Origin of the sequence: Streptococcus sp. HMSC034E12, assembly GCF_001835915.1 — a bacterium.
In the GTDB taxonomy this organism is placed as follows: Bacteria; Bacillota; Bacilli; order Lactobacillales; family Streptococcaceae; genus Streptococcus; species Streptococcus vaginalis.
Window position 1 is genome coordinate 1 of the sequence record NZ_KV826438.1, and the last position, 57,671, is coordinate 57,671.

At 38.5% G+C, this 57,671-nt stretch carries 55 protein-coding genes, 5 pseudogenes and 1 other annotated feature (1 of these 61 running past the window's edge); of the genes and pseudogenes, 11 read left to right on the plus strand and 49 right to left on the minus strand.

Annotated features, from left to right (window positions below; genetic code table 11):
• Positions 1-81 precede the first annotated feature (81 nt).
• Entirely contained in the window at positions 82-303 is a 222-nt protein-coding gene (locus HMPREF2574_RS03885; RefSeq protein WP_029188634.1) for a helix-turn-helix transcriptional regulator, read from the minus strand.
• Positions 304-309: 6 nt separating this feature from the next.
• On the minus strand, positions 310-492 hold the full coding sequence (locus HMPREF2574_RS03890; protein WP_070812205.1) for a helix-turn-helix domain-containing protein: 183 nt from the start codon (positions 490-492) through the stop codon (positions 310-312).
• Positions 493-658: 166 nt separating this feature from the next.
• On the opposite strand from HMPREF2574_RS03890, the gene HMPREF2574_RS03895 reads away from it, so the two are divergent.
• A complete protein-coding gene (locus tag HMPREF2574_RS03895) occupies positions 659-916 on the plus strand; it encodes a hypothetical protein (RefSeq protein ID WP_070812206.1) in 258 nt (85 codons plus the stop codon).
• A 147-nt stretch (positions 917-1,063) separates the two neighbouring features.
• Here HMPREF2574_RS03895 and HMPREF2574_RS10535 read toward each other — a convergent pair whose 3' ends face one another.
• Positions 1,064-1,222: a hypothetical protein gene (locus tag HMPREF2574_RS10535; protein ID WP_167697697.1), complete on the minus strand. Its 159-nt coding sequence runs from the start codon at positions 1,220-1,222 to the stop codon at positions 1,064-1,066.
• A 368-nt stretch (positions 1,223-1,590) separates the two neighbouring features.
• Between HMPREF2574_RS10535 and HMPREF2574_RS03900 the strand changes: the two genes are divergently transcribed.
• The 4 genes from HMPREF2574_RS03900 (at position 1,591) to HMPREF2574_RS03915 (ending at position 5,625) form a co-directional block, all read left to right on the plus strand.
• Positions 1,591-2,358, plus strand: coding sequence for an XRE family transcriptional regulator (locus HMPREF2574_RS03900; RefSeq protein ID WP_070812227.1), 768 nt, complete (start codon positions 1,591-1,593; stop codon positions 2,356-2,358).
• Between the two features lie 15 nt (positions 2,359-2,373).
• Positions 2,374-2,910: a hypothetical protein gene (locus HMPREF2574_RS03905; protein ID WP_070812207.1), complete on the plus strand. Its 537-nt coding sequence runs from the start codon at positions 2,374-2,376 to the stop codon at positions 2,908-2,910.
• A gap of 130 nt (positions 2,911-3,040) precedes the next feature.
• Complete coding sequence (locus tag HMPREF2574_RS03910) at positions 3,041-4,105, plus strand: tyrosine-type recombinase/integrase (RefSeq protein WP_070812208.1); 1,065 nt, start codon at positions 3,041-3,043, stop codon at positions 4,103-4,105.
• Between the two features lie 74 nt (positions 4,106-4,179).
• Complete coding sequence (locus HMPREF2574_RS03915; RefSeq protein WP_024052048.1) at positions 4,180-5,625, plus strand: UDP-N-acetylmuramoyl-L-alanyl-D-glutamate--L-lysine ligase; 1,446 nt, start codon at positions 4,180-4,182, stop codon at positions 5,623-5,625.
• Positions 5,626-5,738: 113 nt separating this feature from the next.
• On the opposite strand, the gene HMPREF2574_RS03920 is transcribed toward HMPREF2574_RS03915, so the two are convergent.
• The 8 genes from HMPREF2574_RS03920 to treP form a co-directional block, all read right to left on the minus strand.
• Complete coding sequence (locus HMPREF2574_RS03920) at positions 5,739-6,497, minus strand: CPBP family intramembrane glutamic endopeptidase (protein ID WP_024052049.1); 759 nt, start codon at positions 6,495-6,497, stop codon at positions 5,739-5,741.
• A gap of 106 nt (positions 6,498-6,603) precedes the next feature.
• Positions 6,604-7,275: a DUF1803 domain-containing protein gene (locus HMPREF2574_RS03925; protein ID WP_070241567.1), complete on the minus strand. Its 672-nt coding sequence runs from the start codon at positions 7,273-7,275 to the stop codon at positions 6,604-6,606.
• On the minus strand, positions 7,268-7,780 hold the full coding sequence (locus tag HMPREF2574_RS03930) for a YiiX/YebB-like N1pC/P60 family cysteine hydrolase (RefSeq protein ID WP_024052051.1): 513 nt from the start codon (positions 7,778-7,780) through the stop codon (positions 7,268-7,270). The genes HMPREF2574_RS03925 and HMPREF2574_RS03930 overlap by 8 nt, the downstream gene beginning before the upstream one ends.
• A 49-nt stretch (positions 7,781-7,829) precedes the next feature.
• A complete protein-coding gene (locus HMPREF2574_RS03935; RefSeq protein ID WP_024052052.1) occupies positions 7,830-8,765 on the minus strand; it encodes a manganese-dependent inorganic pyrophosphatase in 936 nt (311 codons plus the stop codon).
• 144 nt (positions 8,766-8,909) lie between these two features.
• The gene (pflA, locus tag HMPREF2574_RS03940; RefSeq protein WP_070812209.1) at positions 8,910-9,707 is read right to left on the minus strand and encodes a pyruvate formate-lyase-activating protein; all 798 of its coding nucleotides are present in this window, start codon (positions 9,705-9,707) and stop codon (positions 8,910-8,912) included.
• 168 nt (positions 9,708-9,875) lie between these two features.
• Complete coding sequence (locus HMPREF2574_RS03945; protein WP_070812210.1) at positions 9,876-12,086, minus strand: endonuclease/exonuclease/phosphatase family protein; 2,211 nt, start codon at positions 12,084-12,086, stop codon at positions 9,876-9,878.
• Between the two features lie 159 nt (positions 12,087-12,245).
• Positions 12,246-13,877, minus strand: coding sequence for an alpha,alpha-phosphotrehalase (gene treC / locus HMPREF2574_RS03950; RefSeq protein ID WP_024052055.1), 1,632 nt, complete (start codon positions 13,875-13,877; stop codon positions 12,246-12,248).
• Positions 13,878-14,083: 206 nt separating this feature from the next.
• Complete coding sequence (treP, locus tag HMPREF2574_RS03955; RefSeq protein WP_024052056.1) at positions 14,084-16,096, minus strand: PTS system trehalose-specific EIIBC component; 2,013 nt, start codon at positions 16,094-16,096, stop codon at positions 14,084-14,086.
• Positions 16,097-16,274: 178 nt separating this feature from the next.
• Here treP and treR point away from each other — a divergent pair, with 178 nt between their 5' ends.
• On the plus strand, positions 16,275-16,985 hold the full coding sequence (gene treR / locus HMPREF2574_RS03960) for a trehalose operon repressor (RefSeq protein ID WP_022525174.1): 711 nt from the start codon (positions 16,275-16,277) through the stop codon (positions 16,983-16,985).
• 158 nt (positions 16,986-17,143) lie between these two features.
• Here the strand turns inward: treR and HMPREF2574_RS03965 are convergent, their stop codons facing one another.
• The 4 genes and pseudogenes from HMPREF2574_RS03965 to HMPREF2574_RS03980 form a co-directional block, all read right to left on the minus strand.
• Positions 17,144-18,484, minus strand: coding sequence for a hemolysin family protein (locus HMPREF2574_RS03965; protein WP_024052057.1), 1,341 nt, complete (start codon positions 18,482-18,484; stop codon positions 17,144-17,146).
• Between the two features lie 116 nt (positions 18,485-18,600).
• Positions 18,601-20,248: pseudogene (locus HMPREF2574_RS03970) on the minus strand (phosphoenolpyruvate carboxykinase (ATP)).
• A gap of 223 nt (positions 20,249-20,471) precedes the next feature.
• On the minus strand, positions 20,472-21,596 hold the full coding sequence (locus HMPREF2574_RS03975; RefSeq protein WP_024052060.1) for an AI-2E family transporter: 1,125 nt from the start codon (positions 21,594-21,596) through the stop codon (positions 20,472-20,474).
• Positions 21,597-21,720: 124 nt separating this feature from the next.
• Positions 21,721-22,158, minus strand: a complete 438-nt coding sequence (locus HMPREF2574_RS03980) for a GNAT family N-acetyltransferase (RefSeq protein WP_024052061.1) — start codon at positions 22,156-22,158, stop codon at positions 21,721-21,723.
• A 63-nt stretch (positions 22,159-22,221) separates the two neighbouring features.
• On the opposite strand from HMPREF2574_RS03980, the gene HMPREF2574_RS03985 reads away from it, so the two are divergent.
• Entirely contained in the window at positions 22,222-22,635 is a 414-nt protein-coding gene (locus HMPREF2574_RS03985; protein WP_024052062.1) for a MarR family winged helix-turn-helix transcriptional regulator, read from the plus strand.
• A gap of 178 nt (positions 22,636-22,813) precedes the next feature.
• On the opposite strand, the gene ileS is transcribed toward HMPREF2574_RS03985, so the two are convergent.
• The 14 genes and pseudogenes from ileS to typA form a co-directional block, all read right to left on the minus strand.
• The gene (ileS, locus tag HMPREF2574_RS03990; protein WP_024052064.1) at positions 22,814-25,606 is read right to left on the minus strand and encodes an isoleucine--tRNA ligase; all 2,793 of its coding nucleotides are present in this window, start codon (positions 25,604-25,606) and stop codon (positions 22,814-22,816) included.
• Between the two features lie 262 nt (positions 25,607-25,868).
• Positions 25,869-26,654 (minus strand): DivIVA domain-containing protein, encoded by a 786-nt coding sequence (locus tag HMPREF2574_RS03995; protein ID WP_024052065.1) that lies wholly within the window; start codon positions 26,652-26,654, stop codon positions 25,869-25,871.
• A gap of 9 nt (positions 26,655-26,663) precedes the next feature.
• Positions 26,664-27,455, minus strand: a complete 792-nt coding sequence (locus HMPREF2574_RS04000) for a YlmH family RNA-binding protein (RefSeq protein ID WP_070672428.1) — start codon at positions 27,453-27,455, stop codon at positions 26,664-26,666.
• Between the two features lie 4 nt (positions 27,456-27,459).
• Entirely contained in the window at positions 27,460-27,723 is a 264-nt protein-coding gene (locus HMPREF2574_RS04005) for a YggT family protein (RefSeq protein WP_003033872.1), read from the minus strand.
• A gap of 4 nt (positions 27,724-27,727) precedes the next feature.
• Positions 27,728-28,093, minus strand: a pseudogene (locus HMPREF2574_RS04010) (cell division protein SepF); the annotation flags it as partial.
• Between the two features lie 86 nt (positions 28,094-28,179).
• A pseudogene (locus HMPREF2574_RS11115) lies at positions 28,180-28,270 on the minus strand (cell division protein SepF); the annotation flags it as partial.
• 9 nt (positions 28,271-28,279) lie between these two features.
• On the minus strand, positions 28,280-28,951 hold the full coding sequence (locus tag HMPREF2574_RS04015) for a YggS family pyridoxal phosphate-dependent enzyme (protein ID WP_070812212.1): 672 nt from the start codon (positions 28,949-28,951) through the stop codon (positions 28,280-28,282).
• Position 28,952: 1 nt separating this feature from the next.
• Positions 28,953-30,227 carry a cell division protein FtsZ gene (gene ftsZ / locus HMPREF2574_RS04020; protein WP_024052067.1) on the minus strand — a complete coding sequence of 425 codons (1,275 nt, stop codon included), beginning with the start codon at positions 30,225-30,227 and terminating at the stop codon, positions 28,953-28,955.
• An 18-nt stretch (positions 30,228-30,245) separates the two neighbouring features.
• Positions 30,246-31,631 carry a cell division protein FtsA gene (gene ftsA / locus HMPREF2574_RS04025; protein WP_070812213.1) on the minus strand — a complete coding sequence of 462 codons (1,386 nt, stop codon included), beginning with the start codon at positions 31,629-31,631 and terminating at the stop codon, positions 30,246-30,248.
• Between the two features lie 122 nt (positions 31,632-31,753).
• Positions 31,754-32,815 carry a cell division protein FtsQ/DivIB gene (locus tag HMPREF2574_RS04030; protein WP_024052069.1) on the minus strand — a complete coding sequence of 354 codons (1,062 nt, stop codon included), beginning with the start codon at positions 32,813-32,815 and terminating at the stop codon, positions 31,754-31,756.
• Entirely contained in the window at positions 32,812-33,882 is a 1,071-nt protein-coding gene (locus tag HMPREF2574_RS04035; RefSeq protein WP_070241564.1) for a UDP-N-acetylglucosamine--N-acetylmuramyl-(pentapeptide) pyrophosphoryl-undecaprenol N-acetylglucosamine transferase, read from the minus strand. The genes HMPREF2574_RS04030 and HMPREF2574_RS04035 overlap by 4 nt, the downstream gene beginning before the upstream one ends.
• A gap of 1 nt (position 33,883) precedes the next feature.
• Positions 33,884-35,236, minus strand: a complete 1,353-nt coding sequence (gene murD / locus HMPREF2574_RS04040; RefSeq protein WP_070241563.1) for a UDP-N-acetylmuramoyl-L-alanine--D-glutamate ligase — start codon at positions 35,234-35,236, stop codon at positions 33,884-33,886.
• A 73-nt stretch (positions 35,237-35,309) separates the two neighbouring features.
• Entirely contained in the window at positions 35,310-35,594 is a 285-nt protein-coding gene (locus HMPREF2574_RS04045; RefSeq protein ID WP_024052072.1) for a DUF3165 family protein, read from the minus strand.
• 64 nt (positions 35,595-35,658) lie between these two features.
• Positions 35,659-37,500, minus strand: coding sequence for a translational GTPase TypA (gene typA, locus HMPREF2574_RS04050; protein WP_003025716.1), 1,842 nt, complete (start codon positions 37,498-37,500; stop codon positions 35,659-35,661).
• Between the two features lie 177 nt (positions 37,501-37,677).
• Here typA and HMPREF2574_RS04055 point away from each other — a divergent pair, with 177 nt between their 5' ends.
• The gene (locus HMPREF2574_RS04055) at positions 37,678-38,403 is read left to right on the plus strand and encodes a 16S rRNA pseudouridine(516) synthase (RefSeq protein ID WP_024052073.1); all 726 of its coding nucleotides are present in this window, start codon (positions 37,678-37,680) and stop codon (positions 38,401-38,403) included.
• A 20-nt stretch (positions 38,404-38,423) separates the two neighbouring features.
• Here HMPREF2574_RS04055 and HMPREF2574_RS04060 read toward each other — a convergent pair whose 3' ends face one another.
• The 3 genes from HMPREF2574_RS04060 to HMPREF2574_RS04070 form a co-directional block, all read right to left on the minus strand.
• Positions 38,424-38,804 (minus strand): rhodanese-like domain-containing protein, encoded by a 381-nt coding sequence (locus HMPREF2574_RS04060; RefSeq protein WP_024052074.1) that lies wholly within the window; start codon positions 38,802-38,804, stop codon positions 38,424-38,426.
• Positions 38,798-39,022, minus strand: coding sequence for a YqgQ family protein (locus HMPREF2574_RS04065; protein ID WP_003025724.1), 225 nt, complete (start codon positions 39,020-39,022; stop codon positions 38,798-38,800). Before HMPREF2574_RS04065 ends, HMPREF2574_RS04060 begins: the two co-directional genes overlap by 7 nt.
• 273 nt (positions 39,023-39,295) lie before the next feature.
• On the minus strand, positions 39,296-39,823 hold the full coding sequence (locus HMPREF2574_RS04070) for a Dps family protein (protein WP_003032411.1): 528 nt from the start codon (positions 39,821-39,823) through the stop codon (positions 39,296-39,298).
• Positions 39,824-39,976: 153 nt separating this feature from the next.
• Here HMPREF2574_RS04070 and HMPREF2574_RS04075 point away from each other — a divergent pair, with 153 nt between their 5' ends.
• Complete coding sequence (locus HMPREF2574_RS04075) at positions 39,977-40,636, plus strand: prepilin peptidase (protein WP_024052075.1); 660 nt, start codon at positions 39,977-39,979, stop codon at positions 40,634-40,636.
• Positions 40,637-40,796: 160 nt separating this feature from the next.
• On the opposite strand, the gene trpB is transcribed toward HMPREF2574_RS04075, so the two are convergent.
• The 10 genes from trpB to HMPREF2574_RS04125 form a co-directional block, all read right to left on the minus strand.
• The gene (gene trpB, locus HMPREF2574_RS04080) at positions 40,797-42,005 is read right to left on the minus strand and encodes a tryptophan synthase subunit beta (protein WP_070812214.1); all 1,209 of its coding nucleotides are present in this window, start codon (positions 42,003-42,005) and stop codon (positions 40,797-40,799) included.
• A 52-nt stretch (positions 42,006-42,057) separates the two neighbouring features.
• Positions 42,058-42,292 (minus strand) — a binding site (T-box leader).
• A gap of 73 nt (positions 42,293-42,365) precedes the next feature.
• The gene (locus tag HMPREF2574_RS04085; protein ID WP_024052078.1) at positions 42,366-42,896 is read right to left on the minus strand and encodes a VanZ family protein; all 531 of its coding nucleotides are present in this window, start codon (positions 42,894-42,896) and stop codon (positions 42,366-42,368) included.
• On the minus strand, positions 42,889-43,971 hold the full coding sequence (gene rlmN / locus HMPREF2574_RS04090) for a dual-specificity RNA methyltransferase RlmN (RefSeq protein WP_070241560.1): 1,083 nt from the start codon (positions 43,969-43,971) through the stop codon (positions 42,889-42,891). The genes HMPREF2574_RS04085 and rlmN overlap by 8 nt, the downstream gene beginning before the upstream one ends.
• Positions 43,972-44,011: 40 nt before the next feature.
• A complete protein-coding gene (locus HMPREF2574_RS04095) occupies positions 44,012-44,575 on the minus strand; it encodes a YutD family protein (RefSeq protein WP_024052080.1) in 564 nt (187 codons plus the stop codon).
• Positions 44,576-44,713: 138 nt separating this feature from the next.
• Positions 44,714-45,769, minus strand: a complete 1,056-nt coding sequence (locus HMPREF2574_RS04100) for a SepM family pheromone-processing serine protease (RefSeq protein ID WP_024052081.1) — start codon at positions 45,767-45,769, stop codon at positions 44,714-44,716.
• Positions 45,750-46,247: a pantetheine-phosphate adenylyltransferase gene (gene coaD / locus HMPREF2574_RS04105; protein WP_021001374.1), complete on the minus strand. Its 498-nt coding sequence runs from the start codon at positions 46,245-46,247 to the stop codon at positions 45,750-45,752. The genes HMPREF2574_RS04100 and coaD overlap by 20 nt, the downstream gene beginning before the upstream one ends.
• Positions 46,237-46,785 (minus strand): 16S rRNA (guanine(966)-N(2))-methyltransferase RsmD, encoded by a 549-nt coding sequence (rsmD, locus tag HMPREF2574_RS04110; protein WP_171021853.1) that lies wholly within the window; start codon positions 46,783-46,785, stop codon positions 46,237-46,239. The genes coaD and rsmD overlap by 11 nt, the downstream gene beginning before the upstream one ends.
• Before the next feature lie 187 nt (positions 46,786-46,972).
• Complete coding sequence (hpf, locus tag HMPREF2574_RS04115; RefSeq protein ID WP_003025754.1) at positions 46,973-47,515, minus strand: ribosome hibernation-promoting factor, HPF/YfiA family; 543 nt, start codon at positions 47,513-47,515, stop codon at positions 46,973-46,975.
• Positions 47,516-47,592: 77 nt separating this feature from the next.
• Complete coding sequence (locus HMPREF2574_RS04120) at positions 47,593-48,258, minus strand: ComF family protein (RefSeq protein ID WP_024052083.1); 666 nt, start codon at positions 48,256-48,258, stop codon at positions 47,593-47,595.
• Positions 48,255-49,556 carry an ATP-dependent helicase ComFA gene (locus HMPREF2574_RS04125; RefSeq protein WP_070241559.1) on the minus strand — a complete coding sequence of 434 codons (1,302 nt, stop codon included), beginning with the start codon at positions 49,554-49,556 and terminating at the stop codon, positions 48,255-48,257. Before HMPREF2574_RS04125 ends, HMPREF2574_RS04120 begins: the two co-directional genes overlap by 4 nt.
• Positions 49,557-49,612: 56 nt before the next feature.
• Between HMPREF2574_RS04125 and HMPREF2574_RS04130 the strand changes: the two genes are divergently transcribed.
• Positions 49,613-50,248, plus strand: coding sequence for a YigZ family protein (locus HMPREF2574_RS04130; protein ID WP_024052085.1), 636 nt, complete (start codon positions 49,613-49,615; stop codon positions 50,246-50,248).
• Positions 50,249-50,347: 99 nt separating this feature from the next.
• Positions 50,348-51,277 carry a cysteine synthase A gene (gene cysK, locus HMPREF2574_RS04135; protein WP_024052086.1) on the plus strand — a complete coding sequence of 310 codons (930 nt, stop codon included), beginning with the start codon at positions 50,348-50,350 and terminating at the stop codon, positions 51,275-51,277.
• Positions 51,278-51,571: 294 nt separating this feature from the next.
• Here the strand turns inward: cysK and HMPREF2574_RS04140 are convergent.
• From HMPREF2574_RS04140 to HMPREF2574_RS04170, 7 genes and pseudogenes are all read right to left on the minus strand, one after another.
• Positions 51,572-52,044 (minus strand): annotated as a pseudogene (locus HMPREF2574_RS04140) (DNA cytosine methyltransferase); the annotation flags it as partial.
• 156 nt (positions 52,045-52,200) lie between these two features.
• Positions 52,201-52,617 (minus strand): hypothetical protein, encoded by a 417-nt coding sequence (locus HMPREF2574_RS04145; protein WP_024052089.1) that lies wholly within the window; start codon positions 52,615-52,617, stop codon positions 52,201-52,203.
• Between the two features lie 101 nt (positions 52,618-52,718).
• Positions 52,719-55,370, minus strand: coding sequence for a valine--tRNA ligase (locus HMPREF2574_RS04150; protein ID WP_070584030.1), 2,652 nt, complete (start codon positions 55,368-55,370; stop codon positions 52,719-52,721).
• A gap of 12 nt (positions 55,371-55,382) precedes the next feature.
• Positions 55,383-55,945: pseudogene (locus HMPREF2574_RS04155) on the minus strand (shikimate kinase).
• Entirely contained in the window at positions 55,945-56,463 is a 519-nt protein-coding gene (locus HMPREF2574_RS04160) for a GNAT family N-acetyltransferase (RefSeq protein WP_224784129.1), read from the minus strand. Before HMPREF2574_RS04160 ends, HMPREF2574_RS04155 begins: the two are co-directional and overlap by 1 nt.
• 394 nt (positions 56,464-56,857) lie before the next feature.
• On the minus strand, positions 56,858-57,112 hold the full coding sequence (locus HMPREF2574_RS04165) for a DUF1912 family protein (RefSeq protein ID WP_024052094.1): 255 nt from the start codon (positions 57,110-57,112) through the stop codon (positions 56,858-56,860).
• Positions 57,113-57,122: 10 nt separating this feature from the next.
• Positions 57,123-57,671: the final stretch of a DUF438 domain-containing protein gene (locus tag HMPREF2574_RS04170; protein WP_070811428.1), read on the minus strand. It continues 816 nt past the right edge of the window; 549 of the gene's 1,365 nt are visible here — the last part of the coding sequence; its start codon lies beyond the right edge, outside the window — the gene reads right to left on this strand; it ends in the stop codon at positions 57,123-57,125.

Consider the following 57,671-nt stretch of genomic DNA (forward strand, 5'->3'; position numbering starts at 1 on the left):
ACGGATTAGAATTATAATATTTATAATCATGTGTACAATTAGTAAAATAAATGTTGCTAGTTCCATTTTTCTTTCTCCTTCCTAGTTTGGTTGGTTTACGAAATTTTCGTATTTTTTGCCCAAAAAAATATCATCAAATTTTACATTGAAATAATCCATGTATTTTTTTAGAAGCTGATAGCCGATATCCGAGCTATCTTTTTCTAATCTTGCGATAGTTTGACTTGAAACTTCAAATTTTTCAGCAAGTTCAAGTTGTGTCAATCCTTTGTTAATTCTCATCGCTTCTAAAGTCCATTGCAATACTCCTCACCCCTTTCTAAATTCATCTAAGCTAACGTCTAAAGCGTCAGCGATTTTAACCATGTTTCGAAATGAGATTTTACTATTTCGAATGTTTTGGATTGTGTTTTTACTAATTCCTGCTTTTTCCGCAAGCTCTTTTTTTGTCATTCCTTTTTCAATCAAAATATGATTTAATTTTTTCCACATATCTTCACCAAATCACAATATGTTGTGTATTTTTGATTATACTTCACTACATTTTGCGTTTTATTCTACTTTCTGTTATAATATAGATATGACAATCAGGTAAACAACTTTAACTACCAAACCAAGCGATTTCCTGTGAGTCAAATATTATGGAAAGGAGAATAATATGGAAGAACCAACTTTTGATTTTTATTTATTGAACACGTATGAAGTTCCAGAGGGACAAGTAATGGGTGAGTTAAAAACAGACTCAAAACTTATTTATGAATTCTTGAATTCAAATCCCGAAACGTATTTCCAACGCTTTTACGTTTTCACTGACAACTTAGTTTTATTAGAAGAACGAATCAATGATAAAATTTGTTTCAAATCTAACAAAAAGATTGTTGTCGATAACGAATACAATATCAGCTTCGAAGATTAAGGAAATATCATCTTCTTAACATTCTTAATGCTTAATAGCGGCGGATAGTAGTTTTTCGTTACTTTCGATGAGTCAAGCGCTAATTTCAAAATAGTGTTTGACTCTTTTTTATTTCCGCAATACGGATATCGTTTTGGTTTCATTTTCTCACCTCACCACAAGCCAAGCAATCAACCCAATAATTAAAACTAACAAAATTAAATTAGGAATTAATCCACCTTTTAATTTGAATTCTACTTCTTGATTTCCGTCTGCTGATTCATTCTTATAATGAATATCACCAAAAAGAAATTTCTTCCATTTCATGTTTCTACTTCCTTTCTTGCAAAGGTACAACTAAATATGTTAAACTATAAACACCCCCAAGGGGGAGGAAGCTTATGCTTCCTTTATTGAATTACCATTCAATAATGTTTTTAATTTTAAGCTTAAACCAGAGAATATTGATTTCGAACTCGAATTCTCTGCGTTTAGGCTTTTTGTTATGTTTAGCCATTAGCTGTACCTCCTGTTTTTGTTAAGGTCTATCTCAACCTTACGAGTATATTATAATACGAAAATTTCGTATTGTCAACCCTAAATATCAAAAAAATAAGTTTTCTTCGTATTTTTGTTTGATAAGTTATCAAAAATGATATATAATACAATTATAAAATGATAGAGAGGTAATGGATATGGACGAAAAAAAGCGAATGCAAATTATCGCTGAAAATATTACCTATTACAGAAAACAACGTGGTATCACTCAAAAAGAACTTGCTAAGGAAGTTGGTATTACTCCGAGTACAATGACCGACTATATGAAATTAAGGAGCGCTCCTTCTTTCGGAGTTATACAGAAATTAGCGGATTTTTTTGAAATAAAAAAATCAGATATCGATACAACATTTAAAGAAGAAAAATCCACAATCCCTTCTACCACCCCTAAAACCGTTTCTGACGACGTTTTGAGGTTGGATAGGGATTTACACAAAGATAACCACAAAAGCTGGATACGGTACGGAAATGCGCTTCTAGATAAACAAAATACAGTAGAAAACAGTAAGAATACAGTAAACGAACCTCAAATTATATACTATACCTATAATTATTACGACCACCCCGTTTCTGCTGGTACAGGACAATATTTAAATGATGTACAAGTTGAACAGATTGAATTGCCAATAGATGTAGATGCTGACTTTGTCGTTCCTATTTATGGTGATTCAATGGAGCCAGAATATCACTCTGGCGACTACGTATTTGTAAAATTATCTGTGGAACTTTCAGACGGTAATATAGGAGTATTCGATTATTACGGTGACGCTTATATTAAAGAATTGGTTATTAATGATTCTGGAGCATATTTACATAGTTTAAACCCTAAATACGATGATATACTAATTGATGCCGATAGCGACTTTAGAATTATTGGCGAAGTCGTAGATATTTATAAACCATAAAAAGGAGAATTTATAATGAAAAAATTAAAATTATTTGTAGGCGGCTTTCTAGCTCTAGCCGTCCTCGGTTTTATTCTGCAAGCTCTAGGACTAGCGCCTAAGACAGAAACACCCGAAACACCTAAAGTTGCTACCCAGAGCTCAACAAGCGAGCCTAAAAAGAAGACAACAGACACCACAGAAACCACAGAGACCAGCTCTAAATCTAATGATAAACTACCAAAGATAACAGCTGATCAGATGGCTAGTTTCATTGATTACTTTAAACAAGATTTAACTGATAAAGGTGTGGATATTTCTACATATACTTTTTACAACAAGGACACCATTCTCTATGTGAAAGTTCCGAATGAATACAAGTATTACCCTAAAACAGATTTACAAACCTTTGCGGACGGGTTGAAAGCAAAAGAACATGAGGCTTTTAATGTTTGGGCTGGTATTAATGGGGTTGATTTCAAATCATACCCAATGCTACATATAAAAACAGATGACGGTAACTCTCTTGTCTCTCAAAAGATGAACGGAGAGATGAAAATCAAAGTAAAATAAGAACAAAACAAAAAATCCCCACGCTCTCAAACTTTGGCGAGCTTGAGCGTGAGGCAAAAACGATTGTATGAGAAAACAACCATTCAAAAGGTCGTTTTCTTATACCTGTTTTATAAAAATGAGGTATAATATGGCAAGCTACAGGAAAAGGAATAACGGCTGGGAGTATCGCGTATCTTATAAAAAGCCTGATGGCACGTATGGCGAAAAAAGCAAACGTGGCTATCGGACTAAATCCGAAGCCGAAAGAGCGGCCGCCGAAGCACAGAGAGAACTTGCTGAAGCTGTAGAGATTGATAGAAAAGTTGAACTGGCTGATTATTTCAAAAAGTGGGCTGAAATCCATAAGAAGCCACATGTTAGCATAGGGACGTGGAAAAGCTATCAGCAAGCCGTACGGATTGTCACAGAATATTTTCAACATACAAAATTGACTGCAGTCACTTCTACCGCTTACCAACAATTTTTAAATAATTTAGGGGAGCGTTACACTAAAAACACAATTAGACAAATCCACCACAAAATAAGACGAGCTGCTAAGCAAGCGGTAGTAGATGGGTATGTAAACAAAAATTTTACAGATTTGACAAAGGTTACATCTAGCAAACCAAGCAGAAAAATAGAAGATAATTTTTTAGAATTAGACAAGTATCTTGACTTGATAGAGCGGATGAAAGCTAGACCAGATAAACGAGACTATGTTATAATTTATTTGCTAGGTGTTAGCGGCATGCGATTTGGCGAATGCCTCGGTTTAACTTGGGACGACATTGACTTTGACAAACAATTAATCAGCATCAACAAGGCTTGGGACTTCCTTTTTAAGACAGGGTTTAAACCAACCAAAAATCAGCAGTCTGTCCGCAAGATACCGTTAGCACCAGAAACATCCCTAGTCCTAAAAAAGTATAAATTAAGCGGTTGGTTCCCTAATAAGGATAATAGACTATTTTCCAAAGGAGTTAATCATAGTAATCTTAATAAGCTAGTCAAAGAGCTGACGGGTACCAATATCCACGTCCACAGCTTACGCCACACCTACGCTAGCTATCTTATTGCTCAAGATATAGATTTATTAGCAGTCTCTAGGTTACTTGGACATAAAGATTTGACTGTCACCTTGCAAACCTATACTCACCAACTAGAAGCGAAAAAAGAGCAAGATTTCGAGGAAATAAAAAAACTTTTTGGGTGAATTTCGGGTGATGCAAAATAAAAAAGCTTTTAAAACAAGGTTCGAGAAAGGTTTACTAAAATTACAATAGAAATATGATAACAATTGAAAACGCATTAAACATTTTAAAAAACGATCACAATTTCCGTGAGATTATCGACAAGGGACAATATTTTTATCATTATCGTGGTCTTGTTTTTGAAAAAATCAGCTACGACAGCCGTGAAGTGGATGCTTCCACTCTTTTCTTTGTCAAAGGTGACAATTTTAAAAAAGAATTTTTGGAAAAAGCTGTTGAATCAGGCTTACAGTTCTATGTCAGTGAGACGGATTTTGAAGTAACTATTCCGGTAATTCTAGTCAACGACGTAAAGCAAGCCATGAGCCTTCTTGCCATGGAATTTTATGGAAATCCACAAAATAAACTCAAACTGCTCGCATTTACAGGAACTAAAGGAAAGACAACGTCTGCTTATTTTGCCTATCATATCCTCCAACAAAGTCATAAGCCAGCTCTCTTGTCTACCATGAACACGACGCTTGATGGAGAACATTTCTTCAAATCTACTTTGACAACACCGGAAAGCTTGGATTTGTTCAAAATGATGGCGACAGCTGTTGAAAATGGTCGAACTCATCTCATTATGGAAGTTTCCAGTCAGGCTTACCTGAAAAAGCGGGTTTACGGTTTAACCTTTGATGTTGGCGTTTTCCTCAATATTAGTCCTGATCACATCGGACCAATTGAACACCCGACATTTGAAGACTATTTTTATCATAAACGGCTTCTCATGGAAAATAGCCAAGCTGTGGTGGTCAATAGCGAAATGGATCATTTTGAAGTTTTGGCTGAGCAAGTTGCTTCCATGGAACATGATTTCTACGGACAGTATTCAGACAATCAAATTCATCACTCGCAAGCCTTCTCTTTTGAAACAAGCGGAAAGTTAGCAGAGAAATTTGACATTCAGCTGATTGGTCGTTTCAACCAAGAAAATGCGCTTGCTGCTAGCCTTGCCTGTCTCCGCTTGGGTGCTTCCATTGCGGACATCAAGAAGGGAATTGCAAACACACGCGTACCTGGACGTATGGAAGTGCTGACTCAAAAAAATGGTGCCAAAGTGTTTGTGGACTACGCACACAATGGTGTCAGCCTCGCCAATCTCCTATCTGTCGTCCAAGAACATCAAAAAGGTAGGATTGTTTTGGTGCTCGGTGCAACTGGAAATAAAGGAGAAAGCCGTCGCAAAGATTTTGGTCTACTAATCAATCAACATCCAGAATTGACCGTTATCCTGACAGCAGATGATCCAAATTACGAAGATCCAATTGCTATTGCCAAAGAAATTGCTTCTTACATATCCTTTGATGTTGATATGATTGCTGACCGCGAAGAAGCTATTAAAACAGCCCTTAGCTTAACTAGCAAAGAAGGCGATGCCGTCATTCTAGCTGGCAAGGGCGCAGATTGCTACCAAATTATAAATGGTAAAAAAACTGACTATCTAGGTGATTATGCCATCGCTGAAAAATATTTATAGAAAATAATAAAGGTCGAGACAAGCGTTTTCGACCTTTAATTATTTAAGAAAATTTATACTAGCAAGGAGAGATGAACACAATTCCTCAGAAATCAAAATCTTGCTTTATGACTTTACTTTCTCCAACTAATCAAGACATACATTAGACTTGACCCAAACATATCTGCAAGTGCATGCACGAGGAAGAAAGGCAAGAGATTTTTAACCTTATATTTGTAAAGAAAATAATAGAGAAGTCCAAAACCAACACCGATTGTCAGTGCCCAGAGCATTCCTTGATAGGTATGGAAAGAAACGCGAACAATCGTCGAATAAAGAAGAACCAACCACTTATATTTATCTTTCACTGAGGTCAATAAACCTAAGAAGAAAAATTCTTCATAGAAGCCATTGAGCAAAGCATAGAGAACAGCCATAGGTGTCAAATCAATAAATTTGCGGAAAATTTCTGTCAGATCAATATATTTCCACAATTGCAGATCAAAATAATTGTATTCTCCGCTAAGAGTCGTCACTGTATCTGCGAGAATCCCCATAACCGCAAAGATAAAGGGAACCCAAAAGAGCACAGACCACGATAAACGAATTGGCAACTGCTTAAAGTCAAAACGGCGAAGTATTAAATAGGCTATCGTCAAAGCTAACATGAGAAGCTGCAATTCTAAATTACTGAAATAAGCTGCTCCGTCACTTGCTGTTTTACTAGCTGTACCTGTTACTGCTGCCGTAGTGGACGGTGATAAGCTCGCAAAATAAAGTTCCGTTGAGCGATAGATAAATTGTCCAAATAGCAGAGCTGTAACAATGACAATATCAAACCATTTTAAATACTTCAACGGCTGAGACGGACGAATTTTTGCTAAAAGATTCACGATACCTTCCTTTCATGCAACGAAACGATTTAGTGACTACCAAATCTTGCTAAACTTAAACCTTATACTTATAAATCTATCAAATAAACCTTAAAATTTTATTATTCTAAGGTTTATCTAATGCTTCCTTTACACGAAAGGTCAATGTTGCCTGATCAAAATCCAACTTTAATTCATGTTTTCTTGCTTCGTTAGGCACGATGTAGCCTAAAATCACTAGAGCATCTACAAAAATATCACGCCGTTTCTGCATCAGCTCAGTTTTTCGACCATATTTTAAGAGAAAGGTCGTCATATATTTTAGAGCATACTCAGGATTTACATCTCCTACCAAATCATAGAGTTTTTGTTGCTGATTGATCAATGGATATTGTTGTTTCAACCTATAAAAATAATTGGAAAGCGTCAACTGCTCTCTGAGAAAATCCGTTTTTTCTACTAAAATAGCTTGGTTTGTTTGATTGGTTAAATGCGTCTCAAAACGCATATTCAGCAATTCTTGATAAAGAGGACTATCATCTCGCACAAAGACTTCCTGATCCAAAGACAAAGCCGTCACATTTTCCAACAGAGGAACGCTTTGACGATAGCGTTTATTTTCCCGAAGCACATAGCCTGCCTTGATATAATCCTCTATAGAGCGATCAATATTGGGAAAATTTGCAAACTCACGCTTTATCTCTCGCAAAGTAACATCGTCATGTTGATCTAAATAATTTATCAATTCATGAAAAAAAGGCTGACGTGTCAAACGACTGGGATTGATTACTTTAATCATCTAATCTTCCTTTATAAACTAATTTTTCGGATTGAGCCAATTGGCTAGGATTGGTTCCTGGCTGATGAAGAGGAACTGCTAAACCTAACTCTTTGTAATACTGCTGCCAAAAAGGAGCTATTTCCTCTTTTTCATCACCGAACTGCATAGGAATGGTTTCAAAAATGGGGAGGATTTCTGCAATATATTCAGAACAATAAAAGCCTGTCGTATCTGGATAAAAGCTATTATTATAAGGTTTATAAAGGTGTTGCTCTGCTCTTTTCCAGACAGCTTTTACATCTATGTCAGAACAAGCATAAACAGCATAACATTCATCAACCTGTAAAAATTGATCTATCGATTCTTTAATGACACCGCGCTTACTTGTCGCATGGTAAATCCAACCAGCAAAGAAGATTGCCACATGGTTATACCGCCCAGTTGATCGCTGAATAGCTTCTGCTATATCAGATGGGCTGGACACAAAAAGCAAATCCCCATTTTTTAAATCTTGAATTTTCATAGAACTATTGTATCAAAAAAGGAGCCGAAACTCCCTTTTTATTCTATTCTTAAGCATTAAAACTTTCTGTTAATTGCGGAACGACTTGTTTCTTACGAGAAACAGCGCCAGCAAGGAAAGCGTGGTTATTGTCAAGAACAAAGTTGAAAGCTGCTTCTACCTTGTCCATATTGCGACCGATTGCCAGGATTTCCGAGTTTGAATTGACAATGTCAGTAATCATTAAAACAAAGTCAGAATAACCATTGGCTGCATTTGTTTTTTCAATAGCTGCTTCCAGTTCTGCTTGGCGTTCTAAAACTTCTGCAATATCAACTGTGTTGACCTGTGCCACACGAACTTGATTTCCGTTTAATTCAAATGTTTTAGCATCAATATCAATCAATTCCTCGGCTGTTTTGCTTGCTAAGTTCGTTCCAGCTTTAAGCATAGCCAAACCGTATTTTTCCAAATCAACTCCTGCAAGCTCTGCCAACTCAGGTGCAATCACTTTATCACTCGGATGAGTGGTTGGTGATTTCAGAAGAAGCGTGTCTGAAATCAAACCTGAGAGCATCAAGCCTGCAAGTTCTTTTGGTACAGCTACACCAGATTCTTTAAACATACGATAAACGATAGAAGAAGCTGAACCAACAGGCTCCAAACGCATATAAAGTGGGCTGGATGTTTCAAAATTAGCTACACGGTGATGATCCACAACGCCATACACTTCTACTTCTGCAATGTCAGAAATAGATTGTTGAAATTCATTGTGGTCTGTTAAAATGACTTGCTCAACTCCTTCTGCTTTGGCAGATGTCACCACACGCGGTGCTTTTACACCAAAAGTATCCAAGACAAACGCTGTTTCTTCATTTGGAGTCCCAAGAGCCACTGCTTCTGTATCCAAGCCATAAGCTTCACGCGCAAGATAAGCAAAGGCCACAGCTGAGCCAATCGCATCTGAATCTGGATTTTGATGACCGAAAACTAAAATTTTAGACATGATCGTACCTCGTAAACTTTTTATATACTTTATTTTAGCACAATTTTAAGATTTTCACAAAGAGAGGAATAGAAAAGCACTTAATCGTCAGTTTTTCTATCTAACTTCTTAGGTGCTGGTCAACATTTCACTTTCTACTTTTGATCAACTATTATGTATGCGATTCATATACTCTGTATAGGATTCGGTTTTCATGAGTTCTTTGGCATTTTTTACTCGGTCAGCAGTTGGTGGTTTAATACCTTCTAATGGATAAGGAATTCCTAATTCACGCCATTTAAATTCTCCCATTGTATGATAAGGTAGCACTTCAAATTTATCAACTGTTTTTAACGTTTTGACAAACTCACCTAATTCTTTTAAGTCGTCATCACGGTCTGTTAACGTTGGAACCAAAACATGGCGAATCCACATTGGAACACCTTTATCAGACAGATATTTTGCACATTCCAAAATATTCTTATTGGTATGCCCTGTCACAAATTTATGCTGGGCATCATTGATTTCTTTAATATCCAGCAACACTAAATCTGTCACTTCAAGCAGGCGATCAAAAACTTTGAGATACTCTGGTGTATTACGGAACGGCATCGCACAAGTATCTAACGTACAATGAATTCCCAATTCTTTAGCTTTGGTAAAAAGTGCAATCACAAAATTAATCTGCAAAAGAGCTTCACCACCACTTACTGTAATCCCACCTTTTTTACCCCAAAAGCCACGATAACGAAGCGCTTCTTGCAAAACGTCTTCAACCGTTCGCTCTCTTGAATTATTGGTTTGCATTGCCCATGTATCTGGATTGTGGCAATATTGGCAACGCATTTTACAACCCTGTAAAAAGACAATGAAACGGATACCAGGCCCATCAACAGCTCCAAAACTTTCAGTTGAATGGACCATACCTGTTACTTTTCCATAATCAATGACTTCTTTTTCCATCGTCTTATCCTCTTGAAAACGTTTTATAATACTATTATAACACTTCTTTTCTAGATAGAGGGACAATTTGTCTATTTTTTAGAAAATAATCTGTTTTTCGGTTTCATTTTCAATGTTTTTCAAAAAACGAGAGAAGTCTAAAACTCTCTCGTTTATCATCTATTCCTTTTAATCCGCCACTTTCTTTCGCCAAAGGAGGGTTGCGTTTAAGATGACAATCCCTACAACAACGACTTCAGCGCCTGTTGTTCCTGTAGATGGTAAAATCCTCTTTTTAGTTAGTTTATCATCTTTATTTGGTGGCATTGTGGTGTCACCAGAAGGTTTTGGTTCAGTTGATTGTGTCGGTGTCGTATTACCTTTCTTCTGACTAAAATCAAGCTGTGCAATAACGGGATCGTGATCTGACGCCCGACCGTGTTCTTCCATAAAGGAAGCATTGATATGAACTGGTGAGAATACTGTTTTATCTGCAATATTTTTTGAAATAAAGATATTATCTAAACTTTGATTGCTGCCACGGTAGAAGTAAGAATACCGATCAGCTGCATCATGATTGAGCATCATATTTACCAATTCATTACCAGCCACTGCTTTGGCAGTTTCTGAAAATTCAAAGTCATTAAAGTCACCAGTTAAGACAAACTTCAAATTTGGATTTTGCTTCAACCCTTCTTTTACAAAGGCATTCAGCAACTTAGCTTGTTCAATCCGTTGTGCCAATGTATTTTGTACTGCAGGCTGTTTTGAACCATAAACCGCATCGTCCCCGATCTTGGATTTCAAATGATTGGCAATCACGACAATCCGTTCGCCTTTAAATTCAAACTCAGCTGCTAAAGATTTTCTAACTTTTTCAAAGACTGGATTAGCTGGGGCTATTCTGGCAGGATTTTTCACCAAATGACCGTCTTTGAAAGTAGCCGCTTCTGTGCTACTTCCTGCTTCACGTTCTACTAGCTTCACTCGTTGAGGATTGTACAAGAAAGCTACACGAATATTGGAACCAGGTTTTCCTCCGTCTGCACCGTCAACAGGAGCTACTTCGACATACTTATACTCTTTGCCACCTAATTGTTTAATCTTAGCAGCTAACTTTTCCCCGCTTTCAACACCACTTACTGTGCCGTCATTGACACTTCCATTATTATCTTGAACTTCTATGAGTGTGATAATATCTGGACTATGGATTTCATTGATAAAGGATTTGGCAATTTTCTCCACTTTTGCGTCAGGTGTTTCGCCCGTTGCATTGTTCGCCGAGAAGTTTTCGATATTGTAAGAAGCAATCGTCAATTTATCTTCACTTGGGTAAAGTTTAGAAACCTCTCTTTGCAAACCACCGTCTTGCAAAGCTGGTAATTGGGTTGGCTCCAACTTAAAGACTTTACTGCGATAACTCACGACTCCAACAACATCTTCATTAAAGTAATCTTTGGCTTTGGCAACAAACTTATTTCCTACATAAACTGGAATGGTTGCCGTATTTTGCACATTCAGACGTAAATTGACGCCACCGATATTATTTAACGGTAATTCTTGATAGCCAGCAGGCAACAGGTAGATATCCCCGCGATATTGTGGTCCAAGCACATGAGGTTTTTTAACTGTTGTCAACATGCCTTCAAGACTTTCCCAATAGTCCAAGGCGTCATGCTCTGGATCGTAGACAGTCGGAGTATTGTCTACGATATCTTTTGGCATACGCTCTGAAATATTGACTGATTCTGGTAGTGCGGCTGTACCGTTTTTCGTTACCTTAGAAGCAAACAATTGTGTTACAGTTAAGCTGTCAGTTGGTTTACGGAAAGTTTGCCCCGGACGGACGCTGAGCGACTCCATGTAACCTTCTTTAACTTCACCTTCAATCGTCAATCGGTCTCCAACAGCTACTTTTTCCTTTGAAACTACATAGATAGCGTCTGAAGTCTTTGTGTTCCCGTCAGCTTTGATGTCTTGTGCATAAAAGCCATATCGATCCGTTTTAGTGACGACTACACTTGACACGCGCACCTTTTTCCCATTATAAGGCGATTCATGTGCTTCGCCTTGAATTTGACCAATATTAGCTACCTCGGTAAATTCCGAAACAGCGGCTCTTGCTTCACTGCTTGAAGCTTCTGTCTTAGGTGTTTCTTCGCTTGTGCTACTTGGCTCATTCGTACTACTCGTACTGCTTGCTGAACTTTCAGAAGTTGTTTCTGATGATTGCGACTGAGTTGTCGAAGCAACAGAACTAGACTCTGAAGTCGTTGTTACAGAAGTTTCTGAACTTGAAGAGCTCGCCTCATTTGCCTGAACAATAGGACTTAGAACGCTACTAGCTAACAAAATAGCTGTCGCAAACAATACAGGCAATTGTTTTGAAGTTTTTTTCATATATTCTCCTTTACATCATAATTTAGAAATCAAATTTCCTTGAGATGTATTTCTACCGTAATTATTATAAATAAAACAGAAGGCCGATGCAAGCGCTTTCTTTCAAATTTAAAAAAATCGCCTGAATGGTTCAGTCGATTTTAGGATTTATTGCTACATTTAGTGTTTATTTACAATAATTGCCAAACTTTCATAAGGTCTTAATGTTACAACTTCTGCTGTTTGAGTTTCTTCATAATTGGAAAGGAGCACTTCGCCATTTTGATACTCTGGTAAAATATCTATCGTAATCGGATCTGGATAAAAGTTATTGAGTACCAAAAGTTTTTCGTCACCTAATTGACGCTCAAAAGCATAAACTTGCTGACTATCTTCATAAGCTGGTTGATAGCTGCCTTCGGCAATAATAGGAAGCTCCTTACGAAGGGCAATCAGTTTTTGATAGAAAGTGAAAATCGGTCCTTGTATCTCATTTTCAACATTGATTTCAGGATAAGATTTCCCTGCTTTGAGCCAAGGGGTGCCTGTCGTAAAGCCAGCATTTGCTGAATCACCCCACTGCATGGGAGTGCGAGAATTATCGCGAGATTTGGCCTGAATAATTGCAAAAGCTTCTTCTGGTGTTTTGCCTTGCTCCAGCAGCATCTGATAGGCATTGATAGACTCCACATCCACATAATCTGCCATAGAGTCATAGTCTGGATCCACCATGCCGATTTCTTCTCCCATATAAATATACGGCGTGCCGCGAGATAGATGAATGCTGGCCGCAAGCATGGTTGCTCCTTCATTGCGGAAATGCTGAACATCAACAAAACGATTTAAGGCACGTGGCTGGTCGTGGTTGTTCCAAAATAGAGCACTCCAGCCATCATGGTCACTCATTTCCTTGCCCCACGTATGGAAAAGATGCTTGAGTTCCTCGAAATCAAATTTTTTCAAGCTCCATTTTTGACCATTTTCATAATCCACCTTCAAATGATGGAAATTGAAAGCCATAGACAATTCGTGACGTGCCGGATCTGTATAGAGAATGCAGTTTTCAATAGTAGTCGCACTCATTTCTCCGACAGTTATAAATGAGTCAGCCTGTCCGAAAGTCGCTTCATTCAGCATGTGCAGGTAGTCATGTACAATGGTCTTGTCCGTATAGGCAGGCTTACCATCATTTTCCGGACAGTTTTCCAACACCTCATCTTTTCCAATCAGATTGATGACATCAAAGCGAAAACCTTTGACACCCTTGTCCCGCCAAAAATTGACAACTTTGAAAAGTTCTTCGCGGACATAAGGATTGCGCCAGTTGAGATCAGCCTGCGTCACATCAAAGAGGTGCAGGTAGTACTTGCCAGTGTCGCCAAAAGGTGACCAGGCGCTGCCGCCAAACTTAGACAGCCAGTCTGTCGGCTCATCACGCAGAAAGAAAAAATCTTGGTAGTACGGATCGCCAGCTAAAGCTTTTTGAAACCATTCATGCTCGGTCGAGCAATGATTTAAGACCATATCCAGCATGAAGTCAATGCCGTATTCTTTCCCAACTTGGACCATCTCTTCAAAGTCAGACATCGTCCCAAAAAGAGGGTTGACAGCCGTATAATCTGAAATATCATAACCATTATCACGCTGCGGGCTGGGATAGAAAGGATTGAGCCAGACCATATCCACTCCTAATTCTTTGAGGTAAGGAATTTTCTCAATAATGCCTTGAAAATCTCCTAGCCCATTGCCAGTCGTGTCTTTAAATGATTTTGGATAAATTTGATAGACGACTTTTGTCTTATCTAATGCCATTTGTCTTCCTTTTCTATTTTCTAAAAGAAAGAGGCGGGGCTTGCGCTCCTCCCCTTTATCGTTACTTTTATTCTTTGTACGAGCCTTTTTGCCTCTCGTTAAGAGATTGCTGCTTGGATTTCCAGTAGTGAGGCAAATGGATTACTGAGATAAATTTGTCCATTCGTTAGATAAAATCCTGCTCACCATAGATCGTATCAAACATTTTACCCGATTCGAGTAGCTGTCATCAGCTTATCTCCACGTTCGACAGTCCGCGGTAATGTTCTCTGTTCATCAGCCTGAAATTGCTCTTGATTTGTGATAATCACAGGTGTTTCAGTCACTAAGCCAGCTTCCTGAATAGCTGCTATATCAAAACTAACCAGTTTCTGACCTACGCTCACTCTGTCTCCTTGAGCCACATGAGCTTCAAAACCTTTGCCGTCGAGATTAACTGTGTCCATACCGATATGCATGAGTAATTCGACACCTTCATCTGACACGATTCCAACAGCATGATTGGTTGGGAAAAGCACTGATACCGTCCCGTTCACAGGGGCCACCAGTTCTCCCTCACGTGGAAGAATGACAACTCCTTGTCCCATCACGCCTTGAGCAAAGACAGGGTCGGTTGCTTGGCTTAATTCTTTGACTTCCCCAGCCAGTGGGCTAGCAATTTCTGCAAAATCTACTTTTGGAGCGGCTTCTTTTGCTTCGTCAATGGCTTCAATTTGCGGTGATTTGACACTTTCATCTTCTGTCTTTGTAAACATGCCTGTCTTGCGGAAGAAGAAAGTCAAAATCATCGGTACTGCAATAGCTACTAACATAATAAGGAAGAATGGAAGCATGTATTTAGCTTGGATAGATAAGATACCTGGAATTCCACCGATTCCGATAGCATTGGCTGTTACGTTAAAGGTTACGGATAAGAGACCTGCGATAGAAGAACCAATCATCCCTGCCACAAATGGGTAGACGTACTTCACGTTGACCCCGAAAAGGGCTGGTTCTGTAACACCTAGATAAGCAGAAATCGTTGCTGGCAGAGAAATCTGTGCTTCACGTTCATTATGACGGTTCATCAGATAGTAAGCAAATACAGCTGAACCTTGAGCGATATTGGACAAGGCAATCATTGGCCATAGCGCCGTACCGCCTGTATCTGCAACCAGCTGTGTATCAATGGCATTGGTCATGTGGTGCAGACCAGTGATAACAAACGGTGCATAGAGGGCACCAAATATCGCACCAAAGAGCCATTTAACAGGACCAGTCAGACCAGCAAGCACCGCTGTTGAAAGCCATTGTCCAAGTGTCCAACCAATTGGACCAAGGACTGTATGCGCTAGAATCAAAGCTGGAATCAAGGATAAGAATGGCACAAAAATCATGGACACAACTTCTGGAATGCGTTTGCGCCAGAAGATTTCAAGATAAGATAGCGATAATCCTGCAAGCAGAGCTGGAATAACTTGTGCTTGGTATCCAATTTTTTTAACTGTGAAGAAACCAAAATCCCATACCCAGTTTTTAGCAATTTCTGAAGCCGGTGTGCTGGCTACTGAGTACGCATTGAGCAATTGTGGTGACACCAAACAGATCCCAAGAACAATTCCCAAAATCTGGCTGGTTCCCATTTTACGAGAAACAGACCAAACAATACCAACAGGTAAGAAGTGGAAAATCGCTTCACCCGGCAGCCACAAGAATGAGTTTACTCCGCTCCAGAACTGTGATACATCCACAATCGTATTGTAAATCGGAGTACCGTCTTTAGCAAACTGAGCAACACCGTCAACCATTTTTTGACCGAGTGCCTGAATCTGCACACCTTCCAGAATATTGCGGAAACCGAGAATTAGCCCCCCAACGATAATGGCTGGAATAATTGGAGTGAAAATTTCCGCCAGCATTGTCATGACACGCTGTACTGGATTCTGATTGCTTTTGGCAGCAGCTTTGGCTGCTTCTTTTGATACTCCTTCAATCCCTGAAACAGCTGTAAAATCATTGTAGAAAATCGGCACATCATTTCCGATAATGACCTGAAACTGCCCTGCATTTGTAAAAGTTCCCTTTACAGCTGGAATGGCTTCAATTGCTTTTACGTCCGCCTTCTTTTCATCTGCCAATACAAAGCGCATCCGAGTTGCACAATGGCTGACAGCTGAGATATTTCCCTTGCCGCCGATAGCCTCTAATAGCGTCTTGGCGTCTTTCTCAAATTTTCCCATTTTCTGTTTGGCTAGGCTTAACCTAACACTCTCCTTCTTTTTTTCATCATTGTACAATTGATTGATACATTTATTGTAAACGATACCAAAGATGTCTGCAAGTTGTTCGTGGTAAAAAAGGCTCTTTTTTGGTAAAATTTATTTATTGTATGCTAAAAAGAAAACAAGTGAGGATATCATGAAAAAATATGAACAAATTTTTAAACTCTTAGAACAAGATATTCTAAACGAGAAATATCAGATGAATGATTATCTTCCTAGCGAACACGAACTTGTCCAGACCTACAAGGTCAGCCGTGACACGATTCGTAAATCGCTTGATTTGCTTCAAAAAGCTGGTCTCATTCAAAAAATGAGAGGTCAAGGCTCTAAAGTCATCCAACAAGAACAGATTGACTTTCCTGTTTCCAACCTAACTAGTTACCAAGAACTTGTTCGGCAACATGGAATGAATTCTAAAACCAATGTCATACAGTTAGAAAAAATTACAGTTGATAAAAAATTATCCAGTCTTACTGGTTTTCCTGAATACCGTCTGGTGTGGCGGATTATTCGCCAAAGGGTCGTTGACGGGATTGCCTCCGTCTTGGATATTGATTACCTTGATAAGAGTTTTGTCCCTTCTATTAGCCGTGAAATTGCAGAGCATTCAATTTATGCTTATTTAGAAGATGAACTGGGACTACACATTTCTTACGCCCAAAAAGAAATCACAATTGATCCAGCCACCAATCGCGATAAAATATTGATGAACATTGGAAATGACCACCATGTCGTCTCTGTCAAATCCAAAGTTTATCTTGCAGACGGACAGCAATTTCAGTTTACAGATAGTCGTCATAAACTCGAAAAATTCCGTTTCGTTGACTTTTCCAAACGGCAAAAATGATCATGACCCTTCACAAAATTCACTCTTCAATATTAAAAATAGCCAAAAAGGAAGAATGTCGTTGTCATCGATCTGCTTCCTTTATTTTTAATGCCATTCACATATTTATAAAAAGTAAAGCAAACTTATCAATTTTTGAAAAACGAAAGAAGCTGAGATTATTTCTCAACTTCTTCCTCTTCTTCTACTATTTCAGAAACTTCTACTTTGAGCTTTGTCACACGTCCATTTTTTACCTTATCATTGGTTAAAATGAGCTTTTTGCCCTGACTTTCCACTTCATAACTCAAACGCTCTTTCACGTCGGGTATCGAGCCTACGCCCGTCAAATAATAACCCGCAATGGTATCAACGTCATCACTTTCCAGTTCAACTTCAAAATACTCGTTAAAGTCATTCAAACTCATGGTGCCAAGGACGAAATAAGTATGGTCAGAAACCTGATACACCTCTACTTCAGCCTTATCTGTTTCATCATCTATCTCACCGACAATTTCTTCCAGTAGGTCTTCCAACGTTACCAGACCAGACATACCACCATATTCATCTAACAATATCGCCATTTGATTTTGCGTGTTCCGCAACTCTGTCAGCAAATCATCCACGAAAATCGTTTCTGGCACAAAGAGCGGTTCCTGCAAAATTTTTCGTAGTACAATATTATCAAAACCATTAGTAAACGCCTCATTTAACAGACGTTTGGTGTGAATAAGTCCAATAACATTATCCTTGTCATCATCATAGACTGGGATTCGTGAGAAATTCTGCCTCAAAATACTTTCGATAATTTCCTTGGTATCATCATTGATGTCCACCATAAACGCATCGGTACGCGGCACCATTACCTCACGCGCCACCATCTCATCTAGTGAAAAAATCCCCTGCAGCATTTCAATTTCATCTGCATCCAATGTTTCTTCACTATTGGTCAGCATATACTCAATCTCATCACGTGTCATTTTCTCATCTGCATCATCAAAAGTCATGGGAGTGATTCGACTGAGCAGATTGGTAGAAGCTGATAAAAGCCAAACAAAGGGACTGACAATTTTTCCCAAAAAGATGATAACTGGCGCTGTACGAACTGCTAAGGAATCTTTGAGGTTCAGAGCGATTCTCTTTGGATACAATTCACCAAAAACAATCGAAATATAAGTCAAAATAGCAACAGATAAGAAGCTTGCAATCGCTCTTGCTGTCTCAGAATTTCCCATCCAAGAAGCAATTTCCCGACCGAGTGTATTAGCCAAACTAGCTCCTGACAAAATTGTAATCAAAGTAATCCCAACTTGAATAGTGGACAGAAAATGATTAGGATTTTCCAAGACTTTTAACAAACGAATATATTTTGCATCGCCTTCTTCAGCTTTTTGCTCTACACGAGCGCGATTTAAAGATACCATCGCCATCTCTGCTGCTGAAAAAAAGGCGTTCAATAGCGTTAAAATCAGTAATAATAAAGCTTGCAGTAACAAGGTCTGACTGCTAGGGTCTTCCATGAATATTCTCTCCTCATATATAAGTAATCTTAATTATAGCATACTTTTTGACTTCTTGCACAGGGAGTGTTAAAAAGAAAGTTTGAAGGAAGATTGCAAAGAAGAAAATCGATTGTTTAGGCTTCTAAATTTTGCAGAACTGTTTCCAAGCGTGAAATTGCATCAATAGGAAGTGCCGTTTTCGGGTATTTTTGGTTGAAAGCAAGCAAGAAATTTAACCGTACCTGCATTCTTTCTCTGATTAATTGTTTATAGCGAGAATCAAAACTTGGAACAGGATAGCCCTCACATTCCATATATTCAAAACCTTCCAACGGTCCAAATGGTTTAAAATCTGCTTCTTCATCAACAATTTTTTCAATAATACTCAGACTGACCTCTTTTGAAATTCCCCTGCCCATATAAAATCCAGTATTGATGATATAGCAGTCGACACCAGATTCAAAGAGACTACGGAATATCCGATAATCTTCCACCAAGGGATACACTCTAAATGGATTGGCATAAGGTTCAATCACCAAATCATCATGCTTGCCAATCACATTTTCAGCATTGGAACGCTTGGTCATCAAGGTACAACCCATCGTAGAAGCCATCAGCGAATCGTTAATTTTAACCAAGGGTGTAAGAGAATCATCTTTCATAATCCAGAAAATGGCTTGGATAGGTTCATCAATTCGATCGACCCGATTTGGCGTTGCAAAACGAGACTTAACTGTCCGACCATTTCCATTTCGAATGTCCTCTGTCACCAATTTTTTTAGACCATTGTCATCCAGTGTCACACCACAATTCTGAACTGTTACAAAAAAGTCCTGCTCCCTATGTCCAATGGAATAGTCATTCGTTTTATCAAAATAGGACGGTTCCAAAGCAATGGAAGACCCATCTTTGACAGAAATAATAAAGGCATCATCATGCAAAACCTTAATATCATATTTTCCATTGTGTTTGGCATGTGTCAGTGTGGATTTCCCTGAACCAGATAAACCAAAGAAGGAGGCTACATAGTCTTGCTTTTCAACCTCTTTTTGTTTAAAGATTTTCAAGCCGCCATGACACGCCACATAACCATTTCTAGCAGCGGTTGCCCAAGCTAAGGTTAAAGTCGCTTTTTTCAACTCACCAAAGTAATTTAAACCCAAAATAATGACACAATTGTGCTGAGTATCAAAATATACCAATCCTTCAGGATAATCTGGATGCTTCCATTTGGGATCGAAAAAAACAAATATGTCATTTTCATCGTACTTTTTAGAAACTCTCAAACGATTTTTAAACTCTTCATCCAAAATTTGTAAGTTTAAAAGCCAAGAATAGAGATTGTTGATTTCATCTTCAGGAACCATGAGATGAGCACAAGCCATGAAGGCTTCAGCGAGCCCCACAACTGCATCTGCCTTATAAAATTTTCGATGATGAGCCTGATAGATTGCACTGCGTACTATTGAAAGCAGCTTTTCATCTTCCTCACTGTCCCTACCAAATCCGTCGAGCTTTGGCCGTTCGACCAACGACTGCTCCAGAATTCGTTAATAAAACGCGAGCATAAGAAGGCAAGCCCAATTCCTTTGTATGAATGACAGGCATATCTAAGACAACTGTCCCAGCAGCTGCGGAAGCCAATTGATAAGCTTCTTCCACTGTTTTTATTGCAACAACCTGATTTTCATAAAAAGCTGTTTCAATTATTGCCTTCAAAGGAGAGAAATAAGAAGAATTTTTTCTTATTTCCTGCGGAGAATATTTACGACGTGTTACCATAAGTGTACCTCCTCTATCTTATTAGTTCTATTTTAGCATAAAAATACACTTATGGTTTTAATAAAACGTATTAGAAAGAAAAAGGAGTGGAATTCCAAACTAAATTTTTGTTACATTTAGCTTGCTTCCACTTCCCTATATTCATCATTCTAAAACATTAAGACACAGTCCTTCTGAATGTCTATTCATCTTTCAGATTTTGAATTTATTCATCATCCCATTCTTATTTATTAATAATTCCGTACTCCTCATTTTTCTTTTGCTCCTGTGCAGCTCGATGATTATCATATAAATTCGCTAGGAATTTTGCAATTTCTTTCAAAATAGAATAAATCGGAATCGCTACAATCATCCCAACAATCCCATAAATATTACTTGACAAAAGCAAGAGAACCATAATGGTAATTGGATGCACCTTCATCACGCCACCTACAATCCGTGGATAGAGAATATTTCCGTCAATTTGCTGCACAATTAACATATATATAACTGCAATCACCATTTTTTTCGGATCAGCAATCAGATAAGTGATAATCATCGGAATCAACCCAATGCTTGGACCCACATAAGGAATAAGATTAGTAATCATAGAAAAAATAGCAAATATCAAAGCATATTTCAGACCAATAACACTATAGCCAATGAAAGCCAACGTTCCAATAATAAACGCATCAATCGAAATCCCACTAATATACCGAGCAATCGTTGCATTAAGATTGGTCAATAATTTCGTGATGTTGAGCTTATCCCGCTTCAAAACAGTTCTTTCCAACATGGGCAGTAATTTATCCCCGTCAATTAAGAAATAGACCAAAAAGATCGGCGTCATGATGAGAATCAAAAATGTATTCACTACTGCTGAAACGACACTCCCCAGACTATTGGTGACACTATTTAAAATATTTTGCAAAATATCCACATAAGACAAATTTAACTGCTTAATAATAGACTGGATATTCAGATTTTTAAAGAGAGAGTGCTGCGATAGCTGGTTAATCCAATTTTGCAATTCCCCATAAACATTTTGACTAGAAGAAATCAAACTTGTCAACTGCGTAATCAAAATAGGTAGCAGATAAATAATGCCCAGAGCAATAATTCCAAACAAGAGAACCAAGGTAATCAAAATTCCAAAAATTCTCTTAATTTTCAGCTCTTTCTCTAGGAATTTCACTAAAGGATTCGTCACATAGTACAAAAATCCCGCAATTAGAAAAGGAATTAAAACCGTATTTAAAACGCTCACAAAAGGGGAAATCAAGCCGTCCATTTGCCGCCAGATAAAAAAGATAATGGTTAGTAGTAAGACTTCTGTTGTCCAAAAAAATAACTTACTTTTATGAAACATACTGTTCCTCCTATCAGCTATTCTATCATATTTTCCACTAAAATAGAGTGCTTTTCTTAAAATGGCTTAAATTATTTTAGGAACAGACTCTTTCGTTTCTCATTATCAAAACTTATTTTCCCATTTATTCTCGTTTGTAAACCATTTTCACATGTACTCGTGATTCTAAGATGAAGGGTTCACTAACAGCTTCAAATCCAAATTTCTCATACAAGCCCACCACCTGCTCTTGCGCCTCTATGTAGATCTCTTTTTCAGGCCATTTTTCAGCACAAGTCTCCATAATAGCTTGGACCAACTTACGACCAAGCCCTTGACCGCAAGTAGAAGCCGCTGTTACGACACGTCCAAAATGAATGGTAGTGCCCGTTTCAAATACTCTCGCATAAGCATCTACCTCGCCGGCTTCATTTTCATGAAAAATATGGATCGCTTCTAAGTCGTGCTCATCCAAATCATTATAAACACTATTTTGCTCTACGACAAATGTTTCCAAACGTAATTTCAAGCATTTATAAAATTCTAAGGTGGTTAATTCCTCAAATATCTTTTTATACCACATACTTGTTTTCCCTTCTTCTTTATTATATGATAATTGTAAATGCAACTATAAAAGGAGCCTTTTATGGATTATCGTCATCTCTTTCGTCAAATGGGCATAATTTCTCGCCAAGCCACGATGAATATGAATCATGAAGCCAGCCAATACAACCTAGATAATAATCTCTTTCTTATCCTTATCCGCATTGTTGAGCATGAAGGACTGAATCAATCTCAACTTTCTCATATGGTAAAAATTGATAAAACAACACTTAGTCGCTCCCTTAGAAAACTAGAGGACAAAGGATTTATCACAAAGAAAGTCAACTCTAAAAATAAGAAATTTAAAGAGCTTTTCCCTACGACGAAGGCTTTGCAAATCTACGACCGATTGATTGGATTTGAAACAATCTATATTCAGTCTGTTATGAAAAATCTGACATCTTCCGAGCTCTTTCAACTAGAAGCCATTCTCAATAAAATAGAAAATTCTCAATAAAATCAGCATAACATACATTAGTTGCATTTGCAACTTTGGAATTAAAAAATGACGAGGCTGAAAGTCCTTAACCTCGTCAGATTTTTATGAGTTTCTTGCAAGCCGCAGTGGTTGAGTGGGTGGGACGACAGAATCAAATTTCTCTGAAATTACCGATTTTTGTCCCACTCCCTTTTGATTATTTTGTTTCAAATCCTTCTGTAACTGCTTGCGCAAAATGTTCTTCAACGATTTCTGCACAGTGGTCACAAACAATTGCATGATAGCTACGTTCTTTGACTGTTTCATCTACCCGACGGCAACGTTCACAAACTTGTCCTTCTGCATGCTCAACTGTAAAAGCTACATCCTCGAAAGCAATAGCACTTTCAGGAGCTTCCCCGTCTGCGATTGTTAATTTAGAGACAATGAGAAGTTGCGCAACGTCGCTATTAACCGCTTCAAGTAGCATTCTCACGACTTCATTTGGATAAACAGTCAAGTGAGCTTCCAAGGATTTTCCAATCACTTTTTTGTTACGTGCTTCTTCCAAAGCTTTTTGCGCTTGACTACGGAAGTTCATAAAGGCTGTCCAAGTATCTAACAGTTCTTCCTCATTAGGGAAAGTCAACGCATCTGGCAATTCCGCTAATTGAACAAATTCTTCTGGCTCATGTTCTAAGTAAGACCAGATTTCTTCTGCTGTATGTGGAAGAATTGGGGTCAACAATTTTGTAATTTTTACTAAAATATCATAAAAGACGGTCTGCATTTGACGGCGTTCCAATGATTTAGCTGCTTCAATATAGACAACATCTTTTGCAAAATCAAGATAAAAAGCTGATAAATCAACTGTCACGAAGTTTACAATCGCTTTGTAAATATCTAAAAATTCAAAGTCGGCATAAGCCTCACGAATCGTCTTGACAAGTTGATTAAATCGAACGGTCATATACTTATCAACAGAGCGAAGGTCATCATAAGCAACAGCGTCTTCTTTTGGATTAAAATCAGAGGTATTCGCAATCAAGAAGCGCAAGGTGTTACGGATTTTTCGGTAGGTTTCAGACACTTGACCAAGAATATCCATAGAGATACGCACATCGTTGCTAGAATCCACACTCGTCACCCAAAGCCGCAAGATTTCCGCACCAAATTGTTTTTCAACATCACTTGGAGCAATCGTGTTGCCGAGAGACTTCGACATTTTCTCGCCTTTACCGTCCAAAGCAAACCCTTGTGAAAGAATTTGTTTATAAGGAGCTACACCATGGTTGGCAACCGATGTGATAAGCGATGAGTTGAACCAACCACGATACTGGTCTGACCCTTCAAGATAAAGGTCAGCAGGATAAGTCAATTCAGGACGATTGACCACCACACCATTCCAAGAAGAACCAGAATCAAACCACACGTCCATGATGTCCGTTTCTTTAGTGAATGTACCATTTGGTGATCCTGGATGAGTAAATCCTTCTGGAAGCAAATCTTTCGCTTCTCGTTGCCACCAAATGATAGAGCCATGTTCCGCAAAGAGCTCAGCCACATGCTCAATTGTTTGCTCTGTCATAATCGGTGTGCCGTCCTCCGCATAGAAGATTGGAAGTGGCACTCCCCAAGCCCGCTGACGCGAAATGACCCAATCTCCACGGTCACGGATCATATTGTAAAGACGAACTTTACCCCATTCAGAGTGGAACTTCACTTTTTCAATCTCATCAAGAATTTCCTGACGGAATTTTGAAACTGAAGCAAACCATTGCGGTACCGCACGCCAAATAATTGGCTTTTTCGTCCGCCAGTCAAATGGGTAGGAGTGAGAAATTTCTTCTTGCGCAAGGAGAAGTTGACCTAACTTTTCAATTACTGTAGGAACTACCTTGTCATAAAATTGCCCTGCAAAATCTGGGCCAGCATTTTCCATCATGATACCACGTTCATTGACTGTAACGGCTACTTCTAAGCCATTTGCAACTCCAACATTGTAGTCGTCCTCACCAAAACCAGGAGCTGTATGGACAATCCCTGTACCTGAATCTAGTGTAACGTGGTCACCAAGAATCACCAATTCATCTACTTCCTCATCCCACGGGTGCTCTGTCACGATGTGGTTCAGTTCAGCACCGCGATGAGTTGCCAAGACCTCCACATCTTCCCAGCCAAATTTTTCAGACAAGCTATTGAGCAAGTCAGCAGCAACAACAAATTTACGGCTTTCCCCAGCTGGTTTTACCACAACATAATCAAAGTCAGCACCTACTGTCAAACCGCGAGAAGCCGTAATAGTAAATGGTGTTGTCGTCCAAACTACAATATAAGTATCTGTATCTAGCACATTTTTGCCGTCTTTTACCTTATTTGCATAGTAAAGAGAGGTTGAAACCAAATCATGATACTCAATTTCTGCCTCTGCAAGAGCTGATTCAGATGACCATGACCAATAAACCGGCTTCGCACCGCGGTAGATATAGCCTTTTTTCGCCATTTCTCCAAATACGCGAATTTGAGCAGCTTCATAATCCGGAGTCAACGTCACATACGGATGCTCCCAATCACCAGAAACACCTAAGCGTTTGAAATCTTCCCGTTGCTTGTCTACTTGACTCAGTGCATAATCGCGACAAAGTTTTAAATACTCTGCCAAATCTATTTCTTTGCGTTTCACACCTTGCTTCGCTAGGACTTGCTCAATTGGAAGGCCATGAGTATCCCAACCTGGAATGTAAGGTGCATAGTAGCCAGACATCGATTTTGAACGCACAATAATATCTTTTGAAATCTTATTCATGGCATGACCAACGTGAATATTTCCATTAGCATACGGAGGCCCGTCGTGAAGTGTGAAGTGCGGTTTTCCTTCATTCAATTCTTGACGGCGTTGATACAATTTTGCATCTTCCCATTCTTTTTGCCAAAGAGGTTCTTTATTCGGCAAACCAGCACGCATTGGAAAAGCTGTTTTTCCAAGATTAAGAGTTTCTTTTAATTTCATAAGTTCTCCTTTTTCATATTAGTAACAAATTAAAATAAAAAAACCACAAATTCATCCAAAGGACGAAAATTCGTGGTACCACCTTCATTTAGACAAGAATAAGATTCCTATCCCTCTTACTCGTAACGTGAGTTAAGCGTTAAATCTTACTGTTTTCAGATTTAAGTTTGCAAAATGATAATCCTAACAAAAGGAATTACAGGTCTCTCACCGTCACCTGCTCGCTGCGAATATTTTGTTAGCATCTTGTTTTTACATTCTCTTATAAAATATCTACAGATTCTATTGAAGTAGCTTCTGAGTTATCTGTTGAAGTCTCAGCATTTGTCAGATTTAATCCTAAGACAGACTCATCTAATGTTTCAAACGCTTGTGTTTCGGCTAATTCACGATTTGCTTCTTCAATGCGTCTTTGTAATTCTTCCATTTCCTCTGGAGAGAACTGACGCGTCACATCCACTTCATCTTCTTCTGGAGTCGTTACGACTTCACCCAAAGCAGACTGAACAACTTCTTTAAAGGCTTCATCACTAGTCTGCAAGTAAGTAGCTGTTGGGCGAAGAATATCTTCCCATTCTGAAGAATTCACAATGCTTAATTGACTTTCAATGGTTGATTTTAAACGTTGGTGGAAAACACGCGTTTTATTTTTCAACTCTTCTGTTTCAACAGCCACTTTCTTAGCATTATCAGTCGCTTGACGAAGAATTTCATTAGCCTTGTATTTTGCCTCATCCAACAAATGTTGGGCTTCTTGCTCAGCCTTATGAACAATGTTTTCAGAACGGTCATTTGCCGCTTGTTTTACACGTTCTGCTGTATCTTGTGCAATCAATACAGACTGGCTAAGGGAATCCTTCATCTCGTCAAAATAGGTCAAACGTTCTTCCAGATTTTTAATTTTTGACTCTTGTTCATGATTGACACGCACTAAATCTTCGTAATCTTGGACAATGATATCAAGAAATTCATCTACTTCGTCAACATCATATCCTCTAAATTTATGAGCAAAAGCTTTATCTTTAATTTCTAATGATGTAATAGCCATATTTTCTCCTTACTTACTAGACAATAATTCAACAGTTAATTTGTACTTTCCATTTTTTGAAAAGCCATTTTCTCTTAAAACTTTTACTCTCCCATATCCTCGTACACTAATCAAGTCATTTAATAACAAATGATGACTGGGATTATCCAGCGTAGAATAGTTTACCTTAACTTGCTTTGTTGCTATCAGCCGAGTGGCAATGCTTCGTGACAAATGAAATGAGGCAGCTACCACTTTATCCAAACGCATACTAGAGACAAGAACATCTCTTAGTTTTGAATCAGTTTGAGCGATAATTTGTTGTGAAAAATCTACTTGCTTTAATTTTACAGGTATCTTTGCTATCCTTGAGATATGATCGATGAAAAATTGAGTAAATTTCTTATCTACCATAATTTGTGCTCTACCTGAAGCTACAAGAATATCACCAAAAACTTTACGTTCAATCCCTAATTGATTCAATAACGTTCCCATTATTTGCGAATGGGTGAAATGGTGAAATTTATTCGCATAGCTGATTTCTAACAGATCCATTTCAAAATCATTTAATTGCAACTCATAGTAGAGAGGAGCAATAATGACTTTAGCAAATTCACTCGTATAATAATCCGAACTTGAAAACATTTGCAATTGTAAGCGATTCCCAAGATTTCGCAAAACTTCAACTTGATGTGGATTTACAAATGAAGTCACTTCAAAAGAATAAGAATCTTCAACTCGCTGCATCTGTTCTAAACTTTTATCAACAAATTCACGATCTTCTTCAGCAAAATGTTGGTATAAATATTTGGTATTCTTCATGAATTTAAGCTAAAAGCAAAAGGGCATTCAAAATGATGCCAGAAACAAAATTCAGAAGAAAGATAACGACAAGAACCGTCCAATCAATCCCAGCAAATTGTAGGTTGAAACGTTGAAATGGTTTTAAAACAGGCTCTACTATCCGCAGAATCAACTGACCAAACGACGTTTGATAGGCACCTGGAAACCATGATAAAAGAGCATACACCACTAAAATAAATGAATATAATCTCACTAAATTATAAAGTATATTTACAATCCAAACCATGTTTTTATCTACGTTTCATATCAAAATCAAATTCGCCACTTTGTAAATCCTCAGGTAATTTCAAATCCTCAACATTTACAACAACATTGATTGGTGTTAAAAGGTACATTGTACTTGCAACTTTTTTTATATTTCCTGCAAGCACATAACGAGCACCATCCAAATAATCCAAACAACGACGAGCTTGCACTTCTGTCATATATTGAAAATCAATCAAAATGCTTTCATTAACAATTAACAAATCAACAATTTCAGTTGTTTCTTCATATTTTCTTGGATAACGAACATTGATTGTCACTTTGTCATCTGAAATTCTCCGATGTTGTGCCAATTCTTGCTGACGTGCATGCAGACGAGTAATGTTCTCATTTGCTCCCGACTTTGTAGAAGATTGTGAAGAGCTACTCGCTGTATGTACTAGTCTTTCTTTGGTAGGTGTAGATTGATTACTCACACGTGGTGGCAACTCTGGCGTTTGAACGCTTGCGTCTTCACCATCTTCTGTAAAGTAATCAATGAATTTATCAAATCTATCTTTAAGAGACATAATACTTTCCTATTTAAAAAATGCAATACCAATTCTGACAAAAGTCGAACCATTTGCAATAGCTATTGCATAATCACGGCTCATTCCCATACTTAAATCAGTAAAAGGCATATTAGGCAACTGTTTACGTTGTAATATTTGCTGTAATTTATAGGCTTGTTGGAAAATGGCATTTAATTCCGCTTCATCTGCTTCAATCGGTGCCATTGTCATCAAACCTACAATCTGAATGTTTTCAAGTTTTTCTAGCTCAGGTAAAATCGTATCTATTTCCTCTATAGCAAAACCATGTTTACTAGCTTCTTTGGAAATATTTACTTGTAAAAAGCATTTAATGATATGTTCAGCTCTTTTGTTGATTTCTTGAGCTAATTTTACTGAATCTAAGGCATGGAAATAGTCAACATAATTGATGACATCTTTCACTTTCCGCCTTTGAAGTGTACCAATTAAGTGCCAAGTTACACGTTCATCTTTCAGAGCCTGATATTTCTCTAGAAATTTATCAACTCGATTTTCACCGATATGATGAATTCCTGCTTTAACCAGCTCTTTAGCAGTAGAGCTGTCAACATATTTGGTGACAGCTATTACTTCTACTGAATTTTTTGAGCGATTGGCTTTTTGAGTAGCTTGCGCTACATTTTCCAAAACTTGATATGTATTCTTTTCTAAATCCATTTTAACGGTTTTTAAAGAAAGGTGGTGTTTCTAATTCATCGTCATCAGAACTAGTGTCTTCATAACGCTCTATAGCTGGTGCAGCACTCGCATCTGTTGAGCGAACAATATTTTCACGACGCAAATCCCAATCACCAAATGCTGAAGCCTGTGGCGCTTCTGTCCGTTGACGACTTGGCTTTGGAACTTCAAGATGTTCAGTCAAATCAAAGTTACGGTCATAACCTTGGCTTCCTCTAGAATTACGATTTTCACGAGTTCCAGCTGCATAAGAATTTTGTTGAGCAACTGGACGAACACCACTTACTCGATCAATTTTTTCTTGACGAACACCCGTTGCAACAACTGTCACACGAATTTCATCTTTCATGCTATCGTCAATAGAAGTACCCAACCAAATATTAACACCATGACCTGCTGCTTGATTGACGATTTCTGATGCTTCTTCTGCTTCAATCAAGGTCATATCAAGACCACCTGTAACGTTGATAATGACATCTTCAGCTCCATCAATCGTTGTTTCAAGAAGCGGTGAATAGATAGCCTTACGTGCAGCTTCAATAACACGTTCTTCGCCACTACCAATACCGATTCCCATAAGAGCATCACCTTTATTTGCCATAACGGTTTTTACATCGGCAAAGTCAAGGTTAATAAGTCCTGGGCTTGTAATCAAGTCCGTAATTCCTTGTACACCTTGACGAAGGACATTGTCTGCTTCGCTCAATGCTTCAAGAAGAGGAGTTTTCTTATCAACAATTTCAAGTAAATTATTGTTTGAAATGATAAGAAGTGTGTCTACATGCTCACGAAGTTCATTGATTCCTTCAATAGCAAAGTTACCACGCTTACTTCCTTCAAAGCCAAACGGACGAGTAACAACTGCAACAGTTAAGGCACCAAGACCTTTTGCAATACGAGCAATAACTGGTGCAGCACCTGTACCAGAGCCACCGCCCATACCAGCAGTAATGAACACCATATCAGCTCCCGTAAGAGCTTCCGTCAACACTTCTTCGCTTTCTTCAGCCGCTTTACGACCGATTTCAGGCTGTCCTCCAGCACCTAGACCGCGAGTCAACTTTGGTCCAAGCTGAATAACTGTTTCTGCTTTTGAGCCACTCAGAGCTTGCACATCTGTATTGGCAGCGATAAATTCAACGCCTGATACTCTTTCATCAATCATGCGGTTAATGGCATTACCACCACCACCACCGATACCAATAACTTTAATTACTGCTCCCTGTGCCGCAGCTGCATCAAATGAAAATGTCATAATGTATTACCTTCTCCTTTAATCAAACATATTGCCAAGTAGATTTCGAACACGATCTGTCAATTTTTCTTTTGGCTGTTGAGATTGTGTTGGAAGTAGTTCTGGACGTTCAACTTCTTCTACTGCTTCATCAACCAAAGACGCAGTTGGCTGTTGTGGTTGAGTAAAGCGTTGCAACGGATTGAACGACTGACTTTGCTGTGTTGAACGAGAGAATTCAACTGGCTGATGCCGTAAAAGTTCATCACCATGAACAGCAGCTTGTGCTAGAACATCCACTTCAGATAAGTTTCCTGCATACTCTGATAAACTAATAACATGGGCAAACGCTGGATTACGAATACCGATTTGATTTGGAACATATAATTTAACGGGAACACCGAAAACTTCTTGTGCCAATTCAACCACGCCCGGCAAAATCGCACCGCCTCCAATAATAACAATACCACCTGGAAGCTCTAATAAATGTCTTCTCTCTAAATCTTGCTTGATTTGTTCAAAGATATGTTTAACACGCGCTGAAATAATTTCTGCTAAATAACGCTCTGTCACTTCAACTGGTTCCACTTCACCAATTACTTCCACTTGGAAAGACTCATTGCTAGCGGCAGGTACGTATGCTTCTCCATAGTTAAACTTCAAGCTCTCTGCCAACTTCTTAGATGTTTTTAAAACCTTAGAGATGTCTTTTGTAACATATTCGCCACCTTCTTGATAGATATTGGTAAATTGTAATTCTTGATTGCGAACAGAAGCTGCAGTTGTTTGGCCGCCCCCCATATCAATGACAGTTGCACCAAACTCACGCTCTCCTTCATTCAGAACGGATTTTGTCATAGCGAGCGGAGAAATGATAATGTTTTCAACTTGAACTCCTGCACGCTCAACCGTTTTTCTCAAATTATGAAGAATAGTACGTGGACCTGTATATAGAAGGCCACGCATTTCTAAACGAATTCCCATCATTCCGCGAGGATCACGAATTCCTTGAAAACCATCTACGATGAATTCCTCTGGAATAAAGGTAATAACTTCCCGGTCTGGAGTCATACTTTTTGTCAAAGCAGATCGTACAACATTTTCAACATCTGCATCTGTAATTTCTTTCGTTTCACTTGTCACAGGAATCATACCTTGTGTTGCTTCAATCTGCAACAGGTTAGCAGGCAAACCAACGTTCACCAACTTAATGGAAATTCCTGCTTTTTCTTCTGCTTGTGAAATTGCTGATTTTATAGCACTTGCTGCCGCTTCGATATCTACAATAATACCATCTTTTACGCCAGCACTTTTTGCATTACTAACTCCGATTACGTTTAATTCATTGTTTACATGTTCTGCTACCAAGACCTTAATGGAGCTGGTTCCGATATCTAATCCTGTAAAAAAGCCATCTCTAGCCATTAGACCATTCCTCTCTATCTACCAAGTTTCTCACTTATCAATTTAACTATCAAAAAACTATAGTTATTCAAAGCATATTATAACATAAAAAAATAAAAATTGGGTAGATTTTCTGCATTATTTTAGCTATTTCTATAACTAAATATTCCTGCTTCCATATCCACAACACTTGTTTCCGTCAATTGTGGTTTAATTTTTTCATAATAAGGTAGTTTTTTAGCTACTTCTGACAAAGGAACTAAGATTTTATTTCCATCTGTCATAGTGATTGTCAGCAAATCCTCAGTCGCTTTACTTGGTGTATGCTGAACCGTTTGAATTTCTGATTTGATTGTATTAGAAATACCTGATAATTGTTGCACAAATTTCTTAAGCATTGCTTTATCTGAAAAATCAAGTGTTATATAACTTTTTGGCAACTGGGATTTTTTAACCGGAGTAGCAATTTCTTCTCCACTAGATAATACTAGGAAATACTGCTCCCCAGAATAATCATAAGCAACAACCGTGTATTCTGTTACTTTTACTTTAAATGTAATTGGAAATTGGTAACTTATCTCTGCTTTTTTCACCCATAGACTTGACAATTTAATATTTCTAGCATGTGCCTTTTGACTTAAATATGTCGTCAAGGTGTAATCCTCTTTTTGAATACTAGAAGCATCCAGCACCTCTGTTTTTGAAAGCTGTTTATTACCCGTTACCTCTATATTCTTTAATTTTGAATAGGGACTTATAAAATAAACAGCTAAAATTAACAAAATAGAACTTAGAATCAATACTGGTAAAGCACGGTAAACATGGCGAGGAGCGATTTGTTCTCTTGTCTCTTTTGCTTCCCGCTTAGCTTGTTTGCGTTCTGCTTTCTTCTTTTTTCGCAAGGCTGCTTTATCAAGAGGTTCATCTTGTTCTTCCTCAGAAGTTTCTGTCTCGGTAGGCTTTTCTGCCTCCTCTGACTCGTTCTCTTGAGTATCCGCTGTCACTTCTTCTGCACTTTCATCATTCTTTTCGACTTTCTTTTTTTCAGAATTTGGCAAATGCTGCTTTTTTTGCTCTGCTAGTTCTTTCACTTTTTCAGCTTCTTCTTGAGCCTTTTTTTTAAGGTATTCCTTGTTTCTTTTTTGCCACTCAGAAAGTTTTTCTATTTCTTGCTCTTTCTGATCCTCTTGCTTCTTTTTTGTCATTTTCTTCCTTTGTTCATGTCATTTTTTAAAAGGTTATAAAATTCATCTAACGATTTTATTTCGTGGGACTGTTTCATGTTTTCTTCATAAAATTCTTTCTGTTCAAGCAACTCTGTTATCATTTTTTGAAGATTTTCCAAATTCAATTGAGACTCGTCTAATTTTTTAGCATAACCTTTTTTTACAAAATAATCTGCATTTTCAATCTGATCACCGCGACTTGCTTCGCGTCCCAAAGGAACAATTACATGGAGTTTTGCCATAGCCAACAATTCAAAAATAGTATTAGATCCGCCACGTGTAACAACGACATCCGCCAAATCCATCAACGGTTGATAGAGATCAGTCACATAGGCAATTCGGTACAGATGATTTGATAATTCATCTAAATGAGCATCGCCTGATAAATTGATAATATTGTAATGCTGAGTTAGCTCTGCTTTATTTGCCGTTACAAAATCATTAAAAACCTTTGCTCCCGCTGATCCACCAACAAACAGAAGTGTCGGAAAGTTTTCATCAAAACGCTGCCGAATCGCTTGAATCTGCTCATTTGGAGCAGTTGTTTTTTCTCCTACTTTTGTCACAGCTCCCACATGCTCAATTTTTGTCAACGCATGGGCTTGTTCAAAAGTAGAATACATTTTTATCGCACATTTGTAAGCAATTTTATTTGCTAGACCAATAGAGAGGTCTGATTCATGTACATAAACTGGAATCCCAGCTAAGCGAGCTGCAATGACAGGAGGAACTGATACAAAACCACCTTTAGAAAAGAGAGCTTGCGGACGAACCTTTAGCATAATTCCTAAAGATTGCAAAATGCCCCAAGCCACTTTGAATACATCTAACATATTTTGCCAAGAAAAGTAACGTCGTAATTTCCCCGTCGCTATAGAATGAAAAGCGATGTCCAACCCCGACTTCTGGATTTCTTGGTATTCAATCCCATGCTTATCACCAATATAGTGGACTTGCCATCCTGCTTCTAGGAATTTTGGAATGAGCAAAAGGTTTAGAGTCACATGACCAACCGTCCCTCCACCTGTAAATATAATCTTTTTCATCTTAACCCTTTAATTCTTCAAATGTTGCAATAAATTCATCGCCACGAACTTCAAAATTTGGATACATATCCCAGCTAGCATTTGCAGGACTGAGAAGAACAATGTCACCTGCTTGTGCTTCAGCAAAAGCTTTTTGCGTCGCATCTTTCACATCAGCAGCATCCATATAGCTAACACCTGCTTTATCCGCTGCTCTCTTGACACGTGCTGCAGATTCTCCAAGAATAACCATTTTCTTCAATCCTTGAATATCTGGCACCAATTCGTCAAATTCATTGCCACGGTCCAGCCCACCAGCAATCAAGATGACCTTACTATTGTCAAAACCAGATAAAGCCTTTTGCGTTGCAAGAATATTTGTGGATTTGCTATCGTTATAAAATTTAACATGGTTGATTTCACCGACATATTGGAGACGATGTTTAACACCGCCAAAACCTGCCAAAGTTTCTTTGATGACTTGATTTTCAATGCCACGCAGTTTCGCAACTGCAATAGTTGCGAGGGCATTTTCAACATTATGACTGCCCGGAACGCCAAGCTCATCTGCTGCCATAACAGGCTCTCCACGGAAGGTCAACATGTTTCCCTCTAAGTAAGCGCCGTCTACCTTTTCTGTCGTTGAAAATGGTACAACGGTTGCTTGCGTCTTTGCAGCCAGCTCTTTCGCTAATGTTTGGTTGAAATTCAATACGAGGAAGTCAGATTTGCTCATATTTTTTTGAATGTTCCATTTAGCCGCCACATAATTTTCAAAAGAGCCATGATAATCAATATGAGTTGGCATCAAGTTGGTAATCACTACAATCTCTGGGTGAAAGGTTTCAATACCCATGAGTTGGAAAGAAGACAACTCCATGACTAGAGTATCATTTTTGGTTGCAGTTGTTGCAACTTGACTGGCTGGAAAACCAATATTTCCAGAAAGTAGACCACTTTGACCACCTGCAGTCAAGACTTCCGCAATCATTGTTGTCGTTGTTGTTTTTCCATTAGAGCCCGTAATCCCAATAATTGGAGCATCTGAAATCAAATAAGCCAACTCAACTTCAGTGATGACTGGGATTTCCTTTTCCAATGCTTTCTTGACCATAGGGTTGTCGTAACGAATACCAGGATTTTTGACCATTAGTTCAAATTCTTCATCCAAGAGTTCCAAAGGATGACCACCTGTTACTACTTTGATGCCTTCTTCAAGAAGAGACTGTGCAGCAGGATTTTCCTCAAATGGCTTTCCGTCATTCACTGTGACAATCGCTCCCAACTTATCTAGTAAACGAGCAGCGGATTCACCAGACTTGGCCAAGCCTAAAACTAAAACTTTCTTATTTGCAAAATTTGTAATGTGCTTCATAACATGCCTCTTTTTAATTCTTCTGTATCTATTTTACCTTTTTTTCAGAAAATAAAAAAGCCTTTACGGCTTTTTATTCTTGTCTGTTACGAAGTTTTGAGCGAAACGATACTTTTCTATCTTTTTGTGACAATTTTGAAATATCACGTAGAGAAAAATAAGCTACGCCAATCATTGCAATTCCTACGAAAAATTCAGACGGTAATTGAAAAATCTGAAATACTGCCAATCCTAATAAAATGATAAAAGCGACTAGAGCAATCACTAAAACTACTACATTTAAAGTCCCTTTAATGCTTTGCGGAGTAGCAAAAATGTAAAATAATAGAATGAGAATTCCAAAGATTAAATAAAACATTTCTGCTCCTTTCTAGCCTATTTACTTCTTTAATATATTAGCAACGAAGCAAATCGTCCTTTCATTATTCAGCTGATTTTTTCTTTTTAGCAGCTTTGGCACGTTGATTTTTATCAAGAATTTGTTTCCGCAAACGGATCGATTCTGGTGTCACTTCCATGTATTCGTCATCATTCAAAAATTCGAGTGATTCTTCCAATGTCAAAATACGAGGTGTTTTTATAACCGCCGTTTGATCTTTCGTTGCAGAACGTACATTAGTCATTTGTTTGGCTTTTGTAATATTGACCGTCAAGTCGTTTTCACGTGAATTTTCACCAATAATCATTCCTTCGTAAACTTCTGTACCTGGATTAACAAAAATGGTTCCACGTTCCTCAATAGACATGATTGAATAAGTCGTTGCTTTTCCTGTATCAATCGAAACAAGAGCTCCGCGACGGCGTCCGCCAATCTCACCTGGAATCAATGGTAGATATTGGTCAAAGGTATGGTTCATAATCCCGTAACCACGCGTCATAGAAAGGAATTCAGTTGAGTATCCAATCAAGCCACGCGCAGGCACAAGGAAAATCAAACGTGTTTGTCCGTTTCCGGTAGCCACCATGTCTAACATTTCACCCTTGCGCTCAGAAAGACTTTGGATAACCGAACCTTGGTATTCTTCTGGGGTGTCAATTTGCACACGTTCAAATGGCTCACATTGCACACCGTCAATTTCTTTGACGATAACTTCTGGGCGCGATACTTGTAACTCATAGCCTTCACGGCGCATGGTTTCAATTAAGATTGATAAGTGCAATTCTCCACGACCTGACACAATCCATTTATCTGGTGAATCAGTCGGATCCACACGAAGTGAGACGTCCGTTTGCAATTCCGCTTGCAGGCGTTCCTCAACCTTACGAGATGTTACCCATTTCCCTTCACGACCAGCAAATGGTGAATTGTTCACCAAGAAAGTCATTTGCAGCGTTGGTTCGTCAATGTGAAGAATTGGCAATGGTTCTACTGCATCTGTCGGAGTAATCGTTTCTCCAACAAAGATATCTTCCATACCAGACACGGCAATCAAATCACCTGCTTTGGCTTCGTCGATTTCACGACGTTCTAGTCCAAAGAAACCAAATAGCTTGGTGACACGGAAGTTTTTCGTTGTGCCGTCTAGTTTAGAAAGTGTCACTTGGTCTCCAACTTTTACAGTCCCGCGGAAAACACGGCCAATCCCAATACGACCTACAAAGTCATTGTAGTCCAAAAGAGAAACTTGGAATTGAAGTGGCTCGTCTGAATTATCCACTGGTGCTGGAATATGATCAATAATAGTATCAAAAAGCGGTGCCATAGTGTGCTCTTGGTCAGCAGGATCGTCTGACATAGAAGACGTTCCGTTGATAGCAGAAGCATACACGACAGGGAAATCCAATTGGTCATCATCTGCACCCAGCTCAATGAAAAGTTCCAAGACTTCATCCACCACTTCTGCAGGGCGTGCAGATGGTTTGTCAATTTTATTGACCACAACAATCGGCACTAAATCTTGCTCAAGAGCTTTTTTTAATACAAAACGAGTTTGTGGCATGGTTCCTTCATAAGCATCAACAACCAAAACAACCCCGTCCACCATTTTCATAATCCGCTCAACTTCTCCACCGAAGTCCGCGTGTCCTGGAGTGTCCATGATATTGATACGAACACCGTTGTAAGCAACAGCTGTATTCTTAGCAAGAATGGTAATTCCGCGTTCTTTTTCAAGATCGTTAGAGTCCATTGCGCGTTCTTGCAACTCTTTGCGTTCGTCCAATGTATGTGATTGCTTCAATAATTCGTCCACCAGCGTTGTTTTCCCGTGGTCAACGTGAGCGATAATAGCGATATTGCGAATATCTTCTCTTAATTTTGTCATTTTATCCTCTAAATCTTAAGTTTTATTTCTAACTGAACAATTATACCACAGATTACAGTAAAAAACACGGTTAAACCGGGTGTAAATGTTTTCATTAGAAAATCAATGCCCGACAAATTTATTTACATTCTTTATTGCAAAATTATGATATGATAAGAAAAAAACAAAGGAAACTGTATGCGTTTAGATGTTCTACTAGCTCAAGCTCACATTAGTCGTAAAAAAATGAAGCAAGCTCTCCTAAAAAAGAAAATCTTGGTAGATGACTGTCCTGCTCGAAAACTCAGTCAAAATGTTGATACAGGTCTGCAGACGATTACGCTAGAAGAACAACCTGTTCTGGGCAAGCCTCATCAGTATTTTATGATGAATAAACCCCTTGGTGTCGTGACAGCTAACTCCGATGCCAAATCCCAAACGGTTCTAGATCTCATCAAACCAGAAGATTTCAATGATAAGTTATATTCTGTCGGGCGACTAGATCGAGATACTTCTGGACTGCTGTTAATCACTGACAACGGTCCGCTCGGTTTTCAATTGCTTCATCCTCAATATCACGTCACAAAAACATATGAGGTTGAAGTTAATGGTCCCCTAGACGACCAAGCAGTGCAATCCTTTCAAAAGGGCATCGTTTTTCTTGACGGAACAAGTTGTAAACCAGCTACTCTTACAATTCATTCTTCTAGCTCAAACAAAAGCAGTGCAACTGTCACTATTTCTGAAGGAAAATTTCACCAAATCAAAAAGATGTTTTTAACTGTTGGTGTCAAAGTTACTTCTCTTAAACGAACGCATTTCGGAGATTTTGAATTAAACCCAAACTTAGCCACAGGAGAATACCGAGTATTGAACCAAGCAGAACTCGAAATAGTGAGGCACTATCTAGAAAAAAGCTATTAAAAGTGAGCAACCCGCTTGGATTACTCACTTTTGATTTTTCCTTTCCATCCATCTAGTCCTGTAGAGAGGATGTAAATATTTTGATAACCTTGTTTTTTTAATAGAATAGCTGCATTCATCACACGTTGTCCACGACTATTTTCATATAGTAAAACAGTCTTGTCCTTACGAATCGCTCCTAAGCTTGTTTTTAATTGCTGTGACGGAATATTTCGTGCCCCTAAAATATGTTTACGACGAAAATCGGCTGGATCTCGTAAATCAATTAACTGACCTTGACGAATCATATCACCAAATTCTGCATTGTCTACTACCTTAGCCGCACGACGAACACGAATATAGTTAAAGCCCATCCAGCCTAACGTTCCAACAATAATTGCCAATAAAATCCAGTTTAACATGTTTTCTCCTCATTCTTCTTCAAATATTGTAACTCCAACTGATGTTCCTTTCGCAAGACCCGCTCAGCTTCTAGATAGTCCATTCTTTCTATCAAGCCCGCATCATAAATCCTCTCTAACTCAATTTTCATCATTTCAATATCATACAAGCGCTTACCCATATAGATAATAATGCCAAAACTTTTGAGGTATTGCTGCACATCATAAAGTGTTTTCATGAGGCTTATTTTACCAGAATTTTAGGAGTATTTCAAGGTTGAAAAGAACTCATTTTGTAAGTAAAACATTCTTCAAGTGCTCAAAAACAACAAAAAAGCCGCTGATTGGGCGACTCTTATAGGGAGATTATTATGAAATAGAAAAGTTTAGGATTTTTATCAAATAAAGTTAGGAGGTCTTCATCTGATGATGTTAGTATAACGCCATCTCCTTAAACTTATCTTAAATTCTAAAAGATTTTAAAAATTTATTTTCTACTCTCAAAAATTTACTTACAAACCCGGAGTTTGACCGATTTCTGCTGTTAACATCCAGATATTCTTTTCAAGTTCTGCTTTTGCACCGACAAAAATATCGTTGGTCACATCATCCCCTTCTTCATCTGTTACATCCAGAGCTTCTTGGTAGAGGCCTACCAAGTAACGGAAGATTTCGATGACACGTTCCAAACTTTCTGCAACATTCTTACTGAATTTTCCTTCTTTTTCTTCAATATTGCTGTGTTGGATAAATTCACTCAAAGTTGAATACGGCGTTCCACCTAAAGTAATCAAACGTTCACTTACTTCATCCAAAGTCGTATCCAAGGTTTCCATGTACTCATCCATCTTAGGATGCCAAACCATAAAACCAGCTCCACGCATGTACCAATGTACTTGGTGAAGAGCAATGTGAGCGGTGTATAAATCCGCTACCACTTGGTTTAAAACTGCTTTTGTTTTGGGAAGAGACTTACTGAAAGACTCAACACTTGAGAAAGTTGCAACATCTTTTGCTGCTTCATTTTTTAGATTAACCATTATCCTACCTCGCTTTTATTTAGAATGATTATAATCTTTTTGATTATGATTTAATTATAATGTTTCTAAATAAGAAAGTCAAATGATTGAACTCAGAAATTTCTTTTATTAGAAAAGTTGCAATTTTTTAGAATTATTTGCGAATAAAAAAGTATGATTCATTTTTATTTTTTCTTGGTTGGAAGCATTGTGGCTTCTTTTTTAGGGCTGGTTGTTGATCGCTTTCCTGAACAGTCCATTATCGTTCCTTCCAGTCATTGTAATGCTTGTGGGCAGAAATTAGCACCTCGTGATTTAGTCCCTGTCCTTTCACAGCTTATCAATCGACTGCGCTGTCGGTTTTGTCAGTCAAAAATTCCCATTCGCTACTTGATATTAGAGTTGGTAGGTAGTTTACTCTTTCTCGCAACTTCCTTAAGCTACTTAACTATCAGCCAACTTGTCTTGCTCATAATGGGAATTACACTAGCTCTTTATGATCAAAGAGAACAGGAATATCCTATCCTCATTTGGTTGTTCTTTCATCTTCTTCTCCTATTTTTGGTAGGTTTTAATCTTCTAATGATTAGTTTTTTAGCCCTTGGAATAGTAGCTTTTTTCTTTGACTTACGAATTGGCGCAGGAGACTTTCTTTTTCTAGCTTCTTGTTCAACTGTTTTCAAGTTGACAGAGATTCTTTGGCTGATTCAAATTGCCAGCTTAGTGGGCTTATGTCTCTTTTGCTTAAAAAAGAGAAAAGACAGGATAGCTTTCGTTCCCTGTCTTTTGATTGGAGTGATTGTTCTACTTATGTATGAGTTGTTACTTCAATAAAATTAGAATGACATCCTATCATGAGGCTAGGATGGATGTATCCGGATTCTCGAAATAAGAGAGCGATGATTACAATTTTCAAATTTTAGTTTTTAGACATAATTTTCCCAGATTTCATAATTTTTGGGGAATAATGTACCAGCAATCATGGTCGTCTATTTCACTCTTGATTTTTCATGTTTCTTTTTTCTAAATAATCAGCAATAGCGGCTACATCTTTATCACCACGCCCAGATACATTGACAATGATAATCTTGTCCTTACTCAATCGAGGCGCGCGTTTAACTGCTTCTGCAATATCGTGGGAACTTTCAATGGCAGGAAGGATCCCTTCTTTTCGCGTCAACAATAACAGTGCATCTACTGCTTCATCATCTGTCGCAGCCACATATTCAACTCGACCTAAATCTTTAAAAAAGGCATGTTCAGGACCAACTCCCGGATAGTCCAATCCAGCGGAAATAGAATAAACAGGAGCCACCTGACCGTCTTCTGAAAATACAGCATACGTTTTCATGCCATCAACAACTCCAATGGACCCTTTAGTCATTGTAGCCGCATGCTTGTCTGTATCCAAGCCATGACCAGCTGCTTCAACACCAACTAAATTGACTTCTTTATCTGCCACGTATTCAGAAAATGCTCCAATTGCATTAGAACCTCCGCCGACACAGGCAATAATATAATCTGGTAGACGACCTTCCTTATCTAGAATTTGACGGCGGGATTCCTGACTAATAACCTTTTGAAACTCATGCACAATCGTTGGATAAGGATGAGGACCAACAGCCGAACCCAGGACATAAAAAGCATCTAAATCTGTCATCCAAGCAGCAAAAGCAGCATCCACCGCATCCTTTAATGTTTTAGTCCCTGTTTCGACCGCATGGACAGTTGCTCCCATCATTTCCATTCGGAAAACATTCAATCGCTGGCGTTCCACATCTTCTGCTCCCATATACACATCGCATTTCATGCCAAACTTAGCAGCCGCTGCAGCTGTTGCTACTCCATGTTGACCAGCTCCAGTCTCTGCGATAACTCTACTCTTACCCATTCGTTTTGCTAGGAGAATTTGCCCTAAAACATTGTTTAATTTATGAGAACCTAGATGATTCAAGTCTTCTCGTTTGAGATAGATTTTTGCACATCCTAAATAGTCCGTCAAACTTTCTGCAAAATAAAGCGGTGGCTCTCGACCTGCATAATCTGCTAAATAACGATGATATTCTGCTAGGAATTCTGGATCTTTCTTATACTTTTCAAATGTCCCCTCTAGCTCGTCTAATAAAACTTGAATCAGTTCCAGTACAAAGCTACCACCAAATTGACCAAAATATCCTTTATTTCTACCATGATGCCTCCTCACAATCTTTAGTATTCTTGAATTTAAACAACAAAATGCCCCCACACAAAAACTGTGTGAGGGCGTATGAGCGCGGTACCACCTCAATTATGGGAAAAGTAGACCTTATCCGCATATCTCTATCTTGTCTATCAACAAGTTGCACTATAAGGTGTGCTCACCGAATTTTTATCGTTTAAAATTCATATCATTTACATCAGCCCATTTCATAAATATCTACTACTTGTTTACACCTAGCACAAGCTCTCTGGAAGTATCAATTTACTACTTTTCTGATGTTTGAGCATTATTATAGAGTTTTTCTACCATTCTGTCAATAAAATAGTGAAAAAGCATCCTAAATCCGAACAATAACCCTTATTTTTACTTAGAAGTCAGAAACTTATCTTTCCAATGGCTGACACAAGTCTTATACAACAGAAAAGCCAGATATCCGCCTAATGTATTTGTCCATAAATCATCTATTTCAAAAACACGATTGGCATCAATTAAAATATCTAACAAAATCTGTGTACATTCAATGAAAAGGCTTATCGCAAAGCTGACAGAGAGTACACGTTTGGTATTTCGCAAGTTCGGAAACAACCAGAGAAGCTGAAAAATCAGTGGGCTCAGCAGAAATATATTCATTAGATTTTGTACAAAAACTTTGACCAATTGAAAGAAGGACGTAATTTGCCCAAGATTGATAAAAGAATTAAAAGGAATGAGAAGCACTACAATACGACCAAACTGCTGAATTCCCGGTGTTTCCATTCCCTTTTCTGGCACTTGAGGGAGAAAACACATCAGACATAATAATAAAATGTAGAAAATGCTTCCCCAAGTAAGAAAAGTACGTCCCTTAACGGTTAATTCACCATCTGTTTTCAATAGATTGTTCAATTTAAGCATGCTTGGTAAGAGCTTTCTCCTTGTCTTGCTTCATGGTGTTTGAGCGCAATTGACCACAGGCTGCATCAATATCTGTCCCATGCTCCTGACGAACAACACAGTTAATACCATTCTTTTTCAGAGTATCGTAGAAAGCCATTACATGTTCTTTGGGACTGCGACTGTATTGATCATGTTCGCTAACCGGATTGTAAGGAATCAAATTGACATACGATAGCTTTTTGATGTTTTTGAGCAATTCAGCCAATTCCAATGCCTGCTCTACTCCGTCATTGACTTCATTTAACATAATATATTCAAAGGTCACTCGGCGGTTGGTCGTTTCAATATAATATTCAATTGCCGCAAATAACTTCTCAATTGGAAAAGCACGATTGATTTTCATAATGCTAGAACGCAATTCATTATTGGGTGCATGAAGAGAAACAGCTAAATTAACCTGCACCCCTTCGTTTGCAAAATCACGAATTTTATGTGCTAGACCGGAAGTGGAAACCGTAATGTGACGAGCTCCGATAGCCAGCCCCTTGTCATCATTGACAGTTCGCACAAACTTGAGAACATTGTCATAGTTATCAAAAGGCTCGCCAATCCCCATAACAACAATATGGCTGACGCGCTCACCTTGTCCACGCTCATCAAAATATTTTTGCACCAGCATAATCTGAGACATAATTTCCCCATTATTCAAGTCACGCTGCTTTTTAATCAGCCCGCTGGCACAAAAAGTACAGCCAATATTGCAGCCAACCTGAGTAGTTACACAGACCGACAGACCATAGTGCTGACGCATGAGAACTGTTTCAATCAACATACCGTCTGGCAATTCAAAGAGATATTTGACTGTTCCATCAGCCGATTCCTGCACAATTCGTTGCTTCAGTGGATTGACAACAAATTCATCTTCTAATTTTGCTAATAACCCCTTTGAAATGTTTGTCATTTCTGCAAAAGACTGAACCCGTTTGCGATAAAGCCACTCCCAAATCTGGCTGGCTCGAAATTTCTTTTCTCCTTGACTTTCTACCCAATCTATCAAATCCTGACGGGTCAAGCTATAAATCGATGGTTTCATTTTTTCTCCTTCATTTCGTTACAAAACCCCATTCCATACACTATTTTTGACGAATGACAAAGTGGCGCTGGCTGCTTGTTTGTTGTTGCTTCGTTGAACTTTGCTTTCTTGATCTTTGCTTTTGATTTTGTCGCTTACTGCGCTGGCGATTTTCTCGCCTGGGTTGTTCTTCTTTATAGGAGCGAGCTTGTTTAGAACGACGTGGCTTGTTCTCACTTTCTTTCTTGTGATGTGATTTTTTATCAAACGATGCGCAACGCGGCTGTAAATTTTCCAAGACAAAATAAGCACAGCCATAATTGCAGTATTCTAGTAAATATTCTTCTAAACGGCTGATTTTTTCTTCACTTTCATTTGCCTTGTCATCTTTATAAAATCCACGCAAACGCAACTGCTCATTTCCCCAGTCGCCAACAATATAATCAAATTTTGTTAAAATTTCTGAAAAGCGCTGATTAAAAGCCGTTATATCAAAACCTTCCTTGAAAGTCTCTACCAAGTCAAATTCAATTGTTTCAGTCAAGATTTTGGTTCCTATTTGCCGAAACTCCGGTCCAGGAAATTTATTGTAATTGTATAATTCAGGTGCAATTTCTTTTCGCATAGTCATCCTTTATCACCTTATTTCTTGTATAAACTTATTTTACCATAAAAAGAAGTGTTTTTGATAGTTGAAATAGAGAAAGAAGAAAAGAGCAAAGTCAATTTTCTATCATTAACTTGCTCTTTTATTGAATTATTTTTACGACTTTTTTGTGCTCTTGAGGTAATCAATTGCGTCTTGCAAGGTCTTGACAGGTACAATTTTCATTTTAGTTTTAATTTTTTTAGCAGCTGCCAAAGCTGTCTCATAGTTTGTTTTCGCTTTAGGATTGGATTTTTTCACTTCCTTGGTGACTGGATTATTTGGCGCAAAGAAAATTTCTGCGCCATTTTTAGCTGCTGAAACAACTTTTTTGTCAATCCCACCAATGTCGCCAACTTTTCCTTCTCGGTCAATCGAACCTGTCCCAGCAATATTTCTGCCGTCTCTCAATGTTGGATCTGCAATTTGCGTATAAATTGCCAAACTAAACATCAAGCCCGCACTTGGTCCACCAATACCGGCAGTTGAAAATTCAATTGGTGTGTTGCTTGTGACTTCTGTTCGGTCAATCAAACTAATGCCAATCCCGTTTTTCCCATTTTCAAGTTTAATAATTTTACCTGTAGCAGACTTCTTCTGACCGTCTTCTACATAGTTCACCTTGACCTTGCTGCCAATCTTTTGCGCTCCGACATAGTCTATCAATTCTTTTGAACTATTGAAAGTCTTATCATTCACACCTGTCACGGTATCTGCAATATTTAAAATACCTTTAAAAGTAGAATTCTTTGTGACTTGCAAGACGTAAACCCCTAGATATTTCAGAGTAATGTCTTTGCCAGCTTTTTTCAACCCTTGGTATTTAGCTAGGTTTTGCGACGTTTCCATATAAAACTGATTGATCCGCATGTATTCTTTATCAGAAGTTCCACCAGTCAAATCCTTCGCCGAATAAATATCCGTAAAAGGTGTCAGCCAAGCATAAACCAAATGAGCGAGGGTCGCATGCTGAATTCCAACCGTTACAAAATTATAAGAACCTTTTTCCTTATCTTCTTTGTTGTCCACGCGCAATACCTGACGGACATCCGCTGCACCACCTGGCACCTCAATATAATAAGGCAAGGGAACTACAAAAGATAAGAAAAGCAAAATCACCCCTACTACTGCAATTATCGGCCATTTTTTAAATTTATTTCTTGGTTTTTCCATATTGTTTCTTTAACTCCTTTATGACACTTTCGGGCACATACTTTGAAATATCCTGCTCAAAGGAAATCAATTCACGAATTCTTGATGAGCTGAGATGCTGATAAGCTGGTTTGCTTATCAAAAAAATGGTTTCTATCTCAGGTGCTAATTCATGATTGAAAAAGTTGAGATTCCCCTCATAATCCAAATCCTGACTATTACGTAATCCCCGTACAAAAGTTGTCACTCCTAGCTTTCTAGCTACTTCCACTGCCAATTCATCATGAGAAGTAACAATTTTTACATTCTCCAAATGAACTAGAGCAGCTGCTATCATTTTTTCTTTCGCTTCAATACTAAAAAAACTCGTTTTCTCAAGATTATAAAAAATACCAACATAAAGGCAATCAAAGAGCTTACTAGCTCGCTTAATCAAGTCAATATGCCCCTTTGTAATCGGGTCAAAAGAGCCCGCAAATAATCCAATTTTATCTGACATAAACCGTCACCTTTGAAATTCCATATATTTTTTGCTTCCAGATACCTAGCCCTGCGATTTCTTCTGGTAAATCCACCGACTTGTCTGTCTCACAAACAACCAGTACATCATCGCTCAGAAGCTCTCGTTCAATCATTTTTATAATATCTGAAACAATCTGTTCTTTTGCATAGGGTGGATCTAACAAAACCAAGTCAAACTGTCCTGTGACCAATTCAAGTGCTCGATTGGACTCCATTTTCAGAAGTTCAAATCGTTCTTTTTCCTTAGTCATACTGATATTTTGGCTGATAATCGCTTGCGCCCTGCGGTCTTTTTCAACCAAAACAGCCGAAACCATGCCTCGCGAAATAGCTTCAATCGCTAAACTGCCGCTTCCAGCATACAAGTCCAGAACCTGTCCTCCATCAAAATAAGGACCAATTATATTAAAGATAGCTCCCTTAACCTTGTCTGTCGTCGGTCTGGTTATTTTGCCTTCCAATGTTTTAAGAGGACGCCCCCCATATTTCCCTGCAACAACTCTCATAAAGAATATTATAACAAAATCTCGAAAGAATGTATCAGTTTTTCTTCTGTGATAACTGTAAGTCAATTGGTTTTTCTGTCTAACTTTTGAAATGCCGTTCAAACATGATGATTTTTAATACAGTTTTTTGCAATTATCTTGGGCTGATTGCAGACCACATAAAAAATCCCCTGATATGAATCAGAGGATTGATTGATTATCTCACTTCAAGCAAGCCAACGTCACCGTCTTCACGACGATACAAAACATTGGTTGTGTTGTCTTCTACATCAGTATAGATGAAGAAGTCATGTCCCAATAAATCCATTTGAAGAAGAGCTTCTTCTAAATCCATTGGTTTTAAGTCAATTTGTTTGGAGCGAACGACTTTTGCAGGTGCAGCTTCCGCTTCTTCAACGACAGCATCTGTAAACAACTGGCTAGTTGATTTTTTATTACGGTTTTTACGCTCAATCTTTGTTTTATTTTTACGAATTTGACGTTCAATTTTATCTGTCACCAAGTCAATCGAACCATACATATCTTGAGAAACATCTTCTGCACGAAGAGTGATAGAACCAAGTGGAATAGTTACTTCAACTTTGGCTGTTTTTTCACGATAGACTTTCAAGTTTACACGCGCATCCAATTCTTGATCAGCTTGGAAATATTTTTCGATTTTTTCAAGTTTAGAAACTACGTAATCACGAAGAGCTTCTGTTACTTCTAGGTTTTCACCACGGATACTATATTTAATCATATAAGTACCTTCTTTCTAAGCATTTGTTTTTCTTTATTTTATTATAACGCTTTCATTTTTTTTTTGCAAATTTTTTATCATCTGGCTAATGAAAATGTCACAATTTCTTTCACTCCTGCTTCCACTAAAATTTCCTTGGCTAATTGTAGGGTTGAGCCTGTTGTATAAATGTCATCTATCAAAAGGATTTTAGGTGGAAGTTGAACGTTGTCTTTCAATTTAAAACACTGCCGGCTTTGCAATCGCTCCTCTCTTGTTTTACTGGATTGAGCAATTGTATCATACTTTTCTAAAACTTCCTTAAATGGCAACTTTGCGCCCTCAAGAAGAGCTGTTACTTGATTAAACCCTCTTGTCTGATACTTTTCGGCACTTACCGGAATGGGAACAAGCGCATAATCACGGTAAACTTTCAATTCCTTTTGCAAAACTGCAGCAAATACAGAATAAAGGGCATAATCTCCTTGAAATTTATATTGACTGAAGAAGTCTTTCATGGCTTCATTATACACAAAACAGCTTTTATGGTAAACTTCTTTTCCTTTTTCTATCCACACTTGGCAATCCATGCAGACTTCACTTGCCCCGTCACGATAACACTTCGGGCAATGCTGCCCTGAAATGCGTTGAAATTTTTCAAAGCAGGCATCACAAGCCCTTGCTTTTGGCTTCGTCAAGGTCAATAAATCACAGAATTTCAGCTTTTCATCAAGTGGATTTTCACATAAAACACATGAATTCATAAACCGGCCTCCTGATTCATCTCCTGAATTTCTTTAATCGCTTTTTCTATCGCCATAGTCGTACCGTCATGAAAAAAGATTAACTCGCCTGTCGGTCGCTCCATACTGCGACCAACGCGTCCAGCAATTTGTACCAGAGCGCTGCGACTAAACAGACGGTGGTTGGCTTCCACCACGAAAACATCTACACAAGGAAAAGTCACCCCACGCTCCAAAATTGTCGTCGTTACCAAAATCGTGATTTCTTTTTGACGAAATTTCTCTACAATTTCTAGTCGATTTTCAGTCGTCGAGGCTACAAAATCAACTTCTTCATTAGGAAAAGTGCTTTGAAGAATCTCTGCCAGCTCCTGCCCTTTTCTGATCTCGGAAGCAAAAATAAGAAGTGGAAATCCTGTTTTTCTCTGCTTTTGAATAAACTGCCTTAACTTGGGAACTAGCTTCTTTTGACCAAGATATTTTTGAAAATCCGCCAACCAAATTTTTTGCGGAACAATCAAAGGATTGCCATGAAAACGTCTGGGTAGACTCAAACGAGTTAATTCTCCTTTAGCCACTTTTTTATCCAGCTCATCTGTGGAAGTTGCTGTTAAGAAAATCTTCGTCCCCTCTACTTTGACTGCCTGATGAACTGCATGATAAAGCATCGGATTGTCCACATAAGGAAAGGCATCTACCTCATCAACAATAAGAAGATCAAATGCTCGGTAAAATTTGATAAGCTGATGTGTGGTGGCAATCACGAGAGGACTGCGAGAATATGCTTCTGATTCACCGTGCAGGAGTGAAATATCACAAGTAAAATCCACTTTCAGTCTGCGATAAAGTTCTAAGCAGACATCAATTCTGGGGCTAGCCAAGCAGACTGCTCCGCCCTGATTGATGACTTGTGCCACCACTTGATAGATCATTTCCGTCTTTCCGGCTCCCGTGACTGCGTGAACCAAGCTATCTTTGCGTTTGGTAACCGCCTCTACAAGTCCTTGAGAAACCTTGGCTTGAAATTCTGTCAACTTTCCTTGCCATTTCAAGACATTCGCTTTGGGAAATTCTTCCTGTGGAAAATAGTAGAGATCTTCATCACTCCTAACTCTTCCTAAGATCAAGCAAGACCTACAATAATAAGCACCGATTGGCAGTTGGTGTTTTTCTTTGTCAATGGCTTGTCCACAGCGATTACAGCTTAATCTCCCTTTTTCTTCTACCATTCCAGTTAAGGTTTGTGCTTGCAATTGCAATTCTGGTGACAGTTGATTTTTTGTAAAAATGCGACCTAAACAATCTTGTAATTCTGTCATATCTATTTATTCGGAAAAACTTTGGCAAAATAAAAGTTTTTTTGTAAAATGAAGATATGGAATTTAGAACAATCAAAGAGGACGGTCAAGTCCAAGAAGAAATCAAAAAATCGCGCTTTATCTGTCATATCAAGCGTGTGACAACAGAGGACGAGGCACGAAATTTTATTCAGGCTGTCAAAAAAGAACACTATAAAGCTACTCACAACTGCTCTGCCTTTATTTTAGGAGAGCGGAGCGAAATGAAGCGAAGCAGCGATGATGGCGAACCCAGCGGAACTGCTGGCGTGCCTATGCTAGGCGTCTTAGAAAATCACCAACTAACCAACGTCTGTGCTGTCGTGACGCGCTATTTTGGGGGCATCAAGTTAGGAGCAGGTGGACTCATTCGGGCTTATGCTGGCAGTGTTGCCTTAGCTATCAAAGAAATCGGAAGTGTCCACATAAAAGAACAACTTGGACTAAGGCTTACTCTTTCCTACAGTCAATATCAAGAGTTACCAAATTTTCTTAAAGCCAAACAGTTGCAAGAACAGGATACAGCTTTTACAGATCAAGTACAAACGACTATTTTCATTGACAAAGACGATAAGGAGAGCGTTATAGAAAGTTTGATTGAGCTGTTTAATGGAAAAATTGACATTGTTGAGCAGGGATTTCGGAAAGTTGAAGTTCCCATTTCTTTATCCTAAATATTAAAAAAAGCTATCAACTTGATAGTTTTTTTATATTTTACAAAGACTCTTTTTCGTTTTATACTGATTGTATCAACAGAATTGAGGTATCATTTTATGGCACAAATTTATCATAACATTACAGAACTCATTGGAAATACTCCTATTGTGAAATTGAACAAGCTGGTTCCAGAAGGCGCTGCTGATGTTTATGTCAAGCTAGAGGCTTTCAATCCAGGATCGTCTGTCAAAGATCGCATTGCTCTCAGCATGATTGAGACTGCTGAGCAAGAGGGCTTGCTTCAACCAGGTGCAACCATTGTCGAAGCAACCAGCGGAAATACCGGAATCGGTTTGTCTTGGGTCGGTGCTGCTAAAGGTTATAAGGTTGTTATTGTTATGCCAGAAACTATGAGTGTAGAGCGCCGCAAAATTATCCAAGCTTATGGCGCCGAATTGGTGCTCACTCCCGGAAGTGAGGGAATGAAAGGTGCGATTGCCAAAGCTGAAGAAATCGCCAAGGAACGTAACGGATGGCTGCCGCTACAATTCAACAATCCAGCTAATCCTGAAGTACACGAAAGAACAACAGGAGCTGAAATTATCGCTGCTTTCGGTGAAAAAGGATTGGATGCTTTTGTCGGAGGAGTTGGCACAGGTGGTACAATTTCTGGCGTTTCTCATGCTCTCAAAAAAGTCAATCCGAATATACAAGTTTACGCAGTTGAAGCCGATGAGTCCGCTATCCTGTCTGGTGAAAAGCCTGGACCACACAAGATTCAAGGAATTTCAGCTGGTTTTATCCCAGAAACACTGGACACTCAAGCTTATGACGGTATTGTCCGCGTTACTTCTGATCAAGCGCTTGACCTTGGACGCCGTGTCGGTGGACAAGAAGGCTTTCTTGTAGGAATTTCTTCTGCCGCAGCTATCTATGCCGCACTTGAAGTCGCCAAAAAATTAGGCGCAGGCAAAAAAGTCCTAGCTCTTGCTCCAGATAACGGCGAGCGTTACCTATCAACAGCTCTCTACAATTTTGAGGTTTAAAAATCAAGGTTATATACACGTATAAACTTTAAATTTGGATTTGCTAACAGTTTACCAATGATAACTGTAATATATCAATGTCAGCTAATTAACAGCTAGAGAGAACGAAATTCGTTCTCTTTTTTCTGTATGTTCAAATCTATAAAAATGCTGTATCCATTCGATTTGTTGCTTTTACTAGCTAACAATCAACAATTATTAAAATTCTTTAGTATAAGATGTATTAGAAATATCCTCCCCTACAGCGTGAAAAGCTCGTTAAAAAACAGTCTCTTGAAACTTAGAATTGATAATCAGAACAACATAGTTTTGCATATCTTTGTTTTCAGTCAAGGCTTCGCAAATGGCCTTGAAGATATTACCGTTGTCATGACCAACCATATTTTTAACATTTTCAATGAAAATTACCCAATGTTTCTACCCTTCAATCATACGAAACAGTTCAAAAAACAAATCCCCACGATCATCATCAAATCCCTTGCGATAACTCACAATACTAAAGGCTTGGCATGGGAAACCTCCCATCACCACATCCACACGCTCAGCTGGAATCTCCTCCAGCTTCACCGCATGATGTCACGACTATCCAAAAAAGTATCTGGCTAGTTTAACTCATAAGTAAGCCGTGCGTACTTGTCAAACTCGTTGGCATACACCACTCTGAACTCGTTGGTCTGTTCAAATCTCAACTCAATTCCCCCAACACCTGAGAAGAAAGCTGCAATGTTATACTTCTCAGAGCGGTTCGAACTTACAGAATTTGTCATGTAGTTACCTGCTTTCTAAAAATTATTAGCTTTAATATGGTTAACCAAACTCATTAATTTTTTAATTATCTTATCTTAAAAATATCCTGATTTATAAAACGAAGCAATGATTCCTCAGGAACTTCAAGTAACTCACTTCTATGATTAAACTTATCTTCAAATATATACGTCACAATATTTCATATGTGAGTAAGCATTTCTTACTATCTTGAATTGATCCCAAACTCGTCTATCTTCTCCATCTAGTGAGTAAAAAAATGAATCAAATTTATTAATGCGTATTTTAAAAAGATTATTCAAATACTTCTTATGATTTTCTAAAAATGGGCGTTCTCGTATAAAGAGTTTTGAATCATTCAATCTGTCAAAAAATGGTTGAAAGGCAAATTTGTCTTTCAAATAAGCATTATAAACCTTCTCATTATTGAAAGTTAATAATACTGCATCCAGAAATATTCTAAATCTATTTAAATCAATAATACTTAAATTGTCAAATTGACCTTGTTTTAATTTATTAATCAGTTCATCTATTACAATCTCATCATGATATATATCTTGATAATAATCAATCATTTTGAAATTATTATTCAAATAGTCGTCGTTTAAGTCTTTTGAATCTAATATATTCAATGGTTGATTAAACCACGATTTATATTTTCCTTAATCTTCAGCCACTATTTCACCAACTTCTTCATCTCATCAATACGTGCTACGGTCGCATCATACTTAGCTTGGTAGTCGGCTTGTTTGTCGCGTTCTTTTTGGACGACTTCGGGTTTGGCGTTAGCGACGAATTTTTCGTTGCCAAGTTTGCGTGCAACTATATCCAATTCTTTTTGCCATTTAGCAAGTTCTTTGTCAAGGCGGGCTAGTTCTTCTTCAACATTGAGCAAGTCAGCGAGAGGCAGATAGATTTCTGCTCCTGTGATGATGCTGGACATGACTAGTTCTGGCACAGCAAGGTCCTCCGCAATTTCCAAATGCTCTGGATTTGTAAAACGCTTGATGTAGTTGACATTGGCGTTGAAGAATGCTTCTAATTCTTTATCACTTGTTTTCACGAGAAGTGTGATTGGTTTACTTGGAGCAACATTCACCTCGCTACGTGCGTTACGGACAGCACGGATAAGGTCTTTAAGACTTTCAACACCTTTATGCGCAGCTTCATTTTCAAATGCTGGATTAACTGTTGGGTATTCAGCTGTTACGATTGAACCTTCAGAAATTTGTTCAAAGATTTCTTCTGTCACGAATGGCATGATTGGATGAAGGAGACGAAGGATCTTGTCCAAGGTGTAAAGGAGAACAGAGCGTGTGATAACTTTCTCTTCTTCATTGTCACTATAAAGAACTTCCTTGGTCAACTCAACGTACCAGTCAGCAAATTCATCCCAGATGAAGTTGTAAAGGATATGACCAGCCACACCAAATTCAAATTTATCAAAGTTTTCAGTAACTTTAGCAATTGTTTCATTCAAGTTGTGAAGAATCCAGCGGTCAGTAACATTCCCGGCTGTACCAACCACAACTTTTGCAACATTTTCACTCGCTTGGTCAAGTGTCAACTCTTCATTGTTCATCAAAATATAACGAGAGATGTTCCAGATTTTGTTAATGAAGTTCCAAGCTGCATCCATTTTTTCGTAAGAGAAACGAACGTCTTGTCCTGGTGCAGAACCGTTTGATAGGAACCAACGAAGGCTATCTGTTCCGTACTTATCAATAACATCCATTGGATCAATCCCGTTACCGAGAGATTTAGACATCTTGCGTCCTTGCTCGTCACGGATGAGACCGTGAATCAAGGCATTTTTGAATGGCGACTTGCCAGTAAATTCCAAACCTTGGAAAATCATCCGAGATACCCAGAATGGGATAATATCATAACCAGTCACCAAGGTTGAAGTTGGGAAGTAACGTTTGAAGTCTTCTGAATCGACATCAGGCCAACCCATTGTTGAGAATGGCCATAGGGCTGAACTAAACCAAGTATCAAGCACATCTTCGTCTTGAGTCCATCCGTCACCTTCTGGAGCTTCTTCACCGACGTACATTTCACCTTCAGCATTGTACCATGCAGGAATTTGGTGACCCCACCATAATTGACGAGAGATAACCCAGTCATGAACGTTTTCCATCCATTGTAGGAAAGTATCGTTGAAACGTGGTGGGTAGAATTTTACTTCATCATCAGTGTCTTGGTTGGCAATAGCATTTTTAGCCAATTGGTCCATTTTAACGAACCATTGTGTTGACAAACGTGGCTCAACTGGCACACCAGTACGTTCTGAGTGACCAACGCTGTGAACCATTTTTTCGATTTCAACAAGCGCACCGATTTCTTCCAATTTTTTAACGACAGCTTTACGAGCTTCAAAACGATCCATACCAGCAAATTCACCAGCAAGTTCGTTCATCGTACCGTCATCATTCATAACATTAACTTGAGGAAGATTGTGACGTTGACCAACAAGGAAGTCGTTAGGGTCATGGGCTGGAGTGATTTTAACCACACCAGTACCAAATTCTGGGTCAGCGTGTTCATCACCAACGATTGGAATAGCTTTGTTAACGATTGGAAGGATGACATTTTGACCAATCAAATCTTTGTAACGATCATCATTTGGATTGACAGCGACAGCCGTATCCCCAAACATAGTCTCTGGACGAGTTGTCGCAACCTCTAAACTGCGCGAGCCATCTTCCAACAGATAATTCATATGGTAGAAGGCACCTTCCACATCCTTATGGATGACTTCGATGTCGGACAAAGCTGTGCGGGCCTTAGGGTCCCAGTTGATAATGAATTCGCCGCGGTAAATCCAATCTTTTTTATAGAGTTCTACGAAAACCTTGCGGACCGCTTTAGACAAGCCTTCATCAAGGGTGAAACGTTCACGTGAATAATCAACAGAGATACCCATTTTACCCCATTGTTGTTTGATTGTTGATGCATATTCATCTTTCCATTCCCAGACTTTATCAAGGAATTTTTCACGACCAAGGTCGTAACGTGAGATACCATCTTCAGCAAGACGTGCTTCAACTTTTGCCTGTGTTGCAATCCCCGCATGGTCCATACCAGGAAGCCATAAAGTATCAAAACCTTGCATCCGTTTTTGACGGATAATAATATCTTGCAAAGTAGTATCCCAAGCGTGACCAAGGTGAAGTTTACCAGTTACGTTTGGTGGTGGAATAACGATAGAATACGGATGAGCTTTCTTATCGCCAGAAGGCTTGAAAACATCCTCATCTAACCATTTTTGATAACGCCCAGCTTCAACCTCAGCTGGGTTATATTTTGGTGAAAGTTCTTTTGACATAATATGTCCTTTCTACATTTTTTCAATATCATTTAATTTTTGTAAAATAAACTGTGCTGATTCACGAGCGGATAGCTCGGTATTATTGATTTTATAATAATACTTAAGAAATTCTGGTGACTTCTCTGGATTAAATTGGGCAAATGTCATCGTTGACAAAATATCATTTTCAGACCATTCCAAATCACGCTTTAATGGTTTGCACTGCAAGCGATGCTCAGTACGATTACGCCGAAGCCGTTCAGTTAAATCCGTTTCAAGTTCTACAAACAAGACCTCTCTATTAAATGAGTGAAAAACATCTTGAATCTGTCTCAAAAAATCAATATCATTTGAATCATAAAATCAATCACAACAGTAAAAATAAGAGGTTTGTTGCTCTGAGCAAAAGCTTCAAAAAAATTCATTCTAATTTTCCGAATAAGTTCAGTTGAGATAGGCCCATATTCCATAAAACGCCTAACAAAATCAATGCTATCGTGATTATGAAACAAAGTCATATCAGTCATCTTTTCAATTTCTTGACCAATCGTCATCTTACCTGAAGCTTGTGCACCAATAATGACAACATTCATCATCTCCCCTCCCACTCACTCCTCAGTAAGCCATATATCAGACTGTCACAGCGATTTCCTTGGGCATCCTTTCTGTCTCGGATACGAGCTTCGAGGGTGAAGCCAAGTTTTTCAGCAATACGTTGGCTTGCTTTGTTGTATCCATAACATTCAATTTCGATTTTGTGGAGATTGAGTAGGGTGAAGCCAACTTCCAACAGCGCACGCGCAGCTTCTGTCACAATCCCTTGCCCCCAATAATCTGGGTGAAGCAAATAGCCCATTTCAAGAACATCATCAGCATGGCGATTATTAAAATCAATCGAGCCAATGACTTCATCTGTTCCTTTCAAGCAGATACCATAACCAGACGGTATTTTTTGCTCAATCCAGCGCTTTGGCATAATGTTTTCGAGATAATTTTCCTCTTCTTCCACGCTTTCTGCAGGTGGAAAACCAGCTGGCCAAGTTACTTCTGGCAAGCTTGCATAAGCAAAAATATCCTCAGCATCTGAGACTAGACGTTGGCGCAAATACAGCCGTTATGTCTCAATATCAGGAAGTTTATTGTCTTCAATTTGACCTAAAATATTTATCATAATCTCTCCCTGTTCCGATTATAAAAATTCGTCCCTGCCATACATGACAGGGACGAATCACTCCGCGGTACCACCCAATTTCGGGCAGACGCCCGCAACTCTGGTCTTCTTGTTTATCTTTTATTACGTTGTTAGCTCGCTTAGACGTACGCCAGTGCAACCCGCAACTTGTGGCTTAGTCCTAAAAGTAAACAAAAAAACACCATTATTTCAATTTTAGCCTTAGCAACCAGTTTTGACATTTGTGCGGATTTCTCAGCAGTGCCGCTTTCTGTGACAAATGGGATTCAAAACACCTCTAATGTATTTAGTTTAACATGTTTTCTAGAGAAAATCAATAATTTCTCTGCCCAAAAAGTCCGTCTGGTAGGTCATGAAATCCCTTGCCCTCTTGATAGTTGGCAAATTTACCCAATAAAAACTGATAGGCATCCAGACGGCTCTCATAACGAATCGCAGCTTCTTTAGCACGTTCATCTTGGTCTTCTTCATAGACTTTCTGACTCTCTTGAAGAGCCATTTCGTTGATTGCTACTTGAGTTTTGACCCAAGCTTCAAAATCCTTTAAAAATTCCTGTTCGTACATCATCATATTCCTTCTAATCTACTCCTCGGTAGAAATCTTCTTCAATATCACGGAAAGGCTGAATATCTTGGACATATTCCAGCACACCTTGAAATTCTCCTGCTTCATCTCTCACTGCCGCATACGTCACATGAACAAATTTATCCCGCGACTCAGACTTGAACCACATAACAAACTTGTCTCGCTTGCCTTCACGCAATTCCTTAAAAATAAAGCGAACTTTCTCCAAAAACTTAGGCGGGTGGCACAGCTCGACATTGCGCCCCACTTGACCCGGCGTCCGTTTGAAAATCATCTCATCAGCTGGCACACTGTCATTGTAGTACTGGAAAATATCCTCCTTATTAACAAAGGTAATCTCCATTGGCAGATGATTGAGAATCAAATTAGCCTCTTCCACTGATAAATAGCCATGTCCAAACGGCTGTTGGTTCTGCCGTTCAAAATTGTTTTCTGTCTTTTTCTTTTTTGGTTTAAAGGAAATGGTGACCTGCCCATCAGGCGTCTCAATGACTTGCTGAATAGTACCGTCTGACACAAACTCGTCACTGGCTGCCGCTTC

Excerpts from the sequence above, each read along its gene's own strand:
- HMPREF2574_RS03980 (WP_024052061.1), bottom strand. The coding sequence starts at position 22,158 with ATGTGGTATAAAAAGATATTTGAGGAATTAACCACCTTAGAATTTTAT.
- HMPREF2574_RS03925 (WP_070241567.1), bottom strand. The coding sequence starts at position 7,275 with ATGATTAAAGTAATCAATCCCAGTCGTTTGACACGTCAGCCTTTTTTT.
- HMPREF2574_RS04005 (WP_003033872.1), bottom strand. The coding sequence starts at position 27,723 with ATGGTTTGGATTGTAAATATACTTTATAATTTAGTGAGATTATATTCA.
- HMPREF2574_RS04060 (WP_024052074.1), bottom strand. The coding sequence starts at position 38,804 with ATGTTAAACTGGATTTTATTGGCAATTATTGTTGGAACGTTAGGCTGG.
- treC (WP_024052055.1), bottom strand. The coding sequence starts at position 13,877 with ATGGCATTAGATAAGACAAAAGTCGTCTATCAAATTTATCCAAAATCA.
- HMPREF2574_RS04095 (WP_024052080.1), bottom strand. The coding sequence starts at position 44,575 with ATGCGAAAAGAAATTGCACCTGAATTATACAATTACAATAAATTTCCT.
- rlmN (WP_070241560.1), bottom strand. The coding sequence starts at position 43,971 with ATGAAACCATCGATTTATAGCTTGACCCGTCAGGATTTGATAGATTGG.
- hpf (WP_003025754.1), bottom strand. The coding sequence starts at position 47,515 with ATGATTAAATATAGTATCCGTGGTGAAAACCTAGAAGTAACAGAAGCT.
- HMPREF2574_RS03915 (WP_024052048.1), top strand. The coding sequence starts at position 4,180 with ATGATAACAATTGAAAACGCATTAAACATTTTAAAAAACGATCACAAT.
- HMPREF2574_RS03905 (WP_070812207.1), top strand. The coding sequence starts at position 2,374 with ATGAAAAAATTAAAATTATTTGTAGGCGGCTTTCTAGCTCTAGCCGTC.
- HMPREF2574_RS04070 (WP_003032411.1), bottom strand. The coding sequence starts at position 39,823 with ATGGTTAATCTAAAAAATGAAGCAGCAAAAGATGTTGCAACTTTCTCA.
- HMPREF2574_RS04165 (WP_024052094.1), bottom strand. The coding sequence starts at position 57,112 with ATGATGTACGAACAGGAATTTTTAAAGGATTTTGAAGCTTGGGTCAAA.
- HMPREF2574_RS03995 (WP_024052065.1), bottom strand. The coding sequence starts at position 26,654 with ATGGCTATTACATCATTAGAAATTAAAGATAAAGCTTTTGCTCATAAA.
- HMPREF2574_RS04035 (WP_070241564.1), bottom strand. The coding sequence starts at position 33,882 with ATGAAAAAGATTATATTTACAGGTGGAGGGACGGTTGGTCATGTGACT.
- HMPREF2574_RS04030 (WP_024052069.1), bottom strand. The coding sequence starts at position 32,815 with ATGACAAAAAAGAAGCAAGAGGATCAGAAAGAGCAAGAAATAGAAAAA.
- HMPREF2574_RS10535 (WP_167697697.1), bottom strand. The coding sequence starts at position 1,222 with ATGAAATGGAAGAAATTTCTTTTTGGTGATATTCATTATAAGAATGAA.
- HMPREF2574_RS03945 (WP_070812210.1), bottom strand. The coding sequence starts at position 12,086 with ATGAAAAAAACTTCAAAACAATTGCCTGTATTGTTTGCGACAGCTATT.
- coaD (WP_021001374.1), bottom strand. The coding sequence starts at position 46,247 with ATGTCAGATAAAATTGGATTATTTGCGGGCTCTTTTGACCCGATTACA.
- HMPREF2574_RS04015 (WP_070812212.1), bottom strand. The coding sequence starts at position 28,951 with ATGGATTTAGAAAAGAATACATATCAAGTTTTGGAAAATGTAGCGCAA.
- HMPREF2574_RS03895 (WP_070812206.1), top strand. The coding sequence starts at position 659 with ATGGAAGAACCAACTTTTGATTTTTATTTATTGAACACGTATGAAGTT.
- ileS (WP_024052064.1), bottom strand. The coding sequence starts at position 25,606 with ATGAAATTAAAAGAAACTCTTAATCTTGGAAAAACAGCTTTTCCAATG.
- typA (WP_003025716.1), bottom strand. The coding sequence starts at position 37,500 with ATGACAAAATTAAGAGAAGATATTCGCAATATCGCTATTATCGCTCAC.
- HMPREF2574_RS03965 (WP_024052057.1), bottom strand. The coding sequence starts at position 18,484 with ATGGAAGACCCTAGCAGTCAGACCTTGTTACTGCAAGCTTTATTATTA.
- HMPREF2574_RS03890 (WP_070812205.1), bottom strand. The coding sequence starts at position 492 with ATGTGGAAAAAATTAAATCATATTTTGATTGAAAAAGGAATGACAAAA.
- HMPREF2574_RS03930 (WP_024052051.1), bottom strand. The coding sequence starts at position 7,780 with ATGAAAATTCAAGATTTAAAAAATGGGGATTTGCTTTTTGTGTCCAGC.
- HMPREF2574_RS03985 (WP_024052062.1), top strand. The coding sequence starts at position 22,222 with ATGGATTATCGTCATCTCTTTCGTCAAATGGGCATAATTTCTCGCCAA.
- pflA (WP_070812209.1), bottom strand. The coding sequence starts at position 9,707 with ATGGAAAAAGAAGTCATTGATTATGGAAAAGTAACAGGTATGGTCCAT.
- HMPREF2574_RS04055 (WP_024052073.1), top strand. The coding sequence starts at position 37,678 with ATGCGTTTAGATGTTCTACTAGCTCAAGCTCACATTAGTCGTAAAAAA.
- HMPREF2574_RS04120 (WP_024052083.1), bottom strand. The coding sequence starts at position 48,258 with ATGAATTCATGTGTTTTATGTGAAAATCCACTTGATGAAAAGCTGAAA.
- HMPREF2574_RS04075 (WP_024052075.1), top strand. The coding sequence starts at position 39,977 with ATGATTCATTTTTATTTTTTCTTGGTTGGAAGCATTGTGGCTTCTTTT.
- HMPREF2574_RS04125 (WP_070241559.1), bottom strand. The coding sequence starts at position 49,556 with ATGACAGAATTACAAGATTGTTTAGGTCGCATTTTTACAAAAAATCAA.
- HMPREF2574_RS04100 (WP_024052081.1), bottom strand. The coding sequence starts at position 45,769 with ATGGAAAAACCAAGAAATAAATTTAAAAAATGGCCGATAATTGCAGTA.
- cysK (WP_024052086.1), top strand. The coding sequence starts at position 50,348 with ATGGCACAAATTTATCATAACATTACAGAACTCATTGGAAATACTCCT.
- HMPREF2574_RS04045 (WP_024052072.1), bottom strand. The coding sequence starts at position 35,594 with ATGTTTTATTTAATCTTTGGAATTCTCATTCTATTATTTTACATTTTT.
- HMPREF2574_RS04065 (WP_003025724.1), bottom strand. The coding sequence starts at position 39,022 with ATGAAAACACTTTATGATGTGCAGCAATACCTCAAAAGTTTTGGCATT.
- HMPREF2574_RS04145 (WP_024052089.1), bottom strand. The coding sequence starts at position 52,617 with ATGATTGATTATTATCAAGATATATATCATGATGAGATTGTAATAGAT.
- murD (WP_070241563.1), bottom strand. The coding sequence starts at position 35,236 with ATGAAGCACATTACAAATTTTGCAAATAAGAAAGTTTTAGTTTTAGGC.
- HMPREF2574_RS04150 (WP_070584030.1), bottom strand. The coding sequence starts at position 55,370 with ATGTCAAAAGAACTTTCACCAAAATATAACCCAGCTGAGGTTGAAGCT.
- ftsZ (WP_024052067.1), bottom strand. The coding sequence starts at position 30,227 with ATGACATTTTCATTTGATGCAGCTGCGGCACAGGGAGCAGTAATTAAA.
- treP (WP_024052056.1), bottom strand. The coding sequence starts at position 16,096 with ATGGGAAAATTTGAGAAAGACGCCAAGACGCTATTAGAGGCTATCGGC.
- HMPREF2574_RS03935 (WP_024052052.1), bottom strand. The coding sequence starts at position 8,765 with ATGTCTAAAATTTTAGTTTTCGGTCATCAAAATCCAGATTCAGATGCG.
- HMPREF2574_RS03910 (WP_070812208.1), top strand. The coding sequence starts at position 3,041 with ATGGCAAGCTACAGGAAAAGGAATAACGGCTGGGAGTATCGCGTATCT.
- HMPREF2574_RS04085 (WP_024052078.1), bottom strand. The coding sequence starts at position 42,896 with ATGCTTAAATTGAACAATCTATTGAAAACAGATGGTGAATTAACCGTT.
- HMPREF2574_RS04130 (WP_024052085.1), top strand. The coding sequence starts at position 49,613 with ATGGAATTTAGAACAATCAAAGAGGACGGTCAAGTCCAAGAAGAAATC.
- treR (WP_022525174.1), top strand. The coding sequence starts at position 16,275 with ATGAAAAAATATGAACAAATTTTTAAACTCTTAGAACAAGATATTCTA.
- HMPREF2574_RS04000 (WP_070672428.1), bottom strand. The coding sequence starts at position 27,455 with ATGAAGAATACCAAATATTTATACCAACATTTTGCTGAAGAAGATCGT.
- ftsA (WP_070812213.1), bottom strand. The coding sequence starts at position 31,631 with ATGGCTAGAGATGGCTTTTTTACAGGATTAGATATCGGAACCAGCTCC.
- HMPREF2574_RS03975 (WP_024052060.1), bottom strand. The coding sequence starts at position 21,596 with ATGTTTCATAAAAGTAAGTTATTTTTTTGGACAACAGAAGTCTTACTA.
- HMPREF2574_RS03900 (WP_070812227.1), top strand. The coding sequence starts at position 1,591 with ATGGACGAAAAAAAGCGAATGCAAATTATCGCTGAAAATATTACCTAT.